Below are 57671 nucleotides of genomic sequence, written 5' to 3'. Positions count from 1 at the left end.
ATATAACAGATTCAGGATTAAAAGAATTATATAAAACTTCTATTACATTATTTGAAAATAACTTACGTGAATTACTTAAATTTATGAGCAATATTACGATTGGGGAACGGGATGCAGCAAGCGATAAATTGGCCAGCGAAATGAGTGCTGAAGATTTATTATCAGCAACAAAAGTATTAACAAAAATGTATGCACATGCACTTACAGAAACCGCTACTCCTGACTTAAGTAATTTATTTATAAAGCAACTAGTATCGGTGAATAATTTACATGTTCAAATTTTTAGCTATTTATCAAAACAAGGTCAATATTCAGTATTTAATATTAATAAGTTAATCGAAAACGATGCTAAAAAGGCTATGGATGTCTTAAAAATGCCGTATTAAAAAATGGACGTTCTATAACGTCCATTTTTTAATCTTTATTGAAGTTTTTATTAGATAAGTCTGTGACTTTCTCAGCAGCTATGTGATGATATCTTTGAGTATTTTCAACTAATTTTATCAAATTCAGATATGTTTGCTTTGCACCTAATACAAGTAACGGAACGCCAATAAAATCGATATGTAGAAATCTTGATGTAAATCCACCTAAAGTCATAGCTATTGGTACAGTTGGCGATGTACTTGATAAGATGATTTTATCATCTTCATTTAATAAAACCTTTCCTAAACCTTCTATGGCAGTAGGCACATTTTTTGTATATCTTTTTGCTACTGTATATACTTGGTCTCCATTTTCATCTTCACCGTGAAAAAATAGTTTTCCACCATCTTTTGGTTTTAGTTTATTAAATAAGTAGGTATTTTTTACTTCTTCAGTTGTCGGCTGGCGATCAAGTGGTAATTGTTTTAAATGATATGCTGCTGCTAAGGGTGAAGAATGTGTACCTCCAAAACAGTAATAAATATAATATTTCATTTATCTCATCCTCAAATTTTTAATTAATACGTATGTAAATGTAATTGCTTCGAATCCCATTCTGCAAAGCATACTTGTTTAAGTGATAAATTTGACTCAGAAAGTTTTTTATGTACCCACTTTTCATCTTTTTTAAGCGAGTTAAGTGCTCTTTCAATTATTTTTCCATCACTAATTACTACGACTGGTAAAAATTCTTTTTCCATTTGAATTTTTAAATCCTGTTTCGTAGGCGTATCGAAATTTGATTTCTTCAAGACACTAATTGTACCGTCATTTTCTAAAATAGCATACGCTACTTCACTGACTGCAAAAGTATCCTTAGCTCTTAGTAATTGCATCAATTGATCAGTATCCAAACGGTTTCTTTTCAATTCTTTCCACTGGATTGCCCCATGCTTAATAACGACCGAAGCATCACCTTCTAAGAACTTCCTTGCCCACATTGACTTTTGTGTCCAGACCTCAGTAAAAAATATTAATGCACCCCAAACAAAAATACTAAAAAGAATTTTTGGTAGATTCGCTTCTTTATCATATATTCCATCTCCTAGTATATTTCCTAGCACAAGAGATGAAATCAAATCAAATGGCGTTATTTGCGTGATTTGTGTTTTTCCATTAATTTTAACGACAATAAAAAGAGCTATATATCCGAAAAACAACTCACTAAACATTTCAAGATAATTCATGTGATACACTCCTAAAATTTTATTACCTATTAAAATTTTCTTACTATTTTACTCTTTTTATTCATAAAACCGGCAATTAATCTTTGCTCTAATTAATTTTTAATTTTCCATATAAAGATATGCATCTGGATGAGACCCGATCGTAACTAGATCTTTTAATATTTTAGCTAAAATATAACTATAAACCGTTCCATTGCCACCATAGGCCATTAAAAAAAGGCAATTTGGATATTCATTATATTGCCTAATCATCGGTAAGCCATTATGTGTTCCGCCAAATGTGCCGGTCCAATAATATTCTGCATAAGCATCTTTATAATTAGGAAATAACTCTATTAAATTTTTTATAAGCTGTTCTTTTTTATGAAATAACATGGATTCACGTTTTTCTGGTATGATTGTATGTTCGTCAAGTCCACCGACAATTATTCTCCCATCAACCGTTGTCCGAAGATATAAATATGGCCTAGCTGTCTCCCAAATTAAGCAATTCTCATACCATGCATTGTTTTTCTCAATTAAAGGCTGAGTTGCAATCGCAAATGTTGATGTTAAAATAGCATTTTTCTCACTTTTTACTTCTTGGGATTCATAGCCCCCAGCAAAAATAACTTTTTTGGCACGAATGGTATGTTTATTTTTAGTAAATAATTGTACCCCTTGCTCTGTACCGATCATCCGAGTTACTTCTGTATCTGAATATACCTTCAAACCTCGTTTCAGAGCATATAAAAGCAAGCCGTGAGCGCATTTATATGGATTTACTTCGGCGTCATCACCTGTGTAAAGTGCAGCTTCTTTCGTAAAATTAAACTTTTCTTTAATTTGCGATTCTGTAAATCGTTCAACATTAAAACCATTTTCTTTTAAAACTTTATATTCCAAATCAATCATTTCTTTTCCATCTAAATCACTAGCATAATATAAACTTTTTCTTTTTATAAAATCAGGATTAATATCGATTGTTTTTGACATTTCTTCAAGACCTTTAATTGCCTCTACACATAATTGATAATGACGGACAGCTTTTTCTTTTCCATATGAATTTATAAATGAATTTAAAGTTTTGTCATTTGAATACTGCAAAAGTCCCGTATTTGCACTAGTACTACCTTGTACAACTTGTTTTCGTTTATCTAGTAAAACGACCTTGGCACCCGTTTGACTTAAGAAATATGCACATAAACTTCCTGATTCACCACCCCCAATGATGACAAAATCACAATCTAGATCTTCGTCTAATGGCGTTATATTTTCCAGTTCGGGTTGCGAATTAGTGTAAGTCGTTGGCCAATACAAAACTCCGCTAATACTTTTCACTTTCTAAACTCCTTTCAACAGATCATATTTAAGGTAGTTTTTGTCAGTTAAATAAAAAAAATCCCACTTTTTTAAAAGTGAGATTTTTTAAGTAAAATATAATGATATTTATTTAAAGGTTTTCTAGAAATTTACTGAAATTATGATCTTTCAGCTAACCATTTACCAATTGTCGGATATGTTGTTTTTAATGAAACTGGTCCAAACATGATTGATACATGGCCCGATGGAATCGAAACATACTGCTTATCTACACTTGAAATATGCTCATTTAATGCTTCAACTTGGCAAGGCATCGCAATATGGTCTTTCGTAGCAGAAATATTTAAAACATTAGCTTTAATGTTAGAAACATCTACTTTTCTACCTCTAATTTCTAAGTCACCGCTTAATAATTTATTTTGTTGGTAAAATTCTCTAATCCATTGGCGATATGCTTCACCTGGGAATGGAATACCATCTGTTACCCATTTTTGCATTAACTGCCACGATTTAATAAATTTTGTATTATCAGAGCGATCCAGTAATGTTACATAAGGTCCAACAAAATTAGTAACTGGTTTTAACATTTTGTTACCAAAATCGATCATTTCAGGAGGAATATTCCCTAATGTATCAACAGCTTTATCAAGTGCAAAGTATTTTTCATTTAAAAATGCACCATATAATCCTGTATCTGAAAAATCGAATGGACTAGTTACAAAAATTAAGTTTTTAATTGGTGCATTTTCATAAAGTGATGCGTAAATACTAGTTAAAGTACCACCCATACAATAGCCTAATATTGATAATTCTTTTGCACCTGAGAAACGAAGAACCTTATTTACTGCTTTTGCAATATAGTCGTGAATAATATCGTCAAATTTCAAATGACGATCTTCATGACCAAAAGTTCCCCAATCTAATAAATAAACATCAAACCCTTCATTAACAAGATACTCAACAAAAGAGTTCCCCTTTGTTAGATCAAGAATATAAGGTTTATTAATTAGAGCATAAACAAGAAGGATTGGAGTCTTTTTTACCTTTTTAGTTGTTGGAATATAATGATATAGTTTACTTTTATTTTTAGTCCAAATCACTTCTTTAGGAGATTGACCTACTAAAGGTTCTCCCTCTTTTATAAGAATATCTGCGGTTTTCTTCAATCTTTTGTATGATTCTTTTAATCCGCTCGGAAGCGATTCCGTAGCTTCTTCTAACATTTGTGAATTAAACACACTTTTCCCCCCTTTTGATCTGAAAAAAGGTCATCTATAAGTAAGACTTAAACGTAAAGTCCGCCATTTACATTAATCTGTTGGCCAGTAATGTACTCTCCACCTTCACATAAGTAAATTACAGCTTTAGCAATCTCTTCTACAGTACCAAATCTTCTTTTTGGTATTCTTGATTTAATTTGCTCTTTTACATTTTCAGGAATTTCGTTTACCATGTCAGTTTCAATAAATCCAGGACATACAGAATTTACTGTAACGTTTGTTTTTGCTAATTCAAGAGCTAAAGATTTAGTAAATCCGATCATTCCAGCTTTTGCAGCAGAATAGTTTGTTTGGCCGAATCCGCCTGCCTGACCAATAACTGATGAAATATTAACGATACGAGCGTTATCAGATTCAAGTAAGTATGGTAAAGCAGAATTACATGTGTTATAAACACTGCTTAAATTTACATCAATAACCTCATGCCAATCTTCTGCACTTAGTTTTTTGAAACTACGGTCTCTAGTAATACCAGCATTATTTACAATAATGTCTAATCGGCCAAAATGCTCAACCGTGCGATCAATTAATGCTTTCGCTTGATCTAATTCAGCAACATTAGCTTGCACTGCTAACGCTTCATAACCATTTTCAAAAAGTTCATCTACCACTGCTTTTGAGTGTGCTTCACTATTATTATAATTGATTACAACTTTTGCGCCTTTTTCTGCTAAAGCAAATGCTATCCCTTTTCCTATCCCTTTTGCTCCACCTGTTACGATCGCTACACGATTTACTAAATCCATTATCATTTCTCCTTTTTTAACTAATTATTGTTTTGTTGGTTGTTTAGTCGTTAATTGTTGTAAAAGTTGTTCAATGTTAGCCATTGAAGACTTTAATTGCTCAATGTTTTCCATTGACGACTTTAATTCACTAACTTGTTGATGAATTGATTTGGTTTCAGCTTTCAATTTTGTAAGATCTCGTTTAACTGTCACAATGTCTAACTCTTTTTTCAATGCTGCTACATCTAACTCAGGTTGGGAATCTAAATATAATTGATCTTCTAATGTATCTACTTTCGATTCTAAATTGATCACTAAGCTAGCTACATTTGCAATATCTTCTTTAGAAGCAATATTTGAAGCCTCTAAGAATGTTTTGGATTGATCATTCAACATCTTTTTACAGAATAGATTAAAATCTATTACAGAACCCATCCACTCGGAAAATTCTTCTTTCTGAACATATTCGTTCATCATTTTTCCAAAGTATTTTTCATTTACATCATACATTTGCTTCCACATTTTCAATGGATCTGAATAATTTTGCTCTGACATGTTAATCCCCCTCACTACTTTTAAGTATAGAAAACAAGCTAACGACAAAACAATCCAATGTTTTCGTGATATTTCTACATCTGTTGTCGAAATTTGTTTTTTAATATTCATTATATTTAAAATACATTGACAATAAATTTAACTAAGTGTAAATTACACCTAAGGGATGATGATTCCATTACTACGATATAGGGGGGAACATAACTTTATGACAACAAATGAAAAGGAAACAAGTAAAAAAAATAAACCCGAAACCTCTGAATCGATTACATTGCCTAAAAACTTCTTGGTTCCCTTTCTACTTCTTAGCCTTAAGCAATGGAATATGCATGGCTATAAATTAATGCAAGTATTATTTGATTTAGGTTTTACTACGCTTGATTCAAGTAATGTTTATCGGATTTTAAGACAACTTGAAAAAGAAAGTTATATTAAATCTAGTTGGGAATATGGAATTGAAGGTCCGGCAAAGCGAATTTACTCCATTACAGATGCCGGTGAGGAATATCTAAAAACTTGTCATAATTCATTTACTCAATATAATCAGATGCTCCAAACATTTTTTTCGATTTACACAAATTCATTCTTTCCATTTAGCAACTCTGATCAAAGTTTTAAAGACGATTGAAATTGCAGCAATGCATTCAATAATAAATTTTTTTGGAGGAAACACTAATGACTGAAAAAACAATCGAATTACAAACTGAACTTGCAGCTGAGAATTTTCAAAAAATGCTTCAATATTTATTAGACAATCAATTACAAATTCAACAATGGACAGAGTCTTTATTTCAAGAACAAGCAAAACAATGGAAAACTTTAAACGAGCAAGTGCAAGTTCAACAACAAGAGTCTTACGAGCAGTTTCAGGAAATGATTAAGTTATTAAATGAAATTAAGCCTACAATTAATCAAGAGACTTATGAAAAAACTTGGAAAAAATTATTTGATCAGTTTGCTCCATTTCAATCTTTATGGACAAATATGAATCAAAACCCATACCAATCGTTTTTTCAAGCTATGAGTACATTTTCAAATCAACAACAACAATTTTTCCAACAATTTTTTAAACAACCATTAAATAACACACCTTACACTGCTTGGACGAACATGTATCAACAGTTCCAAAAAACTCAAGAAGATTGGTTTAAAAACTTACAAGAATTCTCATTCACAAAACTATAATCGATATTTATTAAACAATTTTCTTGATTAGCTAGACATTTCATCAAGGAGAGGATGAAACAAAATGAATGTTTTCGAAAGTGCAAGAAATGTACAGGAAGTTCATTTTGACTCCATTTCAGTTGGTGACGAAGCTACTCTTGAAGTTAAAATTACTGCAGAGTTAATTGAACAATTTGCTGCAATTTCAACAGATGTAAATCCAATTCACTTATTAGATGATTTTGCAAAAGAAAGCATCTTTAAAGAAAGAATTGCACATGGCATGTTGATTTGCAGCTTTATTTCCTCAGTACTAGGTACAAAACTACCCGGCAAAAACACCATCTACTTATCTCAAGAAGTATTTTTCAAAGCACCTGTAAAAATAAATGACACAATTAAAGTGATTGTCAGTGTTGTGCGTAAAAGAGATGATAAAAAATTATTAACGCTTCAAACGAATGTATATAATCAAGAAGATGTACTTGTCGTTGAAGGATCAGCATTGGTTAAAAAGTTAACATAACCCTAATATGACTGTATTTACCAAGCATGAGAAAACCCTAAATGTAAAAAATAGAATTGTAAGCTATTACTTACAGAAAGGGAGATCAGCATGACAAGAACAAATAAATTATTAGTTCCAGGTGTAGAACAAGCACTAGATCAATTTAAATATGAAATCGCTAACGAATTTGGTGTAACTTTAGGATCAGATACAACTGCACGTTCAAACGGATCAGTTGGTGGCGAAATCACTAAACGTTTAATTGCTCAAGCGCAAAGTCATTTAAAGGGTCAATGATTAAAGAACAACAAACTATATAAAATGGCTTAATATAGGGGAAGAATTAATTCTTCCCTTTTTATTTTTAATTTTTTGGAAGAAAATAGCAATTTTTATCTTAACTAGTTGTATAGACAAGTAGTGCTTTTTAAGTTAATATTGAAAGCGTAATCATTATAATAATTTTCGGAGGGAAAATAATATGCTTAGTTTCTTACAACGTATTGGTAAAGCATTAATGCTTCCAATCGCTGTCCTTCCAGCTGCAGGACTTTTACTGCGCTTTGGACAACCTGATCTACTAGACATTCCGTTTATGGCGGCTGCTGGTAATGCAATTTTCTCTAATCTTCCATTAATCTTTGCAATCGGTGTTGCAATCGGTATTTCAAAGGATGGAAATGGAGCCGCTGGTCTCGCTGGTGCAATCGGTTACTTCGTACTAACTGCGGGAACAACTACTATAAATAAAGATATTAATATGGCTGCCCTTGGTGGTATTATTACAGGGGTTGTAGCTGGTCTTCTTTACAACCGATTCAGTGGTATTAAATTACCTGAATGGCTAGGTTTCTTTAGTGGACGACGATTCGTTCCAATTATAACGTCTGCTACTATGCTTGTATTAGCAGGAATATTTGGTTATGTATGGCCAACAATTCAAGATGCAATTAACTCAGTTGGTAACTGGATTATTGATATCGGTCCAATCGGAGCTGCAGTATTCGGTTTCTTAAACCGTATTTTAATCCCATTAGGATTACATCACGTATTAAATACAATTTTCTGGTTCAACTTAGGTGACTTTACTGATGCTGCTGGTAAATTAGTTCACGGTGACTTAAACAGATTCTTCGCTGGTGACAAATCTGCTGGTGCATTCATGACTGGTTTCTTCCCAATTATGATGTTTGGTCTTCCTGCTGCTGCATTCGCAATGATCGCTGCTGCTAAACCAGAAAAACGTAAAACTGTTGCAGGTATGTTTATTGGTCTTGCTTTAACATCTTTCTTAACAGGTATTACTGAACCAATCGAATTTGCATTCATGTTCATTGCTCCAGTACTTTATACGTTCCATGCAATCTTAACTGGTTTATCAATGGGTATCGTAAATGCTTTAGGAATTAAAGATGGCTTTACATTCTCAGCTGGTTTTATGGACTACATTCTGAACTACAATATTGCAACTAAGCCTATTCTGTTACTCCTAATCGGTTTAATCTTTGGTGTAATTTACTTTGTAGTGTTCTACTTTGCAATTAAGAAATTTAACATTAAAACACCAGGTCGTGAAGACGACGAAGTTGAAACTGATGAAGTAACAACTGAAATTGGTGATTCATTATACCTACAAGCTTTAGGTGGAAAAGAAAACTTAACAAATATTGATAACTGTACAACTCGCTTACGCTTACAAGTTAAAGATGCTTCTAAAGTAAATGAAGCACTTCTTAAAAAAGCAGGTGCTCGTGGAGTTATTAAATTAGATGATAAAAACGTACAAGTAGTTGTAGGTACAAACGTAGAGTTTGTTGCTGAAGACTTGAAGAAAGAAGTTAAATAATTGAAATTAAAAGCTTGTCCTTATGGGCAAGCTTTTTTTTGTTTATTTTTACTCATTAGAGGGCTTCATGAGGAACTATTTTAGCTAAATCATAAATTATACTTACTCATAAGGGCTTCATGAGGAACTATTTTAGCCAAATCATAAATTATACTTACTCATAAGGGCTTCATGAGGAACTATTTTAGCTAAATCATGAAATATACTTACTCATAAGGGCTTCATGAGGAACTATTTTAGTTAAATCATGAATTTTACTTACTCATAAGGGCTTCATGAGGACTATTTTAGCCAAATCATGAATTTTACTTACTCATAAGGGCTTCATGAGGAACCACATTAGCTAAATCATAAATTATACTTACTCATAAGGGCTTCATGAGGAACCAAATAACCAAAATATCGAAATTTACTTACTCATAAAGGGTTCATGAGTAGTGAAAAAAGTACGATCAAAATACCTTTATTATATTGAATCGAATATTACATTAAATGAATATTTCTTTAATAAAATAAACAAAGAGATTCAATCTACATATAGTAGGGGGTTAGAATGGAAAGAACATATTTTATTACTGGTTTTCCCGGATTTATTTCAAAACATTTACTTCACAAAATTCTTGATAATGAACTGTCTTTTCAAAAGATTTATTTACTCATCCTTCCTAATACCGAAAAACAATGCCGCGAATTTTTACTTACATTAGATCAAAAGTATCCTGATTATACACTTTCAAAATTAGAACTACTAAGTGGAGATATTACACAGAAAGATTTTGGACTCAATTTAAAAACCTTAAATGTACTTATTAATAATATAACGGATTTATTTCATTTAGCTGCAATATACGACCTTGCTGTTCCTAAAAAAATTGCATATGAAGTAAATGTGAAAGGAACAATAAACGTAAATGAAGTCGCGCTTAAATTGAAATCTTTGAAGCGTTACACTTATTTTAGTACTAGCTATGTCTCGGGAACTCGTGAAGGAAGAATTTATGAACATGAGTTAGAAATGGGACAAACTTTTAAAAACTTTTATGAAGAAACGAAGTATTATGCTGAAATAGAAGTTGAGAAACTAAAAACCCAACTGCCAATCACCATTATAAGACCTGGAATTGTAGTTGGTCATTCAGAAACTGGTGAGACAAGTAAATTTGATGGACCATATTTCATTTTAAATTTCTTCACAAATCTTCGCTATTTACCTATACCACGAATTGGTAAAAACGATGCTTATTGCAATTTCATTCCCATCGATTACTTAATTAATGCTGTTTACTATTTGAGTCATGCAGAAATCGGAGTTAACAAAACTTATCAAATTACAGATCCCTATCCTTACCCTGTACAGGATGTTTATAAAGACTTTCTTTCCTATTATTTAAACAAAACTACAGTAGGAATTATTCCAATTAAATTTATTAGCCCCCTCCTTTCGATACCATTCATTAGACGATTACTGAAAGTTGAAAAAGAAGTTTTATCTTATTTTAATTGTAAATCTGAATATGATTGTACTAATACGTTAATCGATTTACAAAACACAAATATTAAATGCCCTGACTTTAAAGAAGTACTCCCTGTTATTACAAACTATTATAAAGCGAATAAAACTGTATTAGAAAAGCATGTGTTAATTAAATAATGTTGGTTTTGTAATTTTGTTTCTATATATATGAAGGGAAATTGAAAAGGACACTATCATAATTAGTGTCCTTTCATTAATAACTCTTCTTTGTAATTTTAGTCTTTTGTTTCTTTTCTTCTATTATTAATGATTTAATTTCATTTTCCATTTTAAAAACACCAAATGAGTCATCGCTATGTAAATTTATGTGTGGTACATAATGACCTTCTTTAATAAACCTCTTAATAAAGTCTAATCCATTTTCTTTTCTGAAGCCTAAATTATAATCTAGCGATATTAGCTCGAATTGTTGATGTTTGCATTGTGTTAATGCTTCTTCAACGGATTCAGCCAATATAAATCCGTATGGAACTTGCCTTGTATCATCAATAAATAATTTCAAATTATTCACCCTCAATACGTTCATTACAGAATGATTACAATCGTAACTGGATAACAACAAAACTGGATTTTTCTTCCTGTATTATAACGTGGAAATATGACGTTTTCTTAACTTCAAGTTTTTTTTATGGAAATTTTAAGCAAAATTATATGATACTTATTTAATATTATTCTAGTAAAATAGTTGTAGTAACAACGTTTTTTTTTGTTTCTGTATTAAAACAGTACTACCAAAAAAATCCTCAAATTTAGCTCCCCATTATTTCCCATAATTATGTCATGCGTTTTCATGCTAAAGTATTACTTGTACAGCGAGACAATAACCAACCAAATGGAGGAGAAAGAACATGAAAAAAATCGTTACTTTATCAACTGTGGCTGCTACTCTACTAGTAGGTGCTCCTGTAGGTGCCGTAAATGCAGCAACTATTACTAAGGATACAACTAAATCATATACACAACATATCAACTTAAATAATTTAAACTCTTTATATAATTATTTTAATCTACCAAACTCAACAACTTCAAATGGTACTTTTAAAATCGATTTAAGTAAATTATTAAATAGCAATGGTATGGATATGAATAAACTTCAAGATGCTATTAAGCAACAATTAGGACAAGCATCAAAGCCAGCTAACTCAGGAACTACACAACCATCAGCACCAACAACGCCGGCTAAACCTGCAACACCAACAACAAAACCGACGGTACCAACTACACCATCTAAACCAACAACACCGTCAACATCAACACCATCTAAACCATCAACACCATCAGATACAACATCAAATTCAGCATCATTATCAGCTTATGAATCAAAAGTAGTTGAATTAACAAATGCTGAACGTACAAAAGCTGGTTTAAAACCGTTTACTGTTAATGCAACATTATCTAAAACAGCACGTTTAAAATCACAAGATATGACTGACAAAAATTACTTTGATCACACTTCACCGACTTATGGATCACCATTTGATATGATGAAACAATTCGGAATCACTTATAGCTATGCAGCAGAAAACATTGCTAAAGGTCAAAAAACACCTGAAGAAGTAGTTACTGCTTGGATGAACAGTGCTGGTCACCGTGCAAATATCTTAAATCCTAACTTAACTCAAATCGGTGTTGGTTATGACTCAAGATCAAATGCTTGGACTCAACAATTTATCGGTAAATAATAAATAAAATTTGTATAAAGCTGTATTATAAGTAGTCCGTTTTTGCGGACTACTTTTTTATTATGTGAAAAAAATGTTGATGTATTCATACATTAATTAATTTATCCTCTTACTAATCTGCTACGCAAACTCTCCATTAAAGAAGAATCAATTTCTTCGATTGCAGAGTTATTTTTTCGAACCCCTGAACCAAAATGAATTTCTTCTACATTCGTAAATTCAATGAAGTCTGAAACATTTTCTATGGATAATCCGCTTCCAGCTAAAATTTTTATATTGGATTTATTTGTAAGTTCGATCATATTTTTTATTGTTTCTTTTCCATCAATAGCACTAGCAACCCCACCAGATGTTAACACATGCGTAATCTCAGGGTATTGTTTTAATGTATTAATAGCTGTTAGCAAATCATTTGATTCATCTATTGCTCTATGAAACGTAAAGTTCATACCTTTTACTCGAGCTGTTACTTTTTTTAAAAGATCTTCATCAATTGTATTCTCCATAGTCAAGGCACCAAAAACGATACCAGCTGCTCCGAGCTCATTACAAACATCAATATCGTTTAAGATTACTTCTTGGTCATACTGATCATATAAAAAAGAACGACTATGTGGGCGAATCATTACATGTACTGGAATTGAAACACTTTGAACAACATGCTTTATTGTCGCGTAACTTGGTGTCAAACCACCCTCTTTTATTCCGGTAACTAATTCGATTCGATTTGCCCCAAACCTTTCTGCATCTAATGCATCTTTTACGTTTGTGGCAATGACTTCTAATAACATTTCATTCATCTCACTTTTCGTTAAGTATTTGTTTTATGTCTGAGGGGAATGGGATATGAATCGAAACATTTTCTTTCGTAAAAGGATGCGTAAATTGTACATTACTAGCGTGTAATCCTTGACGTTTCAATAATTTCTGTTTCCCACCATATAATAGATCTCCAATTAATGGATGACCTAAAAAACTTAAATGAACTCGAATTTGATGCGTACGACCAGTATCTAACTGACATTCTAAAATCGTTACATTCAAGTTTGATATGTATCTTATTTTTTTATAATGCGTAATTGCATGATCGCCTTTTGGTGAAACCCTTCTTCTTGTAGGATGATGTCGATCTCTTCCAATCGCTTCATTTATTGTACCTTTAGGTGATTTCACATTCCCTTCAACTATAGCTGTATAAGTACGTTTTATTTTACGTTGATTTAACATCGAATCTAGAATTGCACTACTTAATGCATGTTTAGCAAATACAACTCCACCAGTAGTGTCTTTATCGAGGCGATGTATATGGCGTACTTTTGTTTTTAATCCATTTTTTTGAAAATGAAATGCTACCCCATTTGCTAATGTATTTAACTGTCCTTTTTCATTCGGATGTGTGTCGACTCCAAACGGTTTATTAGCAATTAATAAATGTTCGTCTTCGTAACAGATTTCATTCGATTGTTCTTGTGGAATTACACCATAATCTTCCTCTATGAACAATAGCATTTCAACTTGATCACCACTTAAAAGTATCGTATTCCAAGGTTTAGCTTCTCCGTTTATCTTAAACCCTTTTGCCATCCTTAATTCATGTAACAATTTCTTAGGAAACTGCCATACATTTTTTAAATACGATTCTACTGTTTGATTTTTATGTTCATCTCCTATTTTCACCTTGAACCATGGACTTTGTTGCTTTAATTCCATTTTTAATCACCACTTTCAATATGACTATTATATCAAAATAATTAGCAAAAAAAGAAGCACCTGTTTAGGTGCTCCTTCTTCAATCTATTTTAATTCATTAACATCCTTTGAATGCATTCAGATAAACTTCTTCTAATTCTTTTACTAGAGGTAGTTTTGGATTAGCAGTAGTACATTGATCTTCAAAAGCACGATCAGCTAAATAGGATACTTTTTCTAAAAATTCTTTTTCAGTAATCCCTTGTGCTTCGATACTCATATTTATATTTAATCCCTTACCTAACTTAATAACTGCTGCGATTAAACTTTCAACACCCTCCTCAGTTGTTGAGGCTGGTAGGCCTAGGAAACGAGCAATTTCAGCATATCGTTCATCTGCAATGAAATGCTTATATTTAGGGAAAGCTGTAAATTTAGTTGGTTTTTTTGCATTATATCTTATTACATGTGGCATTAAAATCGCATTTGCTCTGCCATGAGGGATATGGAATTCCGCTCCAATTTTATGCGCTAAGCTGTGGTTAATTCCTAAGAATGCATTTGCAAATGCCATACCTGCGATTGCTGATGCATTATGCATTTTTTCACGTGCTTCAAAATCGTTTCCATTTTCATAAGCTTTAGGCAGATATTTAAATACTAATTTAATAGCTTGTAATGCTAATCCATCTGTATAATCATTTGCTAATACACTTACATAAGCCTCAATTGCATGTGTTAATACATCCATTCCTGTATCTGCTGTAATGCTTTTAGGAACAGTTGATACGAATTGAGCGTCAATAATTGCAACATCTGGTGTTAATTCATAATCAGCTAATGGATATTTAATATTATTAGCTTTATCAGTAATTACAGCAAATGGTGTGACCTCTGAACCAGTACCTGAAGTCGTTGGAATCGCTACAAACTGAGCTTTACGACCCAATTTAGGGTATTTATATGCTCTTTTTCGAATATCTAAGAATTTTTGTTTAGGCCCATCCAGAGTAGTTTCTGGGTATTCATAAAACATCCACATACCCTTGGCTGCATCCATTGCAGATCCACCACCGAAAGCAATAATTGTATCCGGTTCAAAAGATTTCATTCTGTCTGCACCCTTCATAACAGTAACATCTGAAGGATCTGGTTCTACATCTGAGAAAATTTCAATCTGAACATTTTCTTGTCTTTTTTCTAAATAATATTTAATCACGTCAACATAACCTAATTTAACCATTGCTTCGTCTGTTACAATAAATGCTTTTTTAATTTTTGGCATTTTTTCTAAATATTGAGTTGAATATTTTTCAAAATAAATTTTTGGTGGCAGTTTGACCCATTGCATATTCATATTTCTTCTTCCCAATTTTTTAATATTTAATAAATGAACAGTTGTTACGTTAGTCGATACAGAGTTTTTACCGTGTGATCCACAGCCTAATGTTAAGGAAGGAATAAATGCGTTATATAAATCCCCAATTCCACCATGAGCTGAAGGAGCATTTGCAATTACACGACACGCTTTCATTCTTAGTCCAAACTCTTTTTGAATTTCTTCATTATTACTATGAATAACTGCCGAATGTCCTAATCCTCCAAGCTCTAGCATTTCCTCACAACGTTTAAATCCTTCTTCTTTACCATTTACTTTAATTGCAGCTAAAACCGGACTTAGTTTTTCTCTTGTTAAAGGTTCATTCGCACCCACGCTATCACATTCAACGATCAGAATTTTTGTATCTACGGGTACATTTACGCCAGCTAATGTTGCTATTTCATATGCAGATTTACCAACAATGTCACCATTTACAGCACATGTAGCTTCATTTATGACAAGCTTTTCTAATTTCTTTTTATCTGCTTTTGTAGCAAAATAACAATTATTTGCTATTAACTCAGATTTCACATCGTCATAAACTTCTTTATCTACAATAACTGCTTGTTCAGATGCACAAATCATTCCATTATCAAATGTTTTTGAAAGAATAAGATCATTTACTGCACATTTTATTTCAGCAGATTTCTCGATATAGCATGGTACATTACCAGGTCCAACACCTAAAGCAGGTTTTCCTGTACTATAAGCCGATTTAACCATTCCAGCACCACCTGTTGCTAAAACAAGTGCTACTCCTTCATGATTCATTAAACACTTAGTTGCTTCAATAGATGGGACTTCAATCCATTGTACGCAATTTTCAGGTGCTCCAGCATTAACCGCCGCATCACGAACGATTCTCGCCGCTTCCCTACTACATTTTTGTGCCGAAGGGTGGAAAGCAAATATAATTGGGTTTCTCGTTTTTATCGCTATGATTGCTTTGAATAATGTCGTTGATGTCGGATTAGTTGTTGGCGTTACACCTGCAATTACCCCAACAGGTTCAGCTATTTCAGTTATTCCTGTTTGTTGATCTTCACTTATGATTCCAACCGTTTTATTATCTTTTATTGAATTCCATATATATTCTGTAGCAAATATATTTTTAATAATTTTATCTTCATAGACTCCACGCCCAGTTTCCTCAACTGCCATTTTTGCAAGTGACATATGTTGATCCAAACCTGCTAGAACCATCGAATGTACAATTTCATTGATTTGATCTTGATTAAAGCTTTCAAATTCCTTTAATGCTTTTTGTCCTTTTAAAACTAACTCATTTACCATTTCAGAAGCGATAGATATTTCATTTACAGTTTTCTCTTGAACAGCCATTTGGCTCTCCTCCTCTGATATTGGACTTTAATCATCCTAGTTTAAGGTTCATTAAGTCCCATTTATCATTTATATTTGTGAAATTTTTCACAATTTCGTTTACAAATATACTATATATCGTTTTCATTGAAAATGCTATGTCTAATTTGTGAAATATTTCACATTATTATAGCGAAACATGTTTCAAAACTACTTATTCCTTCCCAACTTCAAACATTTTGTAGATTTTTGTTAATTCTTTTCTTTTTTCAAATATTTTCGCATATGATAAAATTAAGAATAAGTTCTTATAGGACTTATTTTTCACCTGTTAGATTTTTCTAACAAAACTGGAAAAAAGGACGTGTAACCATGATTGCTCGAAGGAGCATTTGGCAACGTAAAGATTTATCCTACACTTAGCGGTTTTTATTTAGAGAACCAAAAGAACTCTAAAATAAAACTGAAGGTAGGCGAAACTATGGTTGACAGGCGATTATGTTATTTCTTCAATGATATATAGCTGTGTAGTTAGAAAGATAAAAAACTAACTACGAGCTCTATATGTACGTAGTTAGTTTAAAGCTGAACTTTTTAACTACTAACTACGAAAAGAGGAAATAACAATGAGTAACAATCGTTTGGGTGAGACCTTAATGATTTTAATTGGTTCATTTATTTTGGCCACTACACTTTATCATTTTCATTATCAAAATAATTTAGCTGAAGGTGGATTTATTGGTATTGCTTTATTAGTAAAAAACGCACTAAATATATCACCTTCAATTACAACTTTGCTACTCGATATTCCAATTATTCTGATCGCTGGATTGTATTTAGGTAGAAAGTTATTAATCAATACTACGATCGGAGCCATCTCATTTTCTGCTTTTTATTCTATAATTGAAAAAACATCCAATATTACATTTAACTTTGGAAATCATCTTTGGATACCCGCTATTTTAGGTGGAATTTTCGCTGGACTTGGTTTAGGTTTAATTCTAAGAAGTGGCGGTGCAACTGGTGGAGATGATTTAATAACAATTATAATGAGCAAAAAATCTAAAATATCGATCGGTAAAGTATACTTTATTTTTGACGCTGTGATTCTTCTTTGTTCACTAACTTATCTATCATGGAATCAAGTAGGATATACAATTCTTTCAGTTGCAATCTGCGCGAAAGTAACTGAATTTGTCTATGAAAGTAAATTTCAAAAAAAATCTGTTACAATTAAAACTAATGAAAAAAGATTACATGCTTAATGCATGTAATCTTTTTTTGAGTTTAAAACTTAATGCGTGTAATCTTTTTTGGATTCAGAAAAATCTGTGAGCTCAGTTAGAACATTTTCAGCAGCTAAATCGTATAGGCAATCTTTAAAAAGTATTGCCAGTCTTCGATAATCATTGTATTTATCTAATAGCTCGTCCACGGATGAAGCTTCACCCATGCTTGTTTTCTTTACTTCTTCTTGCTTTTTAGCAAACTTAATTGTAAATGTACCTAGTTTTTCAAACATTGAACCGTAGAATTCATCAAAGTTCGATACGCTTACTAATTCTTCTTCTTCAGCGTCAACTTGAAGACCATCAAATTCTCGTAAGAGTTCGTAAATAATGCTATTGTACTCATCATTTAAATAAATACTTTTTTCGATCCTGTACCCGATCACTCGATAGAAATGACCATCGTTCTTCACAAATTGAACAGTATCATTTATTTTAAACTTAAAATACTTAAACATTGAACTTCACCCCTACCAATGTCTCTTTTATCATACTATTTACAAAACACTATAGATACTATACAGCCAAAACTTGACAAATTTAAAAATCTTGCTTAAATTCCTTTCATTCTTGAAAATGATTTAGATAATTGGTAACCTATACGTACAATGCCCACTTTATTTACAACACTAATTCATAATTTAGGAGGTGGATTCTGCCTTGTTAACCGAAAACGACAAACTTCTTCTAGATGATTTAACAAGTTTAATGATTCGAGTTCGAAAAAACTGGCAAAAAACTGATGAAGAAGTAAAAAACTCCTTAACTCCACCAAAATATTTGCTCTTATATTTAATATATAAAAATCAAAAAATTACTGCTTCTGAACTTGGAAGACAAATTGGATTATCTTCAGGTTCTATTACAACCGCTGTCAATAAATTGGTTAATAATCATTTAATTTCTCGAAAAAGGGATAGCCGGGATCGAAGAGTTACTTGGCTCGAATTAACAGATGAAGGAAAGCGTTTGATTGAAGAAAACTTCAATTTCCGTCAAGAATTGTGGCTAACTTTATTCGAAAACCTATCACATAGTGAAAGAGACCAATTTCGATTTTTATTAAACAAATTAATCTCAAACTAAAAAGGTTATCTCTTAAGAGATAACCTTTTTAAATTGAAATATTATTTGCCAGTTTTTAATTCTGTCCAATACTTATCATATAATTCTGTTTGGTCCCCAACGTCCTTAATCCAATTGGTTGCATCAGTTTGTTCTTTTGTTACATTAATATACGGATTTTGTTTATACTCCGCCGAATGATATGGCCCTGATTTACTATTTGGATCAGCATAACCAATCGCCTCATAATTTTGTGCACTTACTTTTGGATCATATATATAGTTTATAAACTTTTCAGCTAGATCTTTTTGTTTAGCATCTTTTGGTATTGCCAAAGTATCTGCCCATCTTGAAGAACCTTCTTTTGGTACAACCCATTTAACATCTTTAAGCTCTTTTTGAATATAAGCAGCATCTCCGGACCATACTTGACCAATCCAAGCATCTTCGGTAATAAACTTTTGTTTTACAGTATCTGTATCGAATGCTAATAAGTTAGGTGTTAATGTTTTTAAATTGTTATAAGCTTTTAGCAATTCGTCTTCATTTGTAGAACTATTTGAATAGCCATTTTTAATTAATCCCATTCCAAATACTTCTCTATTATCATCAAGTAAAGTAACATGACCTTTGTATTTTGGATTCCATAGATCATCCCAGCTATCTATATTTTCTTTTACATATTTTGGATTATAGGCAATCCCTGTTAATCCTCCAGTATAAACAACTGAGTAATCACCCTTTGGATCAAACTCTTGATTTGTATATTGTGGTGAAATATTATTTAAATTTGGCATCTTACTTTTATCTAATTTAGCCAACATATTTTGATGAATCATTAGTTTAACCATATAATCTGAAGGCTGGATTACATCATAATTTGAACCACCAGCTTTTAGTTTTGCATACAACTCTTCATTACTTGCAAAAACTTGATAATTAATTTTTACATCATATTTCTTTTCAAATGATTCTAAAACTTTCTCGTCAAAATTATCTGCCCAGCTATAAATATTTAATTCTTTTTTTCCAACTGAACACGCAGATAAAAGTAAACTTACTAAGCCTAAAGAAACCATTATTGCAGCAGTTTTTCTAAATATACTCATAATGCCTACTGACTACCTCCTTAATTTTGGCACATAAATCCAGTATGCCTTGGTTGATTTCTAATCCAGAAACCTCGTTTTTTAGTGGAACTAGACCTAAAAAGGTCACTAGAAACACTTATACTTTAAACGATATAGGATTTTTTCTCTGATTCTTCTTGATTGTTAATACCTTTTGTACGATAAACCTCTGAAATTACCATTAAGAATATAATTGTAACAATTAAAATCGTCGAAATTGCATTTATTTCAGGCGTTACACCTTTTTTAACCATTCCATAAATATAAATTGGCAATGTAGTTGAACTCGGTCCTGAAACAAAAAAGCTTATGACAAAATCATCAATACTTAATGTAAAACATAAAAGTGCTGAAGCGATAATTCCAGGCATTAGCGCTGGTAAAGTTACAAATCTAAATGTCTGCCATGGTGTAGCACCTAGGTCACTTGCAGCATCTTCTAAATCAGTTGACATTCCTGACAGTCTAGCCGCTAAAAGAATAATTACATATGAAATACAAAAAGTGACATGGGCAATAATAATTGTGATACTACCTAATTCAATATGGAAATTAGTAAATAGTATTAGTAATGAGAGTCCCATTAATATATCTGGAACGACAATTGGTAAGTAAACTAGCCCACTAATAAAATTTGAAAATTTATATTTATGCTTATGTAAGGCTAGTGCACAAATAGTACCAAGAATTGTTGAAAGGATTGTAGTTACAATTGCAATAAATAGACTATTCATAAAGGCATCAATGACTTGCGGGTTATGAAATAAATTTATGTACCAGTCAAACGTAAAACCAGACCACTGTGCATTAATCTTTGATTTATTAAATGAAAATAGGATTAAAATCAAGATTGGTAAATATAAGCAAATCAAGATAATTGTTGAAAATCCAATAAGTATAGGTTTTTTCATTTATTTTTCACCTCTACTTTTATCAGCACCAATATTTTTTGTTGCTAAATAGTAAAGTCCTATTAGACCGATTGAAGTAAGGACTAAGAATATTGAAAGTGCAGAACCAAATGGCCAGTTCCTTGCTGCTAAGAATTGATTTTGAATGACATTTCCGATCAAAGCAACTTTTGATCCACCCATTACATCAGAAACGACAAACATTCCAAATGAAGCAACAAAAACTAAAATACTGCCTGCAAAAATCCCCTTCATCGTCAATGGAAGAGTTACATATAGAAAGGTTTGAAATGGAGTAGCTCCTAAATCGTTAGCAGCATCCAATTTTCTGTTATCCAATTGTTCAATGGCAACAAAGATCGGTAACACCATAAATGGTAATAATGTATAGACCATTCCCATTATGACTGATGGCGTATTATAAAGCAGTTGTAAAGGTTCTTTTATAATCCCAAGTTGGATTAATAATGTGTTAATAATCCCTTTTGAGCGAAGGATAACAATTAAAGCATAAGATCTAACTAAGAAATTTATCCAAAAAGGAATTGTGATTAATAATAGTAAAATCCTCTGCCATTTTTCATTTACAACTGTAGCTGTATATGCATAAGGATATCCAATCAATAGAGTAATTATTGTAGTTACTAAAGCAATCCAAAAAGTTGTCCATAAAACTTTTAAATAAAGTGGGTCAAAAACTTTTACAATATTTTCTAGTGTAAATGTTTTTTCTATTTCTCCATACATTCCATTTTTCATAAATGCGAAACCAAAAATTAATAATAAAGGTACTAGAAAAAAAACTAATAACCAGATAATCGTAGGTGCAATTATGTACTTTTCATTTCTCAATACATAATCACCTCATCTTCTGACTTCCAACTAATTTCAACTTTATCATTTCTATTAAAACTTGTTTGGTCTGGCATTTGGTAGACAATGATTGTTTGTTCGTGTTTATGTAAATCAATAAAGATTTTATTTAAAGTACCAACAAATTCTACATCTCTTATTACGCCTGAATAAGTATTTTTTTCATTTGTAGCATGAGAAACTTTAATATTTTCTGGTCTAACAGCAATTTCTTTTACACCTTTATCAAAGAAATTATTTTCACCAATAAATGTAGCAACAAACTTGCTTGCTGGATCTTGATAAATTTCTTTCGGTGTCCCGATTTGTTCGATTTTCCCATTATTCATAACGACAATTCGATCACTCATACTCATCGCTTCTTCTTGATCATGGGTTACATAGATAAAAGTAATACCTAATTCGCGTTGAAGATTTTTTAGTTCTCTTTGTAAATCTTTACGAAGCTTAAAATCAAGTGCTCCTAATGGTTCATCTAATAATAAGACTTTTGGATTGTTCACTATTGCACGAGCAATTGCAACCCTTTGCTGTTGTCCACCAGATAACTGACTAGGTTTACGATTTCTAAATTCAGTTAATTGAGTTAATCTCATCGCTTCGTTAGCACGGACTTTTTGCTCTTCTAATGAAATACCTTTCATTTTTAATCCAAATTGAATATTTCTTTCAACATTCATATGAGGAAACAATGCATAGTGTTGGAATACTAAGTTCATATCCCTTTTATATGGAGGTAAACTATTAATTGCTTCTCCATTTAGTTTAATCACACCTGATGAAGGTTCTTCAAAACCAGCAATCATTCTTAAAAGTGTCGTTTTCCCACAACCACTTGGTCCTAAAATTGTTAAGAATTCTCCAGAAAAAATTTCTAATGAAAGTGGAGAAATCACATTATTTTCACTAAATTTTTTCTCGACTTGTTCAATTTCAATGATATTTTTCATTTTCCCGTCCCATCTATATTAATATTTTATTATTATGTAAAAATGAATAAATTATTTTTAACATATAAAAAGCCCCTTTTGTCAAGGAGCTAAGAAACTAAGTTACAATTAACCTTTATTTTAACAATTTACGAATAAACCGTAAAGCGTTTTTTGTTGTATGATATCTAATTTTCAAGTCAATTTTAGTTGTTTGTAAAAGGACACTTTTCTCATGTGTAAATGCAGCAAAACTGTACTCCCCATGATAATTTCCTGAACCACTTTCTCCTACCCCACCAAAAGGTAAATTCGGATTCGCCATATGATAAAGAGTATCGTTTACACATCCACCACCAAATGGGACTCTCTCAATTACTTTATTAGCTATCTGTTTACTTTCTGTAAATACATATAGTGCTAATGGCTTAGGGTGTTGATTAATTTCATATATTACTTCATCTATATTTTCATAGGTAAGGATTGGTAAAATGGGACCGAATATTTCTTCAGACATAATTGGTGAATCCCAAGATAAATCAGAAATTAAAGTCGGTTCGATTTTATGAGATAATTGATCAAATTCCCCTCCATGTAGGATTTCACCATTATTCAAAAATCCAACCAAACGATTAAAATGGCGATCACTGATGATCTTTGTATAATCATTATTTAACAAAGGTTTATTACTATAAAACTGAACAATTTCATTCTTTAAAGCCTCAATAAAGTCCATTTTTACTGATTTGTGGACATAAATATAATCTGGTGCAATACAAGTCTGTCCTGCATTCGTAAATTTCCCCCAAACGATTCTTTTCGCAGCTAGTTGGATATTCGAATCGTTATGTACAATTGTTGGGCTTTTCCCACCTAATTCAAGTATTAATGGCGTTAAAAGTTTACTTGCTGCTTCCATCACAATTTTTCCAACTTGAACACTGCCAGTAAAAAAGATGAAATCAAATTTTTGTTGTAATAAGATCGTGCTTTCTTCAATTCCACCATCAACTACTGCGATATATTCTTTATCAAAATTCTCATTAATTATTTTATTAATAATGATTGATGTATTTGGCGTTAATTCCGATGGTTTAATAATAGCAGTATTTCCCCCAATGATTGCACCAATTAATGGAGCCATCGTTAATTGAAATGGATAATTCCAAGGGGAGATAATTAATGTTACTCCATACGGTTCTCTGTAAATATATCCTTTTGTACCAATATGCGTAATCGGAGTTTTAACTTTTTTAGGCTTCATCCATTTTTTAATCTGTTTAATTGCTTCCGATATTTCTTTTAAAGTAAATCCTATTTCAGTCATATAGGCTTCAAAATCTGACTTATTTAAATCCTTTTTTAAGGCTATTTTTATTTCATCTTCGTTCTCTACGATTGATTTATATAATTTTTTTAATTGTTCAATTCGGAAATTTGAAGTTTTAGTTGAACCAGTCTGAAAAAATGCTTTTTGCTTAGTTACTAATTGTGTAATTTCAGATGCTTTATATGTACTTTCCAAAATCATCACATCCTTTTTTAGTCCAATAGTTTAAACGTATAATCTAATGCTAAATTAAAATCTCACATAAAGTCAATATTTCTGTGAATACTATTATTAATATTAACTTAGTGTAGAAATCGAAATATTAACTTTGTTAAGGGAATGTAAAGATATTGTAAATTTGTAAATTAATTAAACGTTTTTAATTGATTAATTTCAAAAACCAATTATTATTATTAACGTGGCCTTTACTTTTTTCGACATTTTTACATAGTTTCTGACATTTTAAAATTAACTGATAAATGTGAAGGTGATAATAAATTATATGTTTTAGTTGGAGGAATCATAATGTTTTTTGGACAAAAAAAGGATGTATTCTTTGAAAAGCTTTTAAGTATAGCTGAAAACTTGCACGTTTCATCAAAGTATTACGTTGATTTTAAAATAAAAAATGCAAGCGACTTAAAAAAGTTTCAAGAAGAAATGAAAGAATATGAAACAAAAGGTGATAAGTTTATTCACTCTTTAATCGTTGAATTAAACAAAACCTTTATTACTCCAATTGAGCGAGAAGATATTTTACAACTTGCAATGAAAATGGATGATGTATTAGATGGATTTGAACATTGTTCAGCTCGATTTGAAATGTATTCAATCACATCTGCTGATGAATATATGGTTAAATTCGTTGATATTCTTCAAAAAGCTGTTGAAGAAATTTTACTTGCAGTTAAATTACTTTCAAATAAAAAATTATTAGAAATCCGCGTTCATGCAATAAAAATTAAAGATTACGAATCTCAATGTGATGAATTATTACGTACTTCAATTAAGCAACTATTTATGAATGAAAAAGATCCTATCAAAATTATTCAGTATAAAGAAATCTACGAAGGTTTAGAATCTGTAGCTGATAGTGCACAGGATGTAGCAAACACTCTTGAGCAAATTATCATGCGAAATGCGTAAGGAGTCATAAAATGGAGCATTTATTTTTACTTACGATATTAATCGTGATTTTTGCATTTTTGTTTGATTTTATTAATGGATTTCATGATACTGCTAATGCAATTGCAACGTCCGTTTCAACAAAGGCATTGAAACCACGTACAGCTATTTTAATAGCAGCTCTAATGAATTTCATTGGTGCAATCACATTTACAGGAGTTGCCAAAACGATTACGACTGGTATCGTTGATCCGATTACAATTGAAGGCTCAAACGGACTAGTTGTCGTAATCGCTGCTTTATTAGGCGGTATCTTTTGGAACTTATTAACTTGGTATTTCGGTATTCCAAGTAGTTCTTCTCATGCAATCATTGGTGCAATTGCTGGTGCTGCTGTCTCAGCAAAAGGATTTGGCGTTTTAGAGGCGGACGGTTTTATTAAAATTATCGAAGCTTTATTAATTTCACCTGTAATTGCAATTACGCTTGGTTTTATTGTTATGACGATTTTAGCAACTATTTTTAGACGTTCTAACCTATCTAAAACGAATAAAGGCTTTAGATTAGTTCAAATTTTCACAGCTTCTTTACAGTCATTTACACACGGTACAAATGATGCACAAAAAGCAATGGGAATTATCATGATCGCTTTAATTGCCGCTAAAATTGAACCAGCAGGTGCGGACGTTCCATTATGGGTACGTATCGGTTGTGCTATGGCAATGGCTATTGGTACTTCAGTTGGTGGTTGGAAAATTATTAAAACTGTTGGTGGTAAAATCATGAAAATTCGCCCGATTAACGGTGCAGCAGCTGACTTATCTTCAGCAGCTATTATTTTCACCTTTACTGCTTTACATTTACCAGTAAGTACAACACACGTAATTTCATCTTCTATTATGGGGGTAGGTTCTGCACAACGTGTTAAAGATGTAAACTGGGGTACTGCAAAACGAATGGTAATCACTTGGATTATTACAATCCCAATTTCAGCAACAGTAGCAGCAATTTTCTATCAAATTCTAAAATTAATCTTACTTTAATAATAAAAAGGCGAAACGTAAAAAATACGATTCGCCTTTTTTATTTACATATATTCTCTTTTCCTTTTTGGTTTTGTAATAAAAAATATTAACACCAAAAGTAAAATTACCGATCCTGCAATAATAAATGTATTCATAGAAAGGATTGTCGGACGGTCATACGATTTAGCAGCTAATAACTCAGAACTAAAAAGTTTTTCATTATTGGCCCATACTTCAACTGTCCCAAGTTTTTGATTATTAGAAATCCCATTTTCCTTGTATGATTTATCTAATGAATTTATGGGTTTTAATTTAATATTGTAATTTGTATTCGCGCCTAATGCCGTCAAAAAAGATAAATCGTTCGGTATTTTTGTATGAATTAAATCATCTCTTATTTTTAATTCCTTCTGCCAATCACTTTGTTTTATAAGAGTCTTTTTATGGATTCTTGAAAATGCATAGGAATCTAATAACTTAATATCTTGTAGATATTGCGGTTTTGATGAACGTAATAAAATATTAATAATCATTTGGCCGTCTTTTTTATCTATTTCAATTAATGTATTCCTAGCAGAATCAGTGTATCCAGTTTTCCCTGCAAAGAAGTAAGGATTTTTAAACATTTTTCCACGATTAAAAATATATACATTCTTTTGCTTAGATGTATTAATACGAGCATCTTTTGTACCCATTGCTTTAATGATTAATGGGTATTTTAAAGCTTCCTTTGTTATTAAAGCTAAATCATAGGCAGTTGTATAATGATTTACATTGTGAAGACCATTTGGATTCATGAAATTTGTGTGATTTGCGCCAATCTTTTTAGCCTTTTCATTCATCATTTTTACAAAGTTGTCCATATTTCCGCCAACTCTTTCGCCAATAGCATATGCTAAATCATTGGCACTTAAAATCATCATTGTTTTTAATGCTGTATTTCGATCTAAAACTTCTCCTTCAGAAAAAAGGATTTGAGAATTACTTTTTTCTTCTTGGATACTTCTTTTAGTCATTTGAATTTTATCATTCTCTTTTAAATGATCCATCATAACCATTGCGGTCATTATTTTAGTTGTGCTAGCTGGGAAATCAACTTTATCTGCGTTCTTACTATAAATTACTTCCCCACTATCAGCCAATATTGAAATTGCTTTATCACTAAATAGCTTTATTTCTTCTGCGTGTACAGTTTTTTGAATAAAGAAGCTACTAATTAAGCTAATACATAGACATAATTTTATAATATGATTAAAAGTAGATTTCATGAACACTAAATCTCCTTTGAACTTTTTTCATTTAGTTATTTCGTACAGTTTACATAACTCAAATTTAAATAAGCTACTCTATAAAAGAGGAGTGGTTTAAAAAAACAATAATGCACCTATTATAACCTTTTCATACTAATGTCTCAACTAGCTTTAATTTAGCAATAGTTTTCAATTAAAATAAAATATATCGGTTATTTCCCGGAAAATCGACACATTTATTACTTTAATTTATCAATATATTTTAATCCCTCTCTTTTGCTTAAAGGTGATAAATTAGTTTGTTTGATAAATAATTTAACCTCTTTAGGCTTGATATAGGAATATTCTCTCAACGCCCAACCTATTGCTTTTTGAATGAAAAATTCTTTGCTTTCTTTGAGTAGTCGGCAATAATGAAATAGACGCTCTTGATCAGTTTTCTCTTTAAACTTCATTTGAAATAATAAAGTTACTCTATTCAGCCACATATTATCCGAAGTTATCCACTTACTAGCGTACTCATCAATCAATTCTGGATAAATTAAAAAATGATAACTAATTAATCGTCCAGCAATTGTATCAACTGTATCCCACCAAGACTTTTCGACTACTAGTTGTTCATATAATTTTATCCGTTCAACCTCTGCTTTTTTATACTGGCGGTCCAAATATGTCAATGCAATGTATTGAAATTCTCTTTCCTCTAAGCTCCAAATATCGATAATTGATTCTAAATTTGGTGGTTCGCCATTACTCATTCGAAACTTTCTCAACAGTGCATTCCGTTCTGGTGCTTTAATTCCTAAAAATGTAAATCTATTTTTCATATATGCTTCCATTGCGGGCCGATTTATATCATTTTTATGCTCTTTAAAAAATCTCATTAGTTCTGTTGAATAGTTGTCCATCCTACACTCCCTATCGATTACAATCGTGATCATCTTTATTAAAAAATTCGCTTAGCATAGCAACTTATTATTTCTTCTATTATAAATGAGCATCAAGATTAATGAAAAGTGTATGGAGCAAAATTGTGTAAATTTTCCGAAGATTAGTTTATGATAGATACGTCAATAAGAAAGGAGGATATTATGCAACCAGCAGTTAATACAAAGGTTATTAATCAGTCAACAATGTATCAAATTTTATTTGCAATCAGTTTAGGGCATTTATTAAATGATTCTATGCAAGCAGTTGTACCAGCCATATTTCCAATTCTAGAAAAGACCATGAATTTAACTTATACAGAAATTGGATTCATAGCCTTTGCGCTAAATATGACTTCCTCTGTAATGCAACCCGTTTTCGGGATCTTTTCCGATCGGAAGCCGTCACCATTTCTCCTACCTATTGGAATGGCATCCAGTTTATTAGGAATGCTTTGCTTAGCATTTGCTCCTAATTTATTTATTGTATTATTATCTGTTCTATTAATTGGGATAGGTTCTGCCATCTTCCATCCAGAGGGCTCAAAAGTTGCCTTCTTGGCGTCTGGTTCAAAAAGAGGACTCTCTCAAGCTATCTACCAGGTAGGCGGAAATACAGGGAACTCACTGGCTCCAATCTTTACAGCACTAATTTTCGTACCTCTAGGACAAAAAGGTGCTGCATGGTTTACACTCCTAGCTGCCATTGGAATTTGTGTATTAATATACGTATCCACTTGGTATCGAAATAAACTAAAAGAAAACCCGTTTAAATTAAAAGGTAAAGATCAGTCTTCAGGTGAAAGTATCAAAATTACATCAGCTGTCAAATTTGCTATTATACTGCTTGTATTTATTACATTTGCACGTTCTTGGTACTCAGCGGGCATAGGAAATTATTATCAGTTTTATTTAATTAAAAGTTATGGTTTATCGATTAAAAGCACACAATTATATTTATTTATATTTATGATTGCAGGCGTAATAGGTACTTTCATAGGTGGAACGCTAGCTGATCGCTTCGGAAAACGGAATATGATTTTGTTTTCATTAGTTGGTACATTTCCATTAGCCTTATTATTACCTCATATCTCTTTACTGGCAGTTATTCCAATCTTATTTTTAATAGGAATTATTAGTTCAAGTTCTTTTAGTGTAATTGTTGTTTACGCTCAAGAATTAGTTCCTGGAAAAGTTGGTTTAGTAAGTGGATTAATAGTTGGTTTAGCATTTGGAATGGGTGCTTTAGGAGCAGTATTATTAGGTGTAATTGCCGATGCTACTAGCTTAAAATTCGTAATGAATTTATGTAGCTTCTTACCACTACTAGGTTTAGTAGCTTTTATGCTACCAAATGATCGAAAAAAATCAGCTTAAGTGAGAAAGTATTTTCCTATAAGCTCTTTTAAATCTTAATTTACAACCTAAAAAGGCTGTCTATATGACAGCCTTTTGTATGTAGACTGTACATTAGTTTTTCAGAATGATTGCAAGCAACAATTTCATCCTTTACCTAGAAAAATCCTCCCTGATTGGTCAGGAAGGATTTTTCTTTAAATTATATTATTAAGTTTAGTTTTTTCATAATCTATGTTTTTTCATGCAAGGTCGAAGCGATCTGCATTCATTACCTTAACCCATGCAGCGATAAAGTCACGCACAAACTTCTCTTTGTTATCGTCTTGAGCATACACTTCTACTATCGCGCGTAGCACTGAATTTGAACCGAACACTAAATCAACACTAGTTGCAGTACGTACTTTCTCACCTGACTTGCGATCACGTCCTTCAAATACGTCTCCGTCAACAGGTGTCCACGCAATTCCCATGTCTAGCAAGTTTACGAAGAAGTCATTAGTAAGTGTGCCAACTCGATTAGTAAACACTCCGTGTTGTGTGCCATTATAGTTTGTACCTAATACGCGCAAGCCGCCAATAAGTGCAGTCATTTCTGGTGCGGTAAGGCCTAATAGTTGTGCCTTATCTACTAATAGCTCTGCTGAATTTACACTATATTGTTTCTTTTGATAGTTTCTGAAACCATCAGCGATCGGCTCTAGCACTGCAAAACTTTCTAAATCTGTTTGCTTTTGTATTGCATCTCCACGTCCTGGAGTAAAAGGAACTTTTACATCAAAACCTGCATCTTGTGCAGCTTTCTCTACTGCGACACTACCACCAAGTACAATCAAATCAGCCATGCTGACTTTCTTATGTAGATGGTTTTGAATACTCTCTAGTGCATTCAGTACTTTTGCAAGTTGGTCAGGCTGGTTTACTTCCCAATCCTTCTGTGGAGCTAGACGGATTCGAGCTCCATTAGCACCACCACGCATATCTGAGCCACGGAAAGTACTTGCTGAAGCCCAAGCAGTATTTACCAATTCACTAATTGTAAGTCCTGTGTCAAGGATCATTAATTTGATCTTTTCAACCTCTGCATCAGTTATTTCATTTTCACAAGCCGGTATAGGATCTTGCCATATTAAAACTTCTTCTGGGACCTCCGGACCTAGATATCTTGAACGTGGCCCCATATCTCTGTGCGTTAGTTTAAACCATGCACGAGCAAATGCATCGGCAAAATCTTCTGGATTTTCATGGAAACGACGAGCTATCTTTTCATATTCTGGATCAAAACGCAATGACATATCAGCAGTAGTCATCATTGTAGGAACACGAACGGTTGGATTTTCTGCATCTGGAGCAAGATCCTGCTCCTCAGGGTTTACAGCAAGCCACTGAAATGCACCTGCTGGACTCTTAGTAAGCCACCATTGATATTTAAACAATAAGTCAAAGTAACCATTATCCCATTTTGTTGGGTTTGCAGTCCAGGCACCTTCAATACCACTAGTAATAGTATCACGACCTTTACCAGAGCCATGAGTACTTAGCCAGCCTAAGCCTTGAGAATGAATCGGAGCTGCTTCTGGTTCCGGACCAACATGAGCAGCATCTCCTGCGCCGTGGGCTTTACCAAAAGTATGTCCTCCAGCGATTAGTGCAACTGTTTCTTCATCATTCATTCCCATACGAGCAAAGGTTTCGCGTATGTCACGACCACTTGCAATAGGATCTGGATTACCGTTTGGTCCTTCGGGGTTAACATAGATAAGACCCATTTGAACAGCAGCCAGTGGATTCTCAAGGTCACGATCACCCGTGTAACGCTTATCCCCTAGCCATTCCGTTTCATTACCCCAGTAGACGTCTTCTTCTGGATGCCAAACGTCTTCTCGACCGCCTCCAAAACCAAATGTTTTACCGCCCATTGATTCAATAGCAACATTACCTGTTAGTATAAATAAATCAGCCCAAGAAATCTTGTTACCATACTTTTGCTTAATCGGCCAAAGCAGGCGACGGGCTTTATCTAGATTTCCATTATCAGGCCAACTATTTAGTGGAGCAAAACGCTGTGTACCAGTTCCTCCTCCACCACGGCCATCACCTGTACGATATGTACCTGCTGAGTGCCAAGCCATACGTATAAAGAATGGACCATAATGTCCATAATCAGCAGGCCACCAATCTTGACTGTTTGTCATAAGAGTGTGAAGATCCTGCTTAAGTGCTTGATAGTCTAACTTGTTAAATGCTTCTGCATAATTAAATTCTTCATCCATAGGGTTAGATTTTCTGTCATTCTGGTGTAGAATGTTCAAATTTAACTGGTTTGGCCACCAGTCTTTATTTACTGTACCACCAGTTTTAGGAGTAGTAGTGCTACCGTGATTAAACGGGCACTTTGCAATGTTAGAATTGTCATTCGTTTCCATACTTGTATTCCTCCTTATTAGTAAATAAATACCCAAATAATTATGTATCTTGTATTACTTTTTAAACAAGATATGATTAATTATTATGCAATCATTATATTAAACTATTACATATAATAATAGAAATAACTATCACAAATAAGATATAATTCTTAACATTGTGAACAATTGATGACATTAACTTTTAAGGGGAATACTTTGTCCAACTTTAATTCAATTAGAGACATCAAACCATTGTTAATACAGTCTCATTTCAAACCTTATCCCACGTGTTTTTATGTAATCGTTCATAAGTATAACCTCGAATATTAATTACTTACTTCTACATTTAATACAAATCGACCTGCTATTTAATTGATTTACTCCTTTTTTATTTTACTTAATTAAACGATCTTGCATTAAGTTGTGTAAGAAAATCAAAATACTACCTTTAAAAAAGTGAAAAAGCTCTTCGAATTTAGAAGAGCGTTTCAGAGTTGATGTTAAATTTTAATTGACTTACAAACTGTTTAATATTCTGTTAGATTTCACTAAGTAAAGGATATTAAATTAGGTTTTTATCGTAAACTTTTTTTGATGAATTAGTTGATTGGAATGGAGGGATGCTCGACTCCTATGGGATATGCGGGAAGGCTGAGACCCCGCAGGCTTGCCGAGGAGGCTCAGCTCTCGCCCCATGGAAAGCGAGCATCCTGTAATGGAAATCAACATCACTCTACTCCTTTACGAAAATTTGATAATTAATTGACAAGATTGTTTTTCAACATATTAAAAAGCTCTTCGAATATCGAAGAGCTTTTTTATATTACATACCCCAAACTAATGTCCAAAGAGTACCGAAGACAATTGCTACAGCAATAAATACTGCGTAGCCTAAATTGATATATAATACACGTTTGTTTTCATTTTCATTCATATGCATGAAAACAATTAACTGAAGACCGCCTTGTAATAATGCAGTTACAATTAAAATAATAAATGATACATTAAATGGTAAATTTAAATAGTAAACACTTAAAGCTATGATTGTTAGAACAAGTGATTGGATGAAGCCAACCACTTGATGCTTAGGGAATAATGCGCTCATCCAATCAGTCCTTTCACGTAAACAAAACTGAAGATAAAGATCCATACTACGTCTAAGAAGTGCCAGTATAATGAATAAATAAATGTTTTGTTTGCTGTAGTTTCTGTAATTCCCTCACGAGAAACTTGAATTAAGATTGCAATACCCCATAACATACCGAATGATACGTGGGCACCGTGAGTACCTAATAATACGAATAATGCTGATAGTGCTCCACTACTTTGGATTGTTGCACCTTCATGAACATAAGTAAAGAACTCTGTAATCTCTACTCCAAGGAAGACTGCACCTAAAGCTAGTGTTAAAACAAGGAAGCTTATAAAAGCTTTTTTGTGATTTAATTTTATTGCGTTCACGACTAAACCAATCGTAAAACTACTTGTTAATAGGGCAAATGTTTCTATCATTACACCTTTCATCTCAAATAATTCTTTTTGAGTAGGTGCTGAACCAGTGTTATTCGCTAAAGTGAAGTAAACTGCGAACAATGTTCCGAATAAAGCAATCTCCGCTCCTAAAAATATCCAGAAGCCTAGAATCTTATTAGAACTTTCTTCACCTAGACTATACAGAGGCCTGCTGCTCATAATGATCACCTCGTAATTTTTTCTCTGTTTCAATAATTTCTTCTTTATGAATATGGTAGCCATGATCGCGTTGGAAAGAACGTGCAATTAAGCATAGTGCGACAGGAACTGCAAATACAATCATTGGTACCCACCATTCAAATATTAAGAAGAAACCAAATGCCATAAATGCTGCACCTAAAATGAAAGGTATACCACTATTACTTGGCATATGAATATCTGTAATCTCGCCTTCAAGTAAAGATTTACCTTCTTTTTTAGCTTTCCAGAATGGATCTAAAGAATCAACTTTTGGAATAACTGCGAAATTATAAGGAGCAATTGGACTACTTGTTGCCCACTCTAATGTTCTTGCATTCCATGGATCACCAGTTGTTTCTCTTGGTGCGTAACGTACACTGTAATAAATATTGTAAACAAGTAAACAGAATCCGACTGCTAACCCAACAGCTCCAATTGTAGCAATCAAGTTTAAAGGTCCGAAACCTGACTCTGCACTATAAGTATAAGTACGGCGAGTCATACCTTTTAATCCTAATAAGAATAATGGGAAGAATGTTACGTTAAAGCTAACGATAATTGTCCAGAACGTAATCTTACCAATTTTTTCATCTAATTTGAAACCAAATACTTTAGGGAACCAATAGTAGAATCCTGCGATTACCGCAAAAACAGTACCTGGAATTAATACATAATGGAAGTGAGCAACTAAGAACATCGTATTATGATATTGGTAGTCAGCACTTGCCATAGCTAGCATTACTCCTGTAACCCCACCGATTGTAAAGATCGGAATAAATGCTAGTGAGTACAACATTGGAACGGTAAATTCGATCTTACCTTTTCTTAATGTAAACAACCAGTTAAATATTTTAACACCGGTTGGTATACTAATTGCCATTGTTGTAATACTAAAGAAGCCATTTACAACAGAGCCTTGACCCATTGTATAGAAATGGTGAACCCATACAAGGAAACTTAGAGCAGAAATGGCGATCATACTGACAACCATGCTCTTATATCCGTATAAATTCTTTCTTGAGAATGTAGCTATAATTTCACTATATATACCGAATGCTGGAAGAATAACGATGTAAACTTCAGGATGTCCCCAAATCCAGAATAAGTTCGCCCAAAGCATATCATTACCATGTGCCATCGTAAAGAATTGAGTACCAAACTCACGATCAAACATCATTAATGCTAAAGCTACAGTTAATACTGGGAATGCGAATACGATAATAACGTTTGTAATTAAGATACTCCATGTAAACATTGGTAATTTCATTAATTTCAAACCTGGTGCACGCATTTTTAAAATTGTAACGATAAAGTTAATACCAGTCATCAATGTACCTAGACCAGCAATTTGAAGCGAAATTGCGTAATAGTTATTCCCAACTCCTGGGCTGAATTGCTTACTAGCTAGAGGGAAGTAAGCTGTCCAACCAGCATCTGGTGATCCACCGATAACAAAGCTTAAATTTAAAAGCATTGCACCTGCAAAGAATAACCAGAAACTTACTGCATTTAAGTAAGGGAATGCTACGTCACGAGCTCCGATTTGTAAAGGAATAACGATGTTCATTAATCCAATAATGAAAGGCATCGCCATGAACAGAATCATAATTAAGCCGTGTGTTGTAAAAATTTCATTATAATGCTGTGCATCTAATATTTTTAAATCTGGTCCTGCTAACTGTGCACGCATTAATAATGCATCTACTCCACCACGGAATAGCATTAATAATGCACACAGAATATACATTACACCGATACGTTTATGGTCAACAGTTGTTAACCATTCTTTCCATAAATAACCCCATTTTTTAAATTTGGTTAAACCAATTACAATAGCAAGAGTTACAACAACGATACTCACCATTGCGCCATAGATCATTGGTTCACCTGTTACAAAAAAGTGATCCCATTTAAAACCCATTATTTCATCCCCTCCATATTATCCATGTCATGGTGATCAGATGAATCCTTCATAGAACCATGTTGATGTCCTGCATTTTTACCTTCTGGAGCTGGTCTAAATCCTAAATGAGTTGAACTATATGTCTTTCTACCTAAATGTTCAATTTTTAGTAATTTATTAAACTCTGTTTCTGTTAAAGCAGGAGCTGTTCCTTTAACGTCTTTCACCCAGCCGTTAAAATCCTTATTATTCATTGCTAGTACTTCAAATTCCATTCCAGCAAAGCCTTTACCATTGAAGTTACTGTTCTTACCAATGTAAGAACCTTCATTTGAAGCAACAAAATTTAATTTAGTTACCATGTCACTCATCGCGTATTTTTGTCCACCTAATTGTGGAATCCAAAAACTTGTAATCGGACCGAATGAATAAAGTCTGAATTCTACATTTCTATTCGTTGGAATATTTACATAGTTAACAGTTTCAATTCCTTGTTCAGGATAAGAGAAATGCCATTTCCAGTTTGAAGAACTTGCGTAAATAACAAGCGGTTTATCATTTTCATGACCTTTTGGTACAGTTTCAACTGCATTAGTTGTTTTAACAGTTACTACAGATAAAACTGCAACAATAATTATTGGGATGACAGTCCAAATAATTTCTAGCGTTTTACTTCCCTCTTCGTGAGGAGGTTCGTAATCTTTTGGAAGTTTACTAGCACGATATTTATATAGAATAACAATATAAAGAATGTAAACTACTAGTAAAACTCCTAACATCATCAACATTGAGAAGATAATCGTATCCGCTTGCGTTTTAGCAACTGGACCCTTTGGATTAAGAACTGCAATCTTATCACAAGCACCCATTACTAATGCAACCAGCATGATCATCATGCCCATTAGAAATTTTTTCATTTCGCTCTTCCTTCCTATAACGTAAGTAAAAAGTTCAAAATAGTTTTTTTGAATTATTTCTTAGATAAGTATTTTTATAAATTGTCACTAAAATGACAAACAATGTCCACAGTTATAGTAAGATACTTTAATTAAAAAAACAAACAATTAATTTCCTTTTTGGAAGGAAAAAAACAGTGTTCACATTTTAGACATATTTGAAAATATGATTTTTTCTTAAAAACCTATATATACCAACGGCTGTACTCGTTTGCTCACTTATTCACAACGTTCACATTTTAGACAAATATTAGATTTTGATTAACTTTTCGTTCACATTTTTGAAACATACATATTAGTAAATTAGTATAATATTTTTTTTAGAATTTCACAAAATAATCTGTATTTTCACACAAAAAAAATAACGCAGAATGATCTGCGTCAAAATACAGGGTTATTAATTTGGTGAAGAGAAAAACTACTGTCCTAGCACGTTCTTCTCTTCTTTAGGGTTTTGGGGGGTTCTAGGGTTGCATTCCACATTTTACTTTTTAATGTGCATACAAACGAAGAACTAAGAAAAACAATGGTTTATTTCTTAAACTTCTTTTATTAATTTTAGATTACCATAGTTGAAAATGATTATCAATACCAATTATTGGTTTTTTTATTAGAAACAGAAATATTCTATATACCAAATGATTAATATAATATGTTCATAAAGCACTTTGCAATCAAAGTTGGATTTTTCAATACTAAGTTTTTTCCTGCTTGCAAATTTTGAATTGTCACTTCTTTCCTTTGAACCCTCTACTGATTTCTTTTTTTGTACAATCTATATAGGAAGTTTTAATATTGTTTAACTCCTTATTTTTAAAGATAAGCGAATTCTATGTAAACATAGAAAACCTACTTGGAAAAATTAAACTCATTTAATTTTCAACGTAATTTAAGTTATAATTGTAGAAAAAAGGTGGGACATTTATGCCTCAATTATTAATCAAAGGGATTTCGACTGATGATATTTGCAAAATTAGCAAGCCATTGATCGATGAACTCGCAGTGGTTTGTGAATGTGGAACTGATAATTTTACGGTTGATTGTATTCATTCAACTTCAATTTTTAATGGCGAAATTGTAGAAAGTTTTCCATTTATTGAAGTGAAGTGGTTTGAACGTGGAGTTGAAACTAGAGATCGTTTCGCAGCTACAATTGAGAAACATATTAACACATTAAATATTCCTGAATTTGAAATTGCTTTTATTACATATCAAGAGGATTGTTATTATATAAATGGGAAGAGATTTTCATAATGATATTTCGAAATAATTTAGGTCAGCAAATCGGCTGACCTTTTTTTTCGGTAAAAATCGATATTTCCGGGGCATGTGTACCTATAGGACGATGTCATTTCGGGACATTTCAACTATGTGGACAAATATACAAACTTAAAAAAATGGTCAACTAACTAAGTACATGATTAGTAAAATTGAATATTAGTATATTAATCGGACAAGTAGGACACAAAAAAATACTACCGATTAGGGAAAGGTGAATAAAAATGAATTTTGAAATTGCAATGACAGCATTTGTTTTCATTATGACAATGGCTGTCATATTCTGGAGACCAAAAGGAATTCATGAAGCATGGCCTGCTTCAATTGGAGCAATAATCATTCTAGTAACTGGAATTGTTAGTCGCCACGATTTATATGACATAATAACGAAAATCGGTGGAGCTTCAATTACAATTATTGCAACAATTGTTATGGCTGTTATTTTAGAAAGCTTCGGGTTCTTTCATTGGTCAGCAGCTCGACTAGTTACTTTGGCAAAAGGATCTGGGTATCGGTTATATTGGTATATCCAACTATTATGCTTTTTGATGACCTTACTCTTTAACAATGATGGCAGTATTCTAATTACAACTCCAATCTTAATCCTTCTATTAAAAAATCTTCGTCTAAAACCACACCAACAAATTCCATATTTATTATCTGGAGCGCTTATTGCAACAGCATCTAGTGCGCCAATCGGAGTAAGTAATATTGTAAACTTAATCGCGTTAAAGATTGTGCATATGACACTTTATATGCATACAGCAATGATGTTCGTCCCTGCAACATTAGGTTTATTGTTTATGTCGGTGCTCATGTATGTTGTATTAAAAAATAAATTACCTAAGACTTTACCAATTTCAACAGACGATATTGAAGAATCGTTCTTTATAAAAAACTTCCATCCACTAAAAACAAAAATTTCAGTTGAAACGAAAAAGAAACGTACAAATTTTATGTTAAAAGTTCTAGCTTTCGTATTCTTAATGAGATGTTTGTTATTCGTTGCATCTTACTTTTCAATCCCAATTGAATTAGTTGCCGTACTTGGCTCCTTAGTCTTATTAATTTGGAGATGGTACCACTTAAGAACAACTCCTACAGATATCTTAAAAAAGACACCTTGGCAAATATTAATTTTTGCATTTTCAATGTACGTAATCATCTATGGGCTTCATAATGCTGGTTTAACGGAGTTTTTAGTAAAAGAATGTGAACCAATCGTTAATCAAGGATTATTCCAAGCGAGTTTTATTATGGGCGGTTTAGTAACTGTTTTATCCAATCTATTCAATAATCACCCTGCGCTTATGATTGGAACAATTACACTAACTGAAATGGGTCTTGACCCAATCACTTTAAAAACGATTTATCTTGCAAATATCATCGGAAGTGACATGGGTTCATTATTATTACCAATTGGTACTCTTGCTTCATTAATTTGGATGCACATATTAAAACAAAATAAAATTAAAGTAAAATGGAAAGATTATTTAGGCGTTACAATAATTGTTATCCCATTAACAACGGTTGTTACATTGTTTCTATTATACTACTGGGTACAATTAGTATTCGCACACTAATCAATACTTTTACCTCTAGGAGGAGATCTACGTGAGTGATGTATCTACATTACTTGGAGAACAAGTCTCGGTAAGATTATCTGGAGACGTCATATTCGAAGGAATTCTTACTGATTTAGGACAAGATATTTTAGTCCTTTTTAACGGCATAAAATATTATTATATCCCTTGGATGCATATCCATATGGTATATCAAAATAATGATTTAAAAGAAAAAATAAATAACCCTAATGAACCATCCATTACGCAGGAAATGGAGACAATTTCTTATCGTAAAATTTTACTAAATGCTAAAGGAATATTTTCAGAAATCTATGTAACTGGTAATATAACTTTTCATGGCTATATTATGAACGTATTAAATGATTATCTTGTATTTTACTCACCTGTATTTCATACAATGTATATTTCTTTATCACATTTAAAATGGATCACACCATATAACCATAGAGTGGTGCCATATAATTTAACAAATGAGACACTATCAGTTCATCCACCTACTACACCAATACACAGATCTTTAGAAATTCAGCTTAGAAAAGAAATTGGAAAGCTTGTTATTTTTGATGGTGGAACAGATCCAATGAAGATTGGGCTTTTAAATAAAGTAGATAATAATCAAATAGAACTTTCCGTAGCGAGTGGACAAAATGTTTACCTAAAACTGGGACATATTAAATCGGTCCACTTACCTTAGCTGGATATTACCTTTGATACAAAATGTATTTAAAGGTTTTTTTTTGATTAAAAAGCAGCGATTCACTCACTTTCAAAATCTTAATGCATCTTAAGTAAAAAAAGCCCCATGCAATGCTTGGGGCTCTTAATCTTCTAATCTTTATTTACGTAAATTGATCCATTCCTCGTTTTTAAATTAAGTTGATGTTCGCCATTTCCAACCATCGCCTTATTTGTATGATTTTCATCTTTATTTTTCATTTCCCATCCAATATTACCACTAAAGCTACCATCATATGTTTCAGCATTGATCGTTAGATTATTATCTTTTAGTAGGTCGATTTGAATTTCACCATCATCAGAAGAAATTTTACTATTACCATTTAATAATGCATCCTCAACATTAATTGCACCATTATTTGTTTTTGCATTAATTTTCCCTTTATAATCACTTAAGTTAATTTCTCCATCATAAGTCGTTATTTCGCTTGTTCCTTCTATATTTGCATGTTCAATCGAAATGCTACCATCTCTAGTAGTGGAATGTAAATAACCAGAAATATTTTTGATTGTGATTTCACCATCATTCGTTGCAATTTCACTATCACTTTTTAAATTTACATTCGTTAAGCTGACCGAACCATTTCTAGTTTTTGCAACTAAGTTTCCAGTTACATTTTCAATATTGATTTGACCATCATTTGAATTTATTACTGTTTTATTGTCTCTATTTGATAAATTTACAGAGCCATTTTTTACATTTATATTCGTTAAAATGCTTTTAGGTAAATCAATATTTAGCTGTGAACTGTCATTATCAAAGTGAAAAATCTGATTGTTTTCATTACGAATCTCAATAATCATTTTATTACCAAATGTTTTTACTGAGTAATAATCTGATATTTTTTCATCGTCTTTTTTATCCCGATCCGGAACTCTTATATTACCATTTACGGTTAATGTACTAGAATCCGTTCCATTTACACTAATATCACTATTATTAGCTTTAATAATAACTTCATTAATTGATGAAGTGATCGTTTTCGAATCATTTATTTCAATATTTTTAGACTTGAATGTATAACCAATTTCTTTGACAAACAATTGACCAATACTAAATAGGATTGAAACAGCCATCATTAGTATAAGTAAAAAAATACTAAATCCATGAAAACGAAGTGAATCTTCTTTTCTTACTATATGAAATAGTAATATTTCAATCCCTAATAAAATACAAGCAACTGGCCATGCACTAATTAGAATCTTTGAATAAGGGATTGAAATAAAATTCTGTAGAAACCAAAGTAAACCAATTGCGATTAATATAATTCCAGCTGTTATCGTGCCTACTTTCCAATTCCTCATGCTTCTTTTTTCGACTTTCCAGTTAATAATTTAATACCAAGTCCGACAAAAACAATACTGATTAATAAATTTTGTACTAAATTATAATCAATAAAGATATTATAATGTCTAGAAATATAATCAGAAGCGTTCTCTAATAAAGATAAGCAACCAAAACCGATTAATACCCAACCAATTAAAAACTTATTAAATTTAAATTGATGTTTTACGATTGGCTCATCTATCAATTCAATGTCCTCACGATATTTACTATGATATTGAAGTGCATCAAAGTAGCTATAAAATACGATGACCGGTATAAAAAAACCAAAGCTTGAAATTAAATGTGTTAAAAATACTGTACCGAAAAATAACAGCATAAACTGCAATCCTCGACTCATTAATCCTAAATAAAAATGGCCAAGACCAGGTAAGATCGATAATAAATAAACTAATTTTTTACGTTTTTTCAAAGTTTGTACCTCCATTATTTTTTATTTCCTTTCAAAATTTTTGGAATTGGAATTGATAGTTTAATTTTTTCACTTTTTTCAATTAACGAAGACGTCTGATCAATCGTTTGTACAACGTGACGATTTGAATTAGTAATCCGTTCAGTTAATTGAAATTGGAAAAATAAAAATGTTGCTGCAGCAGCCAATACTAAATGGATTAAGCGAACTTTTTTTGAATTTGTTTTAGATTTCTTTTCATTCACTTTTTCCGTAATCTGTATGGATTCAGTTTGTTTCATTATTTCGTTCACTAGCTCATCTGAAAACTGGAAATCAGATGGATTCATCCATTCCTGGTCTAATTCATTAAGAAGTTCAAGTTCCGCCTGGCATGAGATACATTCATTTAAATGCTGTTCAAGCAACAGAGATTCTTTATTTGAAAGCTTCTTTTGTTGATACGATAATAGTTGGTCAGAAGTTAAATGTTTCAAATGATCCCTCCTTTATGCTTGTCTTTAATTAAACGTTTGGCTCGATATAAACGTGATTCTACTGTTTTAACGGCTACATTTAATTTCAAAGCAATTTCCCCATAGGTAAGTTCTTCAAAATAATATAATTTCAGTACATCGCTATATGCCTGTGGCAATTCAATTAAATATGAATGAATAAGTTCTTTATCAATCGTTTTTATTAAAGCTTCTTCAGGTGATAATAAATTCTCTTCTGGTAAAGTAGAAAGTAATTCACTAGTTTCATTTTCCTGTTGTTTTACTTGTTTTCTTTTAAAATCAATTGCTTTATTCATTGTAATTCGATAAACCCATGTGGCAAAACTTGATTCTCCGTTAAAGTTTTCGAGAGAACGATACAATTGGAGAAAGACTTCTTGCGAAATATCTTCAGCATCCTTTTGGTTATTTGAAACTTTCAGCGCTACTGCAAATACCTTTGATTGGTATCTAACTATTAATTCCTTAAATAGTTGATGATTCCCCTTTATTATATTCCTTACTAATTGTTCATCCGACTCCATTGCATCACCTCTTTTCCGTTGCCAAAAAATTATAAAAATCATTAAATGTGTTTTTATAGATTTTGTTTATTTCCCTATTCTACGTGTCCGATTTTGCCTAGTTAGGCTACTTTCGTTTGATCCAACACTCCAAGGGCGTAAATTCGGATACAACGAATCCTACATATTAGTAATGACGTCTATGTGTCAGATTACTAATTTATATCGTGACAAGTTGATCGCTGCGTTTAAATCTCGATCTATTTCATAACCACATTCACATTTGTATAATCGGTCTGATAGTTTTAAATCTTTTTTCAATTTCCCACAACTTGAACACGTTTTAGAAGATGGGTACCATTTATTAGCTTCAACTAATGCAATATTATACTTTTCACATTTATATTGAATCTGGCGTTTGAATTCAAATAAACACTGTTTCGCAATTGCTTTTGAAAGGTGTTTATTCTTCATCATCCCTTTGATATTTAACGATTCTATTACGATACGACAAGGTTTGGTTTTCACGATCTCGCAAGTGGATTGGTGAAGATGATTAAGTCTGATAATTGACAATCTTCTGTAGATGTGCTGTATCTTCTTTTCGATTTTTATAATGTTGCTTGTTTTGACGAAACGGTTTCCCTCCTTATTCATTTCATATTTGCGAGAAACTTGACCCTGCAACCTACGTAGGCGTTTCTCTGATCTTCTAACAGTGCTTGTTTTGTTAATATTTTTCTTTCTGGTGCCATCTGAACAAACAGCTAATTCTTTAATTCCAACATCAATTCCAAGTGAGACATCTGTAAGTTCAACTGTTGGTTTTAATTCTTCTATTCCTACTGAAAGATACCAGTATTTTCCGTCGTGACTAATTCTAGGATTATAGAATTTTACATCTTGTATAATTTCAGAAGCTACAACCCATCCTACTTTTTCAATTAATACTTTATTTCCTTTTACTAACAACTTCACATTATCGTTATAAAAAGATGGTTTCGATTTTTTTCTACTTTTGAATCGTGGTTTATCAGCTAATCCTTTAAAAAACTTTTTATACGCACGACAAAGGTCCTTTATCGCTTGCTTTGTAATATTATTCGATACTTCAAACAACCAAGATAATTCATCAGTTTGTTTTAATACAGTTAATTCTTTTCTTAACAAGCCCTCAGAAATAAATTTCCCACCGTTTTTATAGCTTTCTTCTTGTTTTGATAATGCCCAATTATAAGCCCATCTAGCAGTTCCTACTGATTTCCATAATTGTATTTCTTGTTCTTTAGTTGGCCTTAATCTCACTTTCTTCGCAAAAATCATTGTTTTGTCCAAGTTTTTAAGAGTTTGTCCAGTTCTCCCTATCTTATTGGCACAACCACCTATCGAATTTAATTTCAAATAACTCACCTCATGTATATTTAAACACACTGAGTGATTTTCGTTTTTAACGAATTGTGATATTTTTATAAATTTTAAATCTAGATTAATAGATGTTTACTTGTTTACTCTTACATGACTTAGACGAAAATAATTTTATAAACCCTGCAAAAAATTAAATTTTTTTGAAAAAGTTTTTTTAAGACTTCATTTAAGCTAACTTTATTAGTTTAAATGACTTAATTAAACTAAATAGTTTGTGAGTAATTACTTATATAATGAATAAAAAAAGCTTGTAATATGGAGTACAAGCTTTCCGGTTTGATGAATATTTAAATAGTTATATATTCGAACTCAGAGCGAAGTGAAAAGTTATGATAACCGATTTAACATTTCTATTTATGACTTCCCTTTTTTCATTCACGGTTCCCATATCTCTTTAATTTGTCTCCTAGCTTTAAGAGTGAATATTAAAAACATAACCTATTGAACCTCAGGAATACTTTTTAAATCCTTAATATTTGTTCGCATATGGTTCATTATTTCGTTGTATCTCATTTTGCCATTTTTCAGATTGACTTCATCAATATTTTCCAAAGACATAATTTTAAAGTTACGATTATCACGATAGTAATTATACGTTGGAAAAAAGCTTGGATTTGCCAATTCAATTTTCACATTTTGATCAGTGCTAGTTTTTATCACATCAATTGTACCCATTCCACCAATTAACTCATAAATTTCATCTTGAGCTGATAAGTAATTTCCTAATGAGTAAAAGACGATTGTTTTATTCCCCATTTTACCAGTGATCCACGCCGGCGGTTGAAGAACATGTGGATGATTTCCAATAATAATTTGAACTCCCATATCAGCCAATTGTTTTGCAAGATTCTTTTGGGTAGTGTTCGGCATTCTTTCATATTCAACACCCCAATGCATAGCAACTACTACAACATCTGATATTTTCTTTGCCCGCTCAACATCACCACGTATTTTGCCAAGGTCAATCAAATTTACTAAATAATCTTTTCCTTTAGGGACGGGAATCCCATTTGTACCAAATGTGTAAGCAAGAAATGAAAATCGAATATTATTTTTATTTATCACTCTAATTTGGTCATGATCTGCTTGTGATATAAAAGCACCTGTATATGGCATATGAATAGCGTCCCAATGGGAAATCGCACTTCGTATAATTTTTTCACCTCGATCAAGCGAATGATTATTGGCCAGTGTTACAAAATCCACCCCAGCCCCTTTGAGTGCATCTCCTACTTCATATGGACTATTAAACGCTGGATATGTAGATAATCCGAATTGCTTTCCACCAATCATCGTTTCTTGATTCGCTACTAAAATATCTGGCTTTTCCATCGTTTTTCTAACTTCATCAAACATTTTATTAAAGTTATATACACCATTCGGAAGCATAGCATCTTCATAAACTTCATTATGAATTAATAGGTCCCCCACGGCACCAACGGTTACCTTTGAAACATCCTGACTTATTTTTTTTATCGGTTCTTTCTGCTCTTTAACCTGTTCTGTATTTCGTTTATTATCTTTTACATTGTGATCCTCTTGATTATTTCTTGTACACCCACAAAGTAAAGCAAAAAAACAAGTTACTAATATTACAATTAATTTTTTCATCTTTTTCTCTCCTGTTAAAGGGAGGTTCATTGGAATGCATAGCATAGAGAATGACAAAACAATCCGAACCTTTATCTATTTATATTTTAATCCTTATCATCATTTAATACTCTTTAAGATCCTTAAAACTTTCGTCGATCACTGACGTTTCCGACTGTACTCCTTTTAAATTATTTCCATTTTTTAACAAACAAGCAATATATTTTACAGTGTTTATTTAGAAATATCAATCAATATCAATCGTTTAATTTAATAGATTTTAAAAATTGAGAATTATTGGACTTTACTAATGTTAAACTATTAAAATAATAGCATGATCACATTTTTTGATTTTTAAATAGAACACAAATTCATATTTAATAATTCTTAAAACGTTTTGAAAGATAAGGAGAGAACAATGAATAGATCAGAAAAGTTATTACAATTAAAGAAAGAGATAAGTCATGTGATCATTGGTAAAGAGGATGTCGTTGAAATGATTTTCATCGCTCTCATTAATAATGGGCATATTCTATTAGAAAGTGTCCCTGGTACTGGAAAGACACAATTAGCTAAAAGCTTTGCCAAAACGATTAATGGATCGTTTAAAAGAATTCAATTTACTCCGGATTTATTACCTAGTGATGTAACAGGTATTCAATTCTTTCATCCAAAAGAACAAGACTTTCAACTTCGAATTGGTCCTGTTATGACGAATATTTTATTAGCAGATGAGATTAATCGTGCTACACCTAGAACCCAAGCTAGTTTATTAGAAGTAATGGAAGAACGCCAGGTAACAATCGATGGAGAAACTATTCCTCTTCCAAATCCGTTTATTGTTATCGCAACTCAAAATCCAATTGAATCACAACAAGGTACGTTCCCGTTACCTGAAGCACAAATGGATCGATTTTTTATGCAAATTAGTTTGGAATACCCTACATTTGAAGAAGAAAAAAGCATTATGAAGTCATATCGTTCTAATACCCCGTTTTCGAATTTAAAAAATGTACTAACTTTAGAAGAAATTGATGAAATGAAAGAACAGGTGAAGACTGTTACAATTTCGGATGAAGTAGAGGATTATATTTTAAATATAATTCATTCAACGAGAAATCATGAAGATATTCAACTTGGTATTAGTCCACGAGGTACATTGGCACTAATGAGAGCTTCACAAGGTAAAGCATATATAAACAATAGGTCATTTGTCACCCCACAAGATGTGAAGGATGTTGCGATTTATCTCCTCTCACACAGATTAGTCTTGACCCTTGAAGCATCCTTAAAGAAAAACTCTATACAAATTATTGAATCAGTTTTAAATGATGTTGAAGTTCCTGTAGAAGCTGGGGCTGGTCAATAAATGACTTGGCATAAAGAAATACATGGTAAAAATTCACTTGATATACTAATTATTTTTGGGGTCATATTTTTAATCATTAATTTCTTTCAATCTACCTATTTAGTAATGTTTTTAGGGGGATTTTTAATAATCATTAGTTTGATGAGTCGATACTATTTAAAACATATTTCTGATCACCTGATCATCGAAAACGACAAGGAACCCATTCGAGTTACAGTCGGGGAACAATTTAATTTACCTATAAAGATAACGCAGAATCATTGGTTACCAATTATTAACGCAACAGTTCGAATAAAATTAGAATCAATAGTAGATAGTATAAATTTTAAAACTGTTAGTAACGATTCAAATTTAGAAATAATGATCCCTATTCAACTAAAAGGTAACGAAACGCTCCAGGTTAATTTACCGCTTTCAGCTACTAAGCGTGGTGTTACTAGAATTAAACAAGTAGAATTAAAAATTTCAAATTTTTTCAGTTTAGGCTATATCTATATAACCTATAAACCATTTTTATATAAAGAAATTATTATTTATCCTACTTTAATTTCTGTACCTCAAATTGACCAAATAATTTCAACTAGCTCATATGGCAGCTTTGTAACAAATACTAGTATGTTTGAAGATTTTCTAGCTCCGATTGGAACAAGAGACTATGTGTATTCAGACTCATTTCATCGAATCCATTGGAAGGCTAGTGCTAAAACTCAAGTACTTCAAACGAAAATTTATGAACGAACTGCCGATTATTCAATTACATTTATTATAAATTTACGAAAACCTCATCATGATAATTTTAGATTAAGTATAATTGATAACATCGAATCAATTGCTAGTAATATTGCCTATATAGTTCAATATGCTGAAATAAAAAATATAAATTATGAAATATTTCTAAATTTGAACATGGAAAGTGGCGTTCCTGTTTATCATTTACCTATTGGTGGTGGTAAATCTCAATTAAGTAAAACTTATGAAATTCTTGCTCGAATAAATGGCGCAAGAATGACACAGCCGATCGATAGATTACTGCATTACGTAGAAAAGCAACAACGAAAATCTCCTGTTGTTATTTTATGTGGCCCGTTCGGTAAGCATGGAGATCGATATTTCGCTCAAATGCGAAAACGTGGCCAAAGCATCTATTATCTACAAGATGATTTAGAAAGTCCAACACTTGTTCCATTTGGACAACATTAAGTCGAAAGGATCATGCAATGATTTTACGCTTACTTTCTACATACTTTTTTTCATTAGAATATCTATTACTCTATTTAATCGTTTTATTCTTATATGAATCAAAAAATCAACTGCCACCTACTTTGGCGTTCATTTGTATTTTTATGATTGGAAATCTATTTTTACTTTACTCAATACGAAAGTCTCAAGTATCACGAGTTATTCCATTTCTATCAGCCATTATTTCTGGAGGAATCAGTTACACTCTTGGCTTAAATTCTGTTGCATCTATTTTATGTGCTAGCTTTATCTATTTTCGACTTGAGGCTTTTCTTAAAGACACTTCGTTATGGATCGAAGAACGACATAGATTACAAATTATTTTTTATTTAACAAGTTTGGTAGTCCTCTTTTTTGGCTGGACTTCACATTATTCTTATATGAACTTGATATTATGGATCATCATCATTTTTACAATTCTATTTAGTTTAGGTAGATACTTTCAACAAGCAGTCACTACACAAACCATTAAAAACTATCGAGGAATTATAGGATCTATTAGTATAGCAGCCCTACTTACTGGAATCATATCGTTAATCTTACCGATCTTAAAGTGGGGGATTTTTAAATTACTAGACGGTTTATTTAGAGCAGTTGGTATTTTAGGAACTCCTTTGTTTAACTATGTAGATCACATCACTATTAAAGAGAAAAAAAATAAGCTAAGTCAAAATTTAAGTGCAGAAGATAAACTTCCACAAAACATCCGTAATCACCATTATATTTTAGAGTCGACTCCTACTTGGGTATGGTTAATTTTACTGATGATCGTTTTAATCGTAATTTGGCTAATCATAAGAAAGCTTTCTTATATACGCAATAAAAAACATACTGTCCAACATGAAATCAGTATTGAATCTTATGCAATACCAGAACACAAGAGGAAAAAAAGACGATTTTTCAAACACTCTGCCCCAACAGAGCAAATCAGAAAACTAATCTTCCAACTTCAAAAATATGCATCTAAATACAAAATGGGTCGACACCAAAATGAAACATTAAAAGAGTGGTTGGAGCGAATTCAAATGCCGTATGAAGATGAACTAATCAATGCATATAACTCAGTGCGCTATGGTAAAGGTGAAATAAAGGATATTGAGAAATACGAAGAACAAGTGAAAAGGATTAAGAATCGGATTAAAAGCAAAAATAAGGAAGAAGATAAAGAATAAATTAGATACCCAAACCCTGTACTTAGGTTTGGGTTTTCACGTTGTTCAAAAGGTTGAGACTTCAATTAAATCGGTTCAAGTGCAATTAAAAATACCATTACTGCAATTAAATTTGGCAAATCTGCAATTAAAATAACCAAATCTACAATTAAAACTATGAAAACTGCAAATAAGGCTTGGTATCATGAGGAAATAGTTTATCAGATTCAAAAAATAGAAGAAATAACTATAAATTGAGTGAGAATCGTTCAAAACTAAACATGATCCAAGAAAAAAACACAATCCATTCACTTGACTAGGTTTGTGTTTTCTCCTCTTTGTATTTAATTCTTATTGTAAACTTTCGTACTGATTGTATATTTTTCAATATTTTGCATATGTGGGTCGTACCCGATGCCTGGTTTGGTTGGTACGGTGATCATTCCGTTTTCTACGGTTACTTCTGGTTCGATAATATCTTCAGCCCAGTATAATGCAGATGCTGCTGTGTCTCCGGGTAGAATGAAGTTAGGTAATGATGTGATTGCAATATTATGGGCTCTTCCGATTCCTGATTCTAGCATTCCACCGCACCATAATGGAATTCCATTTTCTTGGCATAGATCATGTATTTTTCTTGATTGAGTTAGTCCTCCAACTCGACCAATTTTAATATTAATAATTTTACAGCTTCCTAGTTTTAGTGCTTTTCTAGCATCCTCTAGTGAGTGAATACTTTCGTCTAAACAGATTGGAGTTTTCATTCTTTCTTGTAAATCTGCGTGATCGATTATATCGTTGTATGCAAGTGGTTGTTCGATCATCATTAAATTATAGTCATCTAATGCAATTAATTGGTCCATATCAGATAATGTGTATGCTGAATTCGCATCCGCCATTAAGGGAATAGTTGGATAAACTTTTCGTACTTTATCGATCAGTTCAAGATCCCAGCCTGGTTTAATTTTTAATTTAAATCTTTTATAGCCTTCTTCAAGTCGGTTTTCGATGATTTTAATCGTTGAATCAATTGAATCTTGAATCCCAATGCTTACTCCTACTTCGATTTCCTTTTTCGTTCCACCTAACGCAGTTGAAAGTGAAATATTTTCTTGTTTAGCATAAAGATCCCAAATTGCGCCTTCGATGGCAGCTTTGGCCATATAGTTCCCACGAATATGTGAGAAATACTTTTCGGAAAGTTCGTCTGGATGGTTAATATCATTATTTAAAACGATTGGAATTAGATAATCTTCTAGAATATGCCAGTTTGTTTTTACAGTTTCCTCATTATATAGTGGATCAAGCATTGCAACAGATTCAGCCCAACCTGATATACCGTCTTCGCTGATCGCTTCTAATAGAATGAACTCACGGTCATATTCAGTTCCAAAACTCGTTGTAAATGGATACAATAAATCTAGCTTCATATGGCGTAATATTACTTTATTAATTTTCATTTCCGAACTCTCCTTTATTACTTTTCTATTTGTTCAGTACATAAAAATGAACTGGCACTTCCGTTTCTGAATTCTTATAAAATCCAGTAACTTTCCATCTGCTTTGAAATAATTTTTTAAAGGACTCTCTAGTAAGCATTCGCCACTGGGTTGCAACTTTTATATTCGTGTCTCTAATTGTTCGGAAATCTTTTGGAACCGCAATAAAGGCTAAATCGCTAAACATAGCGGTATCGTTTTGAATCGGCACTGGTATTCCTTCATTGTTTTCTTCCCATTTAATAAGAGAATTTTTAACTGCTTCATCTAATTCAAATGGTCTCAAATTCTCTTTTTCCTTTTCCCCTTTTGCAATATACCATTCAACTAGAAAACGGTCTGATGGAATTCCACTATTTAGTAAGTCTTCCATTTCTCCATAGCAGTTTTCAATATACGTATTACAAACTCCACCTAACTTTGAAATATTTAAATAGCCATTTGCGGTTTCTAATGGATCATAAGTCCAAGTAATCAATTTATAGCCGAGTTTAATAGCTTCTTCTCGCTGGGCAATTTTAAGCAATTTTCCAATCCCTTTATTACGAAACTCTTGGTCAATTCCAAGCATATGTGAACAAAGATATACATTTTGTCCATCATATCCAGGAAAACTATATTGAAATCCAACCATTTTCCCTTCAAAAAATGCACCTAAAACTAAGCCACCATTTTTTGCAGCTGTAATTGTTTGATGCGTAGGAATCGAATCCTCAAAACCCCAAATTTTAGATTCTAATTTTCGCACCTGCTCCATTTCTTCTATTGAATGAAGGGAACGGATTTTAATCCCAGAATTAACTTCAGATTGATTCAGTTTGTCCATCATGTCATTCACCTCTTCATTGTTCTTGTTCTGATGCTAATAAAACTGTTTGAGTTAAAATTTTCGCTCCATAATGAAGTGCTTCTAAATTAAAACTCATATGAGGATGATGCAACCCTGGCGTTAATCCACAACCTAAACCGACCATTGTAGCAGCGATTTCAGGATATTTATTTGTATAGAAATGGAAGTCCTCACCACCATTTGATATACACTCAGGCACTACGTTTTCATGTCCTATTATTTCAGCAATGGCTCTTTCGGTAATTTTTATTGCTTGCTCGTTTTGTATGGCCGCTGGAACAAATTCTTCCATAGACCACGAAATCTTAGCTTTTGATTCAATCATCGTTTCCTCAAAAACCTCAACTGTACGTGCGTTTAATTGATTCATAATGTCATTCGTTTGCGCTCTAACATCAAGTGAAAATTTTACTGTTTCCGGTATCGTATTTGATGCTTCATTTTCAGTTTGAATTTGAGTCATTTTAATTGAATGAGGGATATCTGTATTTAAATTGATTTGCTTTAATTTATTTACTATTTCCGCAGCTACTTCAATTGCATTAATACCATCTTGTGGCCTTGATGCATGTGCTTGAATTCCTCGAATTGTACCTTTAATCGTTTCAGCCGAACCATGTATGATCACAGGAGATGCCTTTTGAAAAGGTACTTCTCTTTCTGGTCTTAAGTGTACGCCAAACAATGAAATGACATTGTCTAATGCACCATCTTCCATCATTTGAAGGGCTCCTTCACCCTTTTCTTCGGCTGGCTGGAAGATAAATCGAATTGTATGTTTTGGCTTTATCCCACTTGCAGAAATGGCCAACGCTGCATATAAAACCATCGTACTATGAGCATCATGACCACATGAGTGATTTGCCATTACAACACCGTCAACTTCTTGAACTAGTGCATCCATATCAGCTCTTAGCGCTACAACTGTATCTTTTTGTCCCTTAAGTTCAGCAATAAAGCCAAAATGTTTTTTAAACGTTTTAATCTCAACATCTGCACCATTCAGTCGTTCTCTTAAATACTTTGCTGTTTTTTCTTCTTGCCAACTAGGCTCAGCTAGCTTATGTAAATCCCTGTAAGTCTTTAAAATATTTTCTTTGTTTTGATCTAGATAAGATTGTGGATTCATAAGATATGCTCCTAACTGTTTTTTCTATTCAATAAATACTTCATAGGAAGAATAAATTTTTTCCAATTTTTGTTGATACATCTGAATTCTTTTTTTGTCTTTTTCATATAATCCAGCAATCACTAAATTTAATAGACTAATAACTGATGCGATTGAGTTAGAACCACTTTCCACGTTCTCTTCTGTAGTTAGAACAATATCTGCAATTCGACCAATTGGTGATAATAATCGATCAGTAACCGAAATTAAACTTACTCCATTTTCTTTCGTACATTCTGCAATTGTTAGTGTTTCCTTTGCATACCTTGGAAAAGAAAATGCAACAACAACTGATTTTTCTGTTAAATTACAAAACTTTTCATAAAAGTCACCTGCTGGAGAACAATACATTACGTTTCCTCTAATTGAGCTCAACGTATTCGAAAACCAATACGCAGCTATATGAGATACACGATGACCAACAATTAACACTTGATCCGCACAGGTAATTGCTTCTACAGCTTTTGAAATTTCCTTAATATTCGAAGGTTGTAATAAGTTTCTTAAAATATTGACTTCATTTTCGATAATTTTTGTAAAAGTATTTTGACCTTCTACATTTTTTATCTCTTCTTTTTCTTTTATATAATCGGCTTTATTTAAATGAAGAAACTCATTTTGAACACTTAACTGCATATCACTGAAGCCTTCAAATTCGAGTGCATATGAAAGACGAATGACCGTTGTTTCACTAACATCAGCTTTTTTTCCAATTTGATAAGCAGTTTTAAAAGCACACTCCTCAAGATTTTCAATCATATAAGTCGCTACTTTTTTTTGCCCTGGTGATAATTGTGAAAATTTTTCTTTAACTAACAATTTAAAATTAGGTCGCTCCATTATTTTTAATCCTTCCAATGATGAAGTTTATCCTTCACTTATTTTAAAAGTTGCAGTTAATACTTCTTTTTCTTATACATTATCATATCCCTAAATCAGGAGCAAGGAAAAGTAGAAGTAAAGAAACACGAAAAGACCATAAAAAATATAATGTAATTTCCTAACTATTTTTCTGCTTTTAACCATATAAATATTTGTAGTTTGTAGTTAATTGCCCTTACAATTTACCTCAATTTGAATTAACTAAAATAGGACTACTATTCAAAATTTGAATCCGGTCAAAAGCCGTAATCGTGTATACAATTAGTTTTCATATAAGTAAAAAGGTTATTTGTATACCCTAAAACCAAGGAGGGGAAAATTTGAAAGTCTTAATCATCTGGCGTCTCTTAACAGTTGGTGGAGTAAATGCTGGCTGGAGGAATCGTTCAATTTATTTTAAAAAGTTTGGAATTGATACTGAGTTTCTATACACAACAGATCATGGTGGATTACACATAATGGAAGATATTGCACCTGTCTATTTAACGAAGGACGAAAACGAAATTATTGATATCATTAAAAACAATGCATATGACGCAATCATTGTAGTAGATACGGGATCAGCGTATAAGTGGTTACAAAAAGCTCAATATAAAGGTCCAGTTATTGTAGAAGCACGTACGCCCGAGCTTATTAAACTACAACCTCATTTAAAGAAATTTAGATCCATTGAACCTGTTTCTATTATTGTTCCATCAAATTTTCAAAAAAGATTAGTTTCCATCTTAACAGATAATATCCCCATTAAAGTAATCTACAATGGTGTTGACACATCATTTTTCCATCCATTAGCGGGGGATGAAATCGCATACGAAAATAATCCAATCCTTCCAAACAATAAAAAAATTGTGTGCTGTATCGGTCGAGTGGATAAACGAAAAAACTGGCCAATGTTAATCGAAGTTGCAAAATTGATAAAAAGTGAACGGTCGGATATTGAAATTTGGTTAATTGGAGGAGCTCAAAGTGTTCAGCGAGAGGACTTTGCATTAACTTGGAAGGAAGAAGGTCTAACCGATATGATTAAATGGTTTCCGGTTATTCCTTATCAACAAATGCCCCATGTATATGCTAAAGTACTTCAATCAGGTGGTTGTACAATCGCAACTACAAAAGTAGAATCATTTGGTAATACCTTTATTGAGTCTATGGCATGTGGCGTTCCAGTTGTTGCTTCTAATATAGTGCCTATTTCAGAAATCGTTCTTCAAGGTGAAACAGGTATGCTTTTTAGAGGACATGATGTTCAAGATGCTGTTAAAAAAATATATTCAATCGTTGATAATAAGAAATTTCATGAAAAGCTATCACAGAATGCTATCAAACATGTTGAAGAAAATTTTGCGATCCATAAAGTGGCAGATATTTATCGCGAATATCTACTTAAATTTGGTCAAGGCAAAAATAGTGATGTGATTCAAAATGATTGAACCAGTTTCCTATATTAAAAAACTAGAAGGAAAATCAAATGCTCATTTAATTACATTTAGTGATGGTAGAGATTATGTTGTGAAATATTTTAGATCCGGATTTGAGAAAACATTACCGAACGAATGGGTTGCCTATTGCATTGCTAGATTTTTAGATTTACCGGTTCCTTTTGCTCAAATCGTTTCTATTCCTGAAGAATTTTCAAAAACAATACCGGATATAGAACCAGAAGATGTTCAGAATTCAAAGTTTCAGTTTATTTCTTTATATGTACCTGAAACGTTAAATGGTCATCAAGTCGGATCGGTTCCTAATATTTTGAATAACAATCAGCTTGCTGGCATCATTTTATTCGATTATTGGCTGTGTAATGGAGATCGGACTCGAAAAAACATTTTACTTCGCGAAGAAAGTTTAGACCAATTTAAACTTTGGATCATTGACCATGCTGAAGCATTTGGTTCTTACAGCTGGTTAATTTCAGAGTTAGAAACATTGCCTCAAAATATTATGAAAAGTTCAACTCATCAATTCATGTCCAAATATATAAATAGTGAAGAAGAATTTAATGAACAACTGCAGATCATCCAAAGATTCCCAGTTCTGCTTTTAGAAGAAATTGTAGAAGTCATACCTGATGATTGGTTAATATCAAAGGAAGACAAAAAGGCAATTGTCGGCAGATTAGTAAATCGTAGAAAAAAAATTCTCCCTTATCTTAAACATAAATTCGTCAAAACGATCTACCGTCCATTACATGAAGAAAATGAGTAGAATAATAAAAACGACTTCAAATTAGTTTGAAAGTCGTTTTTTTATTTTTATTATGCTATCGAATGATGGACGGTTTACCAACTGGGTAATATTCTATTTTCTCACAATCTCTTATTCTGTCTTCCAATAGACAGTTTCTTCCGTCAAAAATAATTGGATTCTTCATTTTAGTTAAAATGCTAGGCAAGTCAAGTTCTCTAAATTCTCTCCACTCAGTAACAATAAAAATTGCATCTGTATCCGTTACACATTCATTTATTGAACTAGCGAACGTTAAATTGCTACCTAGTATTTTTTTTGCGTTTTCAATTGCAACAGGGTCATATGCAATGACCTCTGCCCCTAATTCTGTTAGAGAATTTATGATATTAATAGAAGGTGCTTCTCTCATATCGTCTGTATCTGGTTTAAAAGATAATCCTAGACATGCAATCTTTTTCCCTTTTAATATACCAAATCGTTCAATAGCTTTTTTTACGAGCAATTCACGTTGAAAATTATTAATCGAAATAGTTTCCTTTAAAAAACCAAATTCAATCCCATTTAACTCAGCTGTATGCAATAATGCTTTAACATCCTTCGGGAAACAAGAGCCACCATAACCTATTCCAGCATATAAAAACGCTTCACCGATTCGTTTATCTTTGCCCATTCCTTTTGCTACATCTTCTACATTTGCACCGAGTGCTTCGCAAAGATTTGCAATTTCGTTTATATAACTGATTTTGCTAGCTAAAAATGCATTGGATGCGTATTTAATCATTTCTGCACTTCGAATACTAGTAATCAAGATTGGTACATTTAATGGTTTATACAGTTCTTCAACAATTCTAGCAGACTCTTGATAATCGCTACCGATAATGATTCGATCTGCTTCCATCGTATCTTTAATTGCGGAGCCTTGTCTTAGAAACTCTGGATTGGAAACAACGTCAATTACAATATCTTTACTGCAATTTTGTTGAATAATTTCCTTTACTACTTCATTCGTTCCAACTGGAACAGTACTTTTTATCGCAATAATTACGTCTTGTTTAATATTTTTCGCGATATCAATCGCTGCTCCCTCAAGATAGGATAAATTTGCCGCCCCATCTTCTCTTTGAGGGGTACCTACTGCAATGATAATAACCTTAGCATCTT

The 57671-nt window shown here is 32.3% G+C and carries 54 protein-coding genes and 2 pseudogenes (2 of these 56 cut by a window edge); 21 read left to right on the top strand and 35 right to left on the bottom strand.

Annotated elements, in window-relative coordinates:
- Nucleotides 1-386 carry the 3' portion of a spore coat protein gene (locus tag AN960_RS17670; protein ID WP_056474106.1) on the top strand. 94 nt of this gene lie to the left of the window's left edge, so only the last 386 of its 480 coding nucleotides appear in the window; the start codon falls outside the window, past its left edge; it ends in the stop codon at nucleotides 384-386.
- Between the two features lie 28 nt (nucleotides 387-414).
- Here the strand turns inward: AN960_RS17670 and AN960_RS17665 are convergent, their stop codons facing one another.
- The 6 genes from AN960_RS17665 to AN960_RS17640 all read right to left on the bottom strand — a co-directional run bounded on the left by AN960_RS17665 (nucleotide 415) and on the right by AN960_RS17640 (nucleotide 5478).
- On the bottom strand, nucleotides 415-921 hold the full coding sequence (locus AN960_RS17665) for a DUF3189 family protein (RefSeq protein WP_056474102.1): 507 nt from the start codon (nucleotides 919-921) through the stop codon (nucleotides 415-417).
- Nucleotides 922-944: 23 nt separating this feature from the next.
- On the bottom strand, nucleotides 945-1613 hold the full coding sequence (locus AN960_RS17660; protein ID WP_056474099.1) for a DUF421 domain-containing protein: 669 nt from the start codon (nucleotides 1611-1613) through the stop codon (nucleotides 945-947).
- 99 nt (nucleotides 1614-1712) lie between these two features.
- Nucleotides 1713-2933, bottom strand: a complete 1221-nt coding sequence (locus AN960_RS17655) for an NAD(P)/FAD-dependent oxidoreductase (RefSeq protein ID WP_056474096.1) — start codon at nucleotides 2931-2933, stop codon at nucleotides 1713-1715.
- A 140-nt stretch (nucleotides 2934-3073) separates the two neighbouring features.
- Nucleotides 3074-4138 carry a class III poly(R)-hydroxyalkanoic acid synthase subunit PhaC gene (gene phaC, locus AN960_RS17650; RefSeq protein WP_056474264.1) on the bottom strand — a complete coding sequence of 355 codons (1065 nt, stop codon included), beginning with the start codon at nucleotides 4136-4138 and terminating at the stop codon, nucleotides 3074-3076.
- Between the two features lie 62 nt (nucleotides 4139-4200).
- Nucleotides 4201-4944 carry a 3-oxoacyl-ACP reductase gene (locus AN960_RS17645; RefSeq protein WP_056474263.1) on the bottom strand — a complete coding sequence of 248 codons (744 nt, stop codon included), beginning with the start codon at nucleotides 4942-4944 and terminating at the stop codon, nucleotides 4201-4203.
- A gap of 21 nt (nucleotides 4945-4965) precedes the next feature.
- Nucleotides 4966-5478: a hypothetical protein gene (locus tag AN960_RS17640; protein ID WP_056474094.1), complete on the bottom strand. Its 513-nt coding sequence runs from the start codon at nucleotides 5476-5478 to the stop codon at nucleotides 4966-4968.
- Nucleotides 5479-5686: 208 nt separating this feature from the next.
- Here AN960_RS17640 and phaQ point away from each other — a divergent pair, with 208 nt between their 5' ends.
- From phaQ to AN960_RS17610, 6 genes are all read left to right on the top strand, one after another.
- Nucleotides 5687-6106: a poly-beta-hydroxybutyrate-responsive repressor gene (phaQ, locus tag AN960_RS17635; protein WP_056474092.1), complete on the top strand. Its 420-nt coding sequence runs from the start codon at nucleotides 5687-5689 to the stop codon at nucleotides 6104-6106.
- A 47-nt stretch (nucleotides 6107-6153) separates the two neighbouring features.
- Nucleotides 6154-6663: a hypothetical protein gene (locus tag AN960_RS17630; protein WP_056474090.1), complete on the top strand. Its 510-nt coding sequence runs from the start codon at nucleotides 6154-6156 to the stop codon at nucleotides 6661-6663.
- 64 nt (nucleotides 6664-6727) lie between these two features.
- Nucleotides 6728-7171 (top strand): MaoC family dehydratase, encoded by a 444-nt coding sequence (locus AN960_RS17625; protein WP_056474085.1) that lies wholly within the window; start codon nucleotides 6728-6730, stop codon nucleotides 7169-7171.
- A 90-nt stretch (nucleotides 7172-7261) separates the two neighbouring features.
- Entirely contained in the window at nucleotides 7262-7450 is a 189-nt protein-coding gene (locus AN960_RS17620; RefSeq protein WP_056474082.1) for an alpha/beta-type small acid-soluble spore protein, read from the top strand.
- A 184-nt stretch (nucleotides 7451-7634) separates the two neighbouring features.
- Complete coding sequence (gene nagE, locus AN960_RS17615) at nucleotides 7635-8999, top strand: N-acetylglucosamine-specific PTS transporter subunit IIBC (RefSeq protein WP_056474079.1); 1365 nt, start codon at nucleotides 7635-7637, stop codon at nucleotides 8997-8999.
- 553 nt (nucleotides 9000-9552) lie between these two features.
- Nucleotides 9553-10650 (top strand): SDR family oxidoreductase, encoded by a 1098-nt coding sequence (locus AN960_RS17610; RefSeq protein ID WP_056474077.1) that lies wholly within the window; start codon nucleotides 9553-9555, stop codon nucleotides 10648-10650.
- Between the two features lie 76 nt (nucleotides 10651-10726).
- On the opposite strand, the gene AN960_RS17605 is transcribed toward AN960_RS17610, so the two are convergent.
- Nucleotides 10727-11035, bottom strand: coding sequence for a cyclic-phosphate processing receiver domain-containing protein (locus tag AN960_RS17605; RefSeq protein ID WP_056474074.1), 309 nt, complete (start codon nucleotides 11033-11035; stop codon nucleotides 10727-10729).
- A gap of 346 nt (nucleotides 11036-11381) precedes the next feature.
- On the opposite strand from AN960_RS17605, the gene AN960_RS24125 reads away from it, so the two are divergent.
- Nucleotides 11382-12215 carry a CAP domain-containing protein gene (locus tag AN960_RS24125; protein ID WP_082459562.1) on the top strand — a complete coding sequence of 278 codons (834 nt, stop codon included), beginning with the start codon at nucleotides 11382-11384 and terminating at the stop codon, nucleotides 12213-12215.
- Nucleotides 12216-12316: 101 nt separating this feature from the next.
- Here AN960_RS24125 and AN960_RS17595 read toward each other — a convergent pair whose 3' ends face one another.
- The 3 genes from AN960_RS17595 to adhE all read right to left on the bottom strand — a co-directional run bounded on the left by AN960_RS17595 (nucleotide 12317) and on the right by adhE (nucleotide 16626).
- On the bottom strand, nucleotides 12317-13006 hold the full coding sequence (locus AN960_RS17595) for a copper homeostasis protein CutC (RefSeq protein ID WP_056474260.1): 690 nt from the start codon (nucleotides 13004-13006) through the stop codon (nucleotides 12317-12319).
- A 10-nt stretch (nucleotides 13007-13016) separates the two neighbouring features.
- Nucleotides 13017-13925, bottom strand: a complete 909-nt coding sequence (locus AN960_RS17590; protein WP_056474071.1) for an RluA family pseudouridine synthase — start codon at nucleotides 13923-13925, stop codon at nucleotides 13017-13019.
- Nucleotides 13926-14022: 97 nt separating this feature from the next.
- Nucleotides 14023-16626, bottom strand: coding sequence for a bifunctional acetaldehyde-CoA/alcohol dehydrogenase (gene adhE, locus AN960_RS17585; RefSeq protein ID WP_056474068.1), 2604 nt, complete (start codon nucleotides 16624-16626; stop codon nucleotides 14023-14025).
- A 605-nt stretch (nucleotides 16627-17231) separates the two neighbouring features.
- On the opposite strand from adhE, the gene AN960_RS17580 reads away from it, so the two are divergent.
- Nucleotides 17232-17870: a YitT family protein gene (locus tag AN960_RS17580; RefSeq protein ID WP_056474059.1), complete on the top strand. Its 639-nt coding sequence runs from the start codon at nucleotides 17232-17234 to the stop codon at nucleotides 17868-17870.
- Between the two features lie 29 nt (nucleotides 17871-17899).
- Here AN960_RS17580 and AN960_RS25475 read toward each other — a convergent pair.
- A pseudogene (locus tag AN960_RS25475) lies at nucleotides 17900-18037 on the bottom strand (YodN-related protein); the annotation flags it as partial.
- A 116-nt stretch (nucleotides 18038-18153) separates the two neighbouring features.
- Nucleotides 18154-18352: pseudogene (locus AN960_RS25470) on the bottom strand (YodN-related protein); the annotation flags it as partial.
- Between the two features lie 202 nt (nucleotides 18353-18554).
- Here AN960_RS25470 and AN960_RS17570 point away from each other — a divergent pair.
- Nucleotides 18555-18980, top strand: coding sequence for a MarR family winged helix-turn-helix transcriptional regulator (locus AN960_RS17570; RefSeq protein WP_056474052.1), 426 nt, complete (start codon nucleotides 18555-18557; stop codon nucleotides 18978-18980).
- Between the two features lie 41 nt (nucleotides 18981-19021).
- Here the strand turns inward: AN960_RS17570 and AN960_RS17565 are convergent, their stop codons facing one another.
- The 5 genes from AN960_RS17565 to AN960_RS17545 all read right to left on the bottom strand — a co-directional run bounded on the left by AN960_RS17565 (nucleotide 19022) and on the right by AN960_RS17545 (nucleotide 24333).
- Nucleotides 19022-20068: a polyamine ABC transporter substrate-binding protein gene (locus AN960_RS17565; RefSeq protein WP_056474050.1), complete on the bottom strand. Its 1047-nt coding sequence runs from the start codon at nucleotides 20066-20068 to the stop codon at nucleotides 19022-19024.
- 125 nt (nucleotides 20069-20193) lie between these two features.
- Nucleotides 20194-21000, bottom strand: a complete 807-nt coding sequence (locus AN960_RS17560) for an ABC transporter permease (RefSeq protein WP_056474046.1) — start codon at nucleotides 20998-21000, stop codon at nucleotides 20194-20196.
- The gene (locus tag AN960_RS17555; protein ID WP_056474044.1) at nucleotides 21001-21852 is read right to left on the bottom strand and encodes an ABC transporter permease; all 852 of its coding nucleotides are present in this window, start codon (nucleotides 21850-21852) and stop codon (nucleotides 21001-21003) included. It abuts the gene before it with no gap.
- The gene (locus AN960_RS17550; protein WP_056474040.1) at nucleotides 21849-22823 is read right to left on the bottom strand and encodes an ABC transporter ATP-binding protein; all 975 of its coding nucleotides are present in this window, start codon (nucleotides 22821-22823) and stop codon (nucleotides 21849-21851) included. The genes AN960_RS17555 and AN960_RS17550 overlap by 4 nt, the downstream gene beginning before the upstream one ends.
- A 115-nt stretch (nucleotides 22824-22938) precedes the next feature.
- Nucleotides 22939-24333, bottom strand: coding sequence for an aldehyde dehydrogenase (locus AN960_RS17545; protein WP_056474037.1), 1395 nt, complete (start codon nucleotides 24331-24333; stop codon nucleotides 22939-22941).
- A gap of 324 nt (nucleotides 24334-24657) precedes the next feature.
- On the opposite strand from AN960_RS17545, the gene AN960_RS17540 reads away from it, so the two are divergent.
- Together AN960_RS17540 and AN960_RS17535 are read left to right on the top strand one after the other, a co-directional pair.
- On the top strand, nucleotides 24658-25278 hold the full coding sequence (locus AN960_RS17540) for a DUF47 domain-containing protein (RefSeq protein ID WP_056474035.1): 621 nt from the start codon (nucleotides 24658-24660) through the stop codon (nucleotides 25276-25278).
- Between the two features lie 11 nt (nucleotides 25279-25289).
- A complete protein-coding gene (locus tag AN960_RS17535) occupies nucleotides 25290-26300 on the top strand; it encodes an inorganic phosphate transporter (protein WP_056474032.1) in 1011 nt (336 codons plus the stop codon).
- A 44-nt stretch (nucleotides 26301-26344) separates the two neighbouring features.
- On the opposite strand, the gene AN960_RS17530 is transcribed toward AN960_RS17535, so the two are convergent.
- Both AN960_RS17530 and AN960_RS17525 read right to left on the bottom strand, forming a co-directional pair.
- Nucleotides 26345-27550 (bottom strand): D-alanyl-D-alanine carboxypeptidase family protein, encoded by a 1206-nt coding sequence (locus AN960_RS17530; protein ID WP_056474029.1) that lies wholly within the window; start codon nucleotides 27548-27550, stop codon nucleotides 26345-26347.
- Nucleotides 27551-27771: 221 nt separating this feature from the next.
- Nucleotides 27772-28440 carry a DNA alkylation repair protein gene (locus AN960_RS17525; protein ID WP_056474026.1) on the bottom strand — a complete coding sequence of 223 codons (669 nt, stop codon included), beginning with the start codon at nucleotides 28438-28440 and terminating at the stop codon, nucleotides 27772-27774.
- A 183-nt stretch (nucleotides 28441-28623) separates the two neighbouring features.
- Here AN960_RS17525 and AN960_RS17520 point away from each other — a divergent pair, with 183 nt between their 5' ends.
- Nucleotides 28624-29835 (top strand): MFS transporter, encoded by a 1212-nt coding sequence (locus AN960_RS17520; protein ID WP_056474023.1) that lies wholly within the window; start codon nucleotides 28624-28626, stop codon nucleotides 29833-29835.
- A 221-nt stretch (nucleotides 29836-30056) separates the two neighbouring features.
- Here the strand turns inward: AN960_RS17520 and katG are convergent, their stop codons facing one another.
- The 5 genes from katG to qoxA all read right to left on the bottom strand — a co-directional run bounded on the left by katG (nucleotide 30057) and on the right by qoxA (nucleotide 36755).
- Nucleotides 30057-32240: a catalase/peroxidase HPI gene (katG, locus tag AN960_RS17515; protein ID WP_056474020.1), complete on the bottom strand. Its 2184-nt coding sequence runs from the start codon at nucleotides 32238-32240 to the stop codon at nucleotides 30057-30059.
- Between the two features lie 805 nt (nucleotides 32241-33045).
- On the bottom strand, nucleotides 33046-33327 hold the full coding sequence (qoxD, locus tag AN960_RS17510) for a cytochrome aa3 quinol oxidase subunit IV (protein ID WP_056474017.1): 282 nt from the start codon (nucleotides 33325-33327) through the stop codon (nucleotides 33046-33048).
- Nucleotides 33324-33923: a cytochrome c oxidase subunit 3 gene (locus AN960_RS17505; protein WP_056474257.1), complete on the bottom strand. Its 600-nt coding sequence runs from the start codon at nucleotides 33921-33923 to the stop codon at nucleotides 33324-33326. Before AN960_RS17505 ends, qoxD begins: the two co-directional genes overlap by 4 nt.
- Entirely contained in the window at nucleotides 33892-35856 is a 1965-nt protein-coding gene (gene qoxB / locus AN960_RS17500; protein WP_056474015.1) for a cytochrome aa3 quinol oxidase subunit I, read from the bottom strand. The genes AN960_RS17505 and qoxB overlap by 32 nt, the downstream gene beginning before the upstream one ends.
- Nucleotides 35856-36755, bottom strand: coding sequence for a cytochrome aa3 quinol oxidase subunit II (qoxA, locus tag AN960_RS17495; RefSeq protein WP_056474012.1), 900 nt, complete (start codon nucleotides 36753-36755; stop codon nucleotides 35856-35858). The genes qoxB and qoxA overlap by 1 nt, the downstream gene beginning before the upstream one ends.
- A 963-nt stretch (nucleotides 36756-37718) precedes the next feature.
- On the opposite strand from qoxA, the gene AN960_RS17490 reads away from it, so the two are divergent.
- The 3 genes from AN960_RS17490 (at nucleotide 37719) to AN960_RS17480 (ending at nucleotide 40352) form a co-directional block, all read left to right on the top strand.
- Nucleotides 37719-38048: a DUF1904 family protein gene (locus tag AN960_RS17490; protein WP_056474010.1), complete on the top strand. Its 330-nt coding sequence runs from the start codon at nucleotides 37719-37721 to the stop codon at nucleotides 38046-38048.
- Between the two features lie 248 nt (nucleotides 38049-38296).
- Nucleotides 38297-39655 carry an arsenic transporter gene (locus AN960_RS17485; RefSeq protein ID WP_056474007.1) on the top strand — a complete coding sequence of 453 codons (1359 nt, stop codon included), beginning with the start codon at nucleotides 38297-38299 and terminating at the stop codon, nucleotides 39653-39655.
- A gap of 31 nt (nucleotides 39656-39686) precedes the next feature.
- On the top strand, nucleotides 39687-40352 hold the full coding sequence (locus AN960_RS17480; protein ID WP_056474004.1) for a YwrJ family protein: 666 nt from the start codon (nucleotides 39687-39689) through the stop codon (nucleotides 40350-40352).
- Between the two features lie 134 nt (nucleotides 40353-40486).
- Here the strand turns inward: AN960_RS17480 and AN960_RS17475 are convergent, their stop codons facing one another.
- The 6 genes from AN960_RS17475 to AN960_RS17450 form a co-directional block, all read right to left on the bottom strand.
- Nucleotides 40487-41698: a DUF4097 family beta strand repeat-containing protein gene (locus AN960_RS17475; RefSeq protein WP_056474001.1), complete on the bottom strand. Its 1212-nt coding sequence runs from the start codon at nucleotides 41696-41698 to the stop codon at nucleotides 40487-40489.
- On the bottom strand, nucleotides 41695-42150 hold the full coding sequence (locus tag AN960_RS17470; protein ID WP_156339715.1) for a hypothetical protein: 456 nt from the start codon (nucleotides 42148-42150) through the stop codon (nucleotides 41695-41697). The genes AN960_RS17475 and AN960_RS17470 overlap by 4 nt, the downstream gene beginning before the upstream one ends.
- A gap of 14 nt (nucleotides 42151-42164) precedes the next feature.
- Entirely contained in the window at nucleotides 42165-42626 is a 462-nt protein-coding gene (locus AN960_RS17465; RefSeq protein ID WP_056473996.1) for a hypothetical protein, read from the bottom strand.
- On the bottom strand, nucleotides 42623-43171 hold the full coding sequence (locus tag AN960_RS17460) for an RNA polymerase sigma factor (protein WP_056473993.1): 549 nt from the start codon (nucleotides 43169-43171) through the stop codon (nucleotides 42623-42625). Before AN960_RS17460 ends, AN960_RS17465 begins: the two co-directional genes overlap by 4 nt.
- 186 nt (nucleotides 43172-43357) lie before the next feature.
- The gene (locus AN960_RS17455; protein ID WP_056474254.1) at nucleotides 43358-44473 is read right to left on the bottom strand and encodes an RNA-guided endonuclease InsQ/TnpB family protein; all 1116 of its coding nucleotides are present in this window, start codon (nucleotides 44471-44473) and stop codon (nucleotides 43358-43360) included.
- 540 nt (nucleotides 44474-45013) lie between these two features.
- A complete protein-coding gene (locus AN960_RS17450; RefSeq protein WP_056473992.1) occupies nucleotides 45014-46186 on the bottom strand; it encodes a CapA family protein in 1173 nt (390 codons plus the stop codon).
- A 397-nt stretch (nucleotides 46187-46583) separates the two neighbouring features.
- On the opposite strand from AN960_RS17450, the gene AN960_RS17445 reads away from it, so the two are divergent.
- Genes AN960_RS17445 through AN960_RS17435 form a run of 3 tightly spaced genes read left to right on the top strand, consistent with a single transcriptional unit; the run spans nucleotide 46584 to nucleotide 49945 of the window.
- Nucleotides 46584-47534 carry an AAA family ATPase gene (locus tag AN960_RS17445; protein WP_056473988.1) on the top strand — a complete coding sequence of 317 codons (951 nt, stop codon included), beginning with the start codon at nucleotides 46584-46586 and terminating at the stop codon, nucleotides 47532-47534.
- Nucleotides 47535-48734, top strand: a complete 1200-nt coding sequence (locus AN960_RS17440) for a DUF58 domain-containing protein (protein WP_056473985.1) — start codon at nucleotides 47535-47537, stop codon at nucleotides 48732-48734.
- A 17-nt stretch (nucleotides 48735-48751) separates the two neighbouring features.
- On the top strand, nucleotides 48752-49945 hold the full coding sequence (locus AN960_RS17435; protein WP_056473982.1) for a hypothetical protein: 1194 nt from the start codon (nucleotides 48752-48754) through the stop codon (nucleotides 49943-49945).
- Nucleotides 49946-50268: 323 nt separating this feature from the next.
- On the opposite strand, the gene menC is transcribed toward AN960_RS17435, so the two are convergent.
- From menC to AN960_RS17415, 4 genes are read right to left on the bottom strand one after another with little or no spacing between them, the layout of a single operon-like run.
- The gene (menC, locus tag AN960_RS17430) at nucleotides 50269-51384 is read right to left on the bottom strand and encodes an o-succinylbenzoate synthase (RefSeq protein WP_056473981.1); all 1116 of its coding nucleotides are present in this window, start codon (nucleotides 51382-51384) and stop codon (nucleotides 50269-50271) included.
- Between the two features lie 25 nt (nucleotides 51385-51409).
- Nucleotides 51410-52249 carry a GNAT family N-acetyltransferase gene (locus AN960_RS17425; protein WP_056473978.1) on the bottom strand — a complete coding sequence of 280 codons (840 nt, stop codon included), beginning with the start codon at nucleotides 52247-52249 and terminating at the stop codon, nucleotides 51410-51412.
- Between the two features lie 16 nt (nucleotides 52250-52265).
- On the bottom strand, nucleotides 52266-53402 hold the full coding sequence (locus AN960_RS17420; protein ID WP_056473974.1) for an amidohydrolase: 1137 nt from the start codon (nucleotides 53400-53402) through the stop codon (nucleotides 52266-52268).
- Between the two features lie 24 nt (nucleotides 53403-53426).
- Nucleotides 53427-54281 (bottom strand): MurR/RpiR family transcriptional regulator, encoded by an 855-nt coding sequence (locus AN960_RS17415; protein WP_056473972.1) that lies wholly within the window; start codon nucleotides 54279-54281, stop codon nucleotides 53427-53429.
- Nucleotides 54282-54643: 362 nt separating this feature from the next.
- Between AN960_RS17415 and AN960_RS17410 the strand changes: the two genes are divergently transcribed.
- Both AN960_RS17410 and AN960_RS17405 read left to right on the top strand, forming a co-directional pair.
- On the top strand, nucleotides 54644-55753 hold the full coding sequence (locus AN960_RS17410) for a glycosyltransferase family 4 protein (RefSeq protein ID WP_056473970.1): 1110 nt from the start codon (nucleotides 54644-54646) through the stop codon (nucleotides 55751-55753).
- Nucleotides 55746-56528, top strand: coding sequence for a HipA family kinase (locus AN960_RS17405; RefSeq protein WP_056473968.1), 783 nt, complete (start codon nucleotides 55746-55748; stop codon nucleotides 56526-56528). Before AN960_RS17410 ends, AN960_RS17405 begins: the two co-directional genes overlap by 8 nt.
- A gap of 55 nt (nucleotides 56529-56583) precedes the next feature.
- On the opposite strand, the gene AN960_RS17400 is transcribed toward AN960_RS17405, so the two are convergent.
- Nucleotides 56584-57671, bottom strand: partial view of a UDP-glucose dehydrogenase family protein gene (locus AN960_RS17400; RefSeq protein ID WP_056473967.1) — the 3' portion only. 223 nt of this gene lie beyond the right edge of the window; the window shows 1088 of its 1311 coding nt (coding positions 224-1311); its start codon lies beyond the right edge, outside the window — the gene reads right to left on this strand; the stop codon is at nucleotides 56584-56586.

It is taken from the genome of Bacillus sp. FJAT-25509, assembly GCF_001420605.1.
Taxonomy (GTDB): domain Bacteria; phylum Bacillota; class Bacilli; order Bacillales; family Bacillaceae_G; genus Gottfriedia.
This window is presented reverse-complemented; position numbering and strand designations above follow the sequence as displayed.

Coding starts and splice junctions, on each gene's coding strand:
- AN960_RS17665 (WP_056474102.1), bottom strand. CDS start 921: ATGAAATATTATATTTATTACTGTTTTGGAGGTACACATTCTTCACCC.
- AN960_RS17660 (WP_056474099.1), bottom strand. CDS start 1,613: ATGAATTATCTTGAAATGTTTAGTGAGTTGTTTTTCGGATATATAGCT.
- phaC (WP_056474264.1), bottom strand. CDS start 4,138: ATGTTAGAAGAAGCTACGGAATCGCTTCCGAGCGGATTAAAAGAATCA.
- AN960_RS17640 (WP_056474094.1), bottom strand. CDS start 5,478: ATGTCAGAGCAAAATTATTCAGATCCATTGAAAATGTGGAAGCAAATG.
- phaQ (WP_056474092.1), top strand. CDS start 5,687: ATGACAACAAATGAAAAGGAAACAAGTAAAAAAAATAAACCCGAAACC.
- AN960_RS17630 (WP_056474090.1), top strand. CDS start 6,154: ATGACTGAAAAAACAATCGAATTACAAACTGAACTTGCAGCTGAGAAT.
- AN960_RS17625 (WP_056474085.1), top strand. CDS start 6,728: ATGAATGTTTTCGAAAGTGCAAGAAATGTACAGGAAGTTCATTTTGAC.
- AN960_RS17620 (WP_056474082.1), top strand. CDS start 7,262: ATGACAAGAACAAATAAATTATTAGTTCCAGGTGTAGAACAAGCACTA.
- nagE (WP_056474079.1), top strand. CDS start 7,635: ATGCTTAGTTTCTTACAACGTATTGGTAAAGCATTAATGCTTCCAATC.
- AN960_RS17610 (WP_056474077.1), top strand. CDS start 9,553: ATGGAAAGAACATATTTTATTACTGGTTTTCCCGGATTTATTTCAAAA.
- AN960_RS24125 (WP_082459562.1), top strand. CDS start 11,382: ATGAAAAAAATCGTTACTTTATCAACTGTGGCTGCTACTCTACTAGTA.
- AN960_RS17595 (WP_056474260.1), bottom strand. CDS start 13,006: ATGTTATTAGAAGTCATTGCCACAAACGTAAAAGATGCATTAGATGCA.
- AN960_RS17590 (WP_056474071.1), bottom strand. CDS start 13,925: ATGGAATTAAAGCAACAAAGTCCATGGTTCAAGGTGAAAATAGGAGAT.
- adhE (WP_056474068.1), bottom strand. CDS start 16,626: ATGGCTGTTCAAGAGAAAACTGTAAATGAAATATCTATCGCTTCTGAA.
- AN960_RS17580 (WP_056474059.1), top strand. CDS start 17,232: ATGAGTAACAATCGTTTGGGTGAGACCTTAATGATTTTAATTGGTTCA.
- AN960_RS17565 (WP_056474050.1), bottom strand. CDS start 20,068: ATGAGTATATTTAGAAAAACTGCTGCAATAATGGTTTCTTTAGGCTTA.
- AN960_RS17560 (WP_056474046.1), bottom strand. CDS start 21,000: ATGAAAAAACCTATACTTATTGGATTTTCAACAATTATCTTGATTTGC.
- AN960_RS17550 (WP_056474040.1), bottom strand. CDS start 22,823: ATGAAAAATATCATTGAAATTGAACAAGTCGAGAAAAAATTTAGTGAA.
- AN960_RS17545 (WP_056474037.1), bottom strand. CDS start 24,333: ATGATTTTGGAAAGTACATATAAAGCATCTGAAATTACACAATTAGTA.
- AN960_RS17540 (WP_056474035.1), top strand. CDS start 24,658: ATGTTTTTTGGACAAAAAAAGGATGTATTCTTTGAAAAGCTTTTAAGT.
- AN960_RS17535 (WP_056474032.1), top strand. CDS start 25,290: ATGGAGCATTTATTTTTACTTACGATATTAATCGTGATTTTTGCATTT.
- AN960_RS17530 (WP_056474029.1), bottom strand. CDS start 27,550: ATGAAATCTACTTTTAATCATATTATAAAATTATGTCTATGTATTAGC.
- AN960_RS17525 (WP_056474026.1), bottom strand. CDS start 28,440: ATGGACAACTATTCAACAGAACTAATGAGATTTTTTAAAGAGCATAAA.
- AN960_RS17520 (WP_056474023.1), top strand. CDS start 28,624: ATGCAACCAGCAGTTAATACAAAGGTTATTAATCAGTCAACAATGTAT.
- katG (WP_056474020.1), bottom strand. CDS start 32,240: ATGGAAACGAATGACAATTCTAACATTGCAAAGTGCCCGTTTAATCAC.
- qoxD (WP_056474017.1), bottom strand. CDS start 33,327: ATGAGCGCATTATTCCCTAAGCATCAAGTGGTTGGCTTCATCCAATCA.
- qoxB (WP_056474015.1), bottom strand. CDS start 35,856: ATGGGTTTTAAATGGGATCACTTTTTTGTAACAGGTGAACCAATGATC.
- qoxA (WP_056474012.1), bottom strand. CDS start 36,755: ATGAAAAAATTTCTAATGGGCATGATGATCATGCTGGTTGCATTAGTA.
- AN960_RS17490 (WP_056474010.1), top strand. CDS start 37,719: ATGCCTCAATTATTAATCAAAGGGATTTCGACTGATGATATTTGCAAA.
- AN960_RS17485 (WP_056474007.1), top strand. CDS start 38,297: ATGAATTTTGAAATTGCAATGACAGCATTTGTTTTCATTATGACAATG.
- AN960_RS17475 (WP_056474001.1), bottom strand. CDS start 41,698: ATGAGGAATTGGAAAGTAGGCACGATAACAGCTGGAATTATATTAATC.
- AN960_RS17460 (WP_056473993.1), bottom strand. CDS start 43,171: ATGGAGTCGGATGAACAATTAGTAAGGAATATAATAAAGGGGAATCAT.
- AN960_RS17455 (WP_056474254.1), bottom strand. CDS start 44,473: ATGATTTTTGCGAAGAAAGTGAGATTAAGGCCAACTAAAGAACAAGAA.
- AN960_RS17450 (WP_056473992.1), bottom strand. CDS start 46,186: ATGAAAAAATTAATTGTAATATTAGTAACTTGTTTTTTTGCTTTACTT.
- AN960_RS17445 (WP_056473988.1), top strand. CDS start 46,584: ATGAATAGATCAGAAAAGTTATTACAATTAAAGAAAGAGATAAGTCAT.
- AN960_RS17440 (WP_056473985.1), top strand. CDS start 47,535: ATGACTTGGCATAAAGAAATACATGGTAAAAATTCACTTGATATACTA.
- AN960_RS17435 (WP_056473982.1), top strand. CDS start 48,752: ATGATTTTACGCTTACTTTCTACATACTTTTTTTCATTAGAATATCTA.
- menC (WP_056473981.1), bottom strand. CDS start 51,384: ATGAAAATTAATAAAGTAATATTACGCCATATGAAGCTAGATTTATTG.
- AN960_RS17425 (WP_056473978.1), bottom strand. CDS start 52,249: ATGGACAAACTGAATCAATCTGAAGTTAATTCTGGGATTAAAATCCGT.
- AN960_RS17420 (WP_056473974.1), bottom strand. CDS start 53,402: ATGAATCCACAATCTTATCTAGATCAAAACAAAGAAAATATTTTAAAG.
- AN960_RS17415 (WP_056473972.1), bottom strand. CDS start 54,281: ATGGAGCGACCTAATTTTAAATTGTTAGTTAAAGAAAAATTTTCACAA.
- AN960_RS17405 (WP_056473968.1), top strand. CDS start 55,746: ATGATTGAACCAGTTTCCTATATTAAAAAACTAGAAGGAAAATCAAAT.